51 protein-coding genes and 3 tRNA genes (2 of these 54 cut by a window edge) are annotated in these 57671 nt (G+C 54.4%); 23 read left to right on the forward strand and 31 right to left on the reverse strand.

All coding sequences use genetic code 11. The features are described from left to right. From uvrC to MLE19_RS12185, 5 genes are all read left to right on the forward strand, one after another. Window positions 1-329, forward strand: the end of a protein-coding gene (gene uvrC / locus MLE19_RS12165) for an excinuclease ABC subunit UvrC (protein WP_240718452.1). It extends 1486 nt beyond the left edge of the window; the window shows 329 of its 1815 coding nt (coding positions 1487-1815); its start codon lies off the left edge, out of view; its stop codon occupies window positions 327-329. Between the two features lie 94 nt (window positions 330-423). Next, window positions 424-972 (forward strand): CDP-diacylglycerol--glycerol-3-phosphate 3-phosphatidyltransferase, encoded by a 549-nt coding sequence (gene pgsA / locus MLE19_RS12170; RefSeq protein WP_240718453.1) that lies wholly within the window; start codon window positions 424-426, stop codon window positions 970-972. A gap of 84 nt (window positions 973-1056) precedes the next feature. After that, window positions 1057-1131, forward strand: a tRNA-Gly gene (locus MLE19_RS12175). An 87-nt stretch (window positions 1132-1218) separates the two neighbouring features. Next, window positions 1219-1292, forward strand: a tRNA-Cys gene (locus tag MLE19_RS12180). Window positions 1293-1486: 194 nt separating this feature from the next. Then, a tRNA-Leu gene (locus tag MLE19_RS12185) sits at window positions 1487-1572 on the forward strand. A 354-nt stretch (window positions 1573-1926) separates the two neighbouring features. On the opposite strand, the gene MLE19_RS12190 is transcribed toward MLE19_RS12185, so the two are convergent. From MLE19_RS12190 to MLE19_RS12240, 11 genes are all read right to left on the reverse strand, one after another. Continuing rightward, window positions 1927-2568, reverse strand: a complete 642-nt coding sequence (locus MLE19_RS12190) for a hypothetical protein (RefSeq protein WP_240718454.1) — start codon at window positions 2566-2568, stop codon at window positions 1927-1929. A gap of 11 nt (window positions 2569-2579) precedes the next feature. Next, complete coding sequence (locus MLE19_RS12195) at window positions 2580-2759, reverse strand: hypothetical protein (protein ID WP_240718455.1); 180 nt, start codon at window positions 2757-2759, stop codon at window positions 2580-2582. A gap of 6 nt (window positions 2760-2765) precedes the next feature. Further along, window positions 2766-3050: a hypothetical protein gene (locus MLE19_RS12200; protein ID WP_240718456.1), complete on the reverse strand. Its 285-nt coding sequence runs from the start codon at window positions 3048-3050 to the stop codon at window positions 2766-2768. Further along, window positions 3047-3247, reverse strand: a complete 201-nt coding sequence (locus MLE19_RS12205; protein WP_240718457.1) for a hypothetical protein — start codon at window positions 3245-3247, stop codon at window positions 3047-3049. The genes MLE19_RS12200 and MLE19_RS12205 overlap by 4 nt, the downstream gene beginning before the upstream one ends. Beyond that, on the reverse strand, window positions 3240-4676 hold the full coding sequence (locus MLE19_RS12210; protein WP_240718458.1) for a hypothetical protein: 1437 nt from the start codon (window positions 4674-4676) through the stop codon (window positions 3240-3242). The genes MLE19_RS12205 and MLE19_RS12210 overlap by 8 nt, the downstream gene beginning before the upstream one ends. Continuing rightward, window positions 4673-5023: a hypothetical protein gene (locus MLE19_RS12215; protein WP_240718459.1), complete on the reverse strand. Its 351-nt coding sequence runs from the start codon at window positions 5021-5023 to the stop codon at window positions 4673-4675. Before MLE19_RS12215 ends, MLE19_RS12210 begins: the two co-directional genes overlap by 4 nt. 535 nt (window positions 5024-5558) lie before the next feature. Continuing rightward, a complete protein-coding gene (locus tag MLE19_RS12220) occupies window positions 5559-8042 on the reverse strand; it encodes a VapE domain-containing protein (RefSeq protein WP_240718460.1) in 2484 nt (827 codons plus the stop codon). Next, entirely contained in the window at window positions 8035-8454 is a 420-nt protein-coding gene (locus tag MLE19_RS12225) for a hypothetical protein (RefSeq protein WP_240718461.1), read from the reverse strand. Before MLE19_RS12225 ends, MLE19_RS12220 begins: the two co-directional genes overlap by 8 nt. Beyond that, window positions 8451-8720, reverse strand: a complete 270-nt coding sequence (locus tag MLE19_RS12230; protein ID WP_240718462.1) for a helix-turn-helix transcriptional regulator — start codon at window positions 8718-8720, stop codon at window positions 8451-8453. Before MLE19_RS12230 ends, MLE19_RS12225 begins: the two co-directional genes overlap by 4 nt. 97 nt (window positions 8721-8817) lie before the next feature. Continuing rightward, entirely contained in the window at window positions 8818-9663 is an 846-nt protein-coding gene (locus tag MLE19_RS12235; RefSeq protein WP_240718463.1) for a hypothetical protein, read from the reverse strand. Further along, a complete protein-coding gene (locus MLE19_RS12240) occupies window positions 9660-10937 on the reverse strand; it encodes a tyrosine-type recombinase/integrase (protein WP_240718464.1) in 1278 nt (425 codons plus the stop codon). Before MLE19_RS12240 ends, MLE19_RS12235 begins: the two co-directional genes overlap by 4 nt. A gap of 490 nt (window positions 10938-11427) precedes the next feature. On the opposite strand from MLE19_RS12240, the gene nadB reads away from it, so the two are divergent. Further along, entirely contained in the window at window positions 11428-13047 is a 1620-nt protein-coding gene (gene nadB, locus MLE19_RS12245) for an L-aspartate oxidase (RefSeq protein WP_240718465.1), read from the forward strand. 9 nt (window positions 13048-13056) lie between these two features. Here nadB and MLE19_RS12250 read toward each other — a convergent pair whose 3' ends face one another. Together MLE19_RS12250 and MLE19_RS12255 are read right to left on the reverse strand one after the other, a co-directional pair. Continuing rightward, window positions 13057-13488 (reverse strand): hypothetical protein, encoded by a 432-nt coding sequence (locus MLE19_RS12250; RefSeq protein ID WP_240718466.1) that lies wholly within the window; start codon window positions 13486-13488, stop codon window positions 13057-13059. After that, window positions 13448-13741 (reverse strand): succinate dehydrogenase assembly factor 2, encoded by a 294-nt coding sequence (locus tag MLE19_RS12255; protein ID WP_240718467.1) that lies wholly within the window; start codon window positions 13739-13741, stop codon window positions 13448-13450. The genes MLE19_RS12250 and MLE19_RS12255 overlap by 41 nt, the downstream gene beginning before the upstream one ends. A gap of 207 nt (window positions 13742-13948) precedes the next feature. Here MLE19_RS12255 and MLE19_RS12260 point away from each other — a divergent pair, with 207 nt between their 5' ends. The 3 genes from MLE19_RS12260 (at window position 13949) to lapB (ending at window position 15856) form a co-directional block, all read left to right on the forward strand. Further along, window positions 13949-14245: an integration host factor subunit beta gene (locus tag MLE19_RS12260; protein ID WP_007113226.1), complete on the forward strand. Its 297-nt coding sequence runs from the start codon at window positions 13949-13951 to the stop codon at window positions 14243-14245. A 99-nt stretch (window positions 14246-14344) separates the two neighbouring features. Continuing rightward, complete coding sequence (locus MLE19_RS12265; protein WP_240718468.1) at window positions 14345-14650, forward strand: lipopolysaccharide assembly protein LapA domain-containing protein; 306 nt, start codon at window positions 14345-14347, stop codon at window positions 14648-14650. After that, window positions 14651-15856: a lipopolysaccharide assembly protein LapB gene (lapB, locus tag MLE19_RS12270; RefSeq protein WP_240718469.1), complete on the forward strand. Its 1206-nt coding sequence runs from the start codon at window positions 14651-14653 to the stop codon at window positions 15854-15856. 24 nt (window positions 15857-15880) lie between these two features. On the opposite strand, the gene pyrF is transcribed toward lapB, so the two are convergent. Further along, entirely contained in the window at window positions 15881-16582 is a 702-nt protein-coding gene (gene pyrF / locus MLE19_RS12275; RefSeq protein WP_240718470.1) for an orotidine-5'-phosphate decarboxylase, read from the reverse strand. Between the two features lie 267 nt (window positions 16583-16849). On the opposite strand from pyrF, the gene MLE19_RS12280 reads away from it, so the two are divergent. Beyond that, on the forward strand, window positions 16850-17134 hold the full coding sequence (locus MLE19_RS12280; protein WP_240718471.1) for a ComEA family DNA-binding protein: 285 nt from the start codon (window positions 16850-16852) through the stop codon (window positions 17132-17134). An 83-nt stretch (window positions 17135-17217) separates the two neighbouring features. Here the strand turns inward: MLE19_RS12280 and prpD are convergent, their stop codons facing one another. From prpD to MLE19_RS12310, 6 genes are all read right to left on the reverse strand, one after another. Then, window positions 17218-18714 (reverse strand): 2-methylcitrate dehydratase, encoded by a 1497-nt coding sequence (prpD, locus tag MLE19_RS12285; RefSeq protein ID WP_240718472.1) that lies wholly within the window; start codon window positions 18712-18714, stop codon window positions 17218-17220. Window positions 18715-18753: 39 nt separating this feature from the next. Beyond that, entirely contained in the window at window positions 18754-19923 is a 1170-nt protein-coding gene (prpF, locus tag MLE19_RS12290; RefSeq protein ID WP_240718473.1) for a 2-methylaconitate cis-trans isomerase PrpF, read from the reverse strand. A gap of 14 nt (window positions 19924-19937) precedes the next feature. Beyond that, window positions 19938-22547, reverse strand: a complete 2610-nt coding sequence (gene acnD / locus MLE19_RS12295; protein WP_240718474.1) for a Fe/S-dependent 2-methylisocitrate dehydratase AcnD — start codon at window positions 22545-22547, stop codon at window positions 19938-19940. Between the two features lie 67 nt (window positions 22548-22614). Further along, window positions 22615-23742, reverse strand: coding sequence for a bifunctional 2-methylcitrate synthase/citrate synthase (gene prpC / locus MLE19_RS12300; RefSeq protein WP_240718475.1), 1128 nt, complete (start codon window positions 23740-23742; stop codon window positions 22615-22617). A gap of 75 nt (window positions 23743-23817) precedes the next feature. After that, window positions 23818-24708 carry a methylisocitrate lyase gene (gene prpB, locus MLE19_RS12305; protein WP_240718476.1) on the reverse strand — a complete coding sequence of 297 codons (891 nt, stop codon included), beginning with the start codon at window positions 24706-24708 and terminating at the stop codon, window positions 23818-23820. A 76-nt stretch (window positions 24709-24784) separates the two neighbouring features. After that, the gene (locus MLE19_RS12310) at window positions 24785-25582 is read right to left on the reverse strand and encodes a GntR family transcriptional regulator (protein ID WP_240718477.1); all 798 of its coding nucleotides are present in this window, start codon (window positions 25580-25582) and stop codon (window positions 24785-24787) included. 255 nt (window positions 25583-25837) lie between these two features. Between MLE19_RS12310 and pabB the strand changes: the two genes are divergently transcribed. Both pabB and MLE19_RS12320 read left to right on the forward strand, forming a co-directional pair. Continuing rightward, a complete protein-coding gene (pabB, locus tag MLE19_RS12315) occupies window positions 25838-27193 on the forward strand; it encodes an aminodeoxychorismate synthase component I (RefSeq protein WP_240718478.1) in 1356 nt (451 codons plus the stop codon). 117 nt (window positions 27194-27310) lie between these two features. Further along, window positions 27311-27943: a phosphoadenosine phosphosulfate reductase family protein gene (locus MLE19_RS12320; protein ID WP_240718479.1), complete on the forward strand. Its 633-nt coding sequence runs from the start codon at window positions 27311-27313 to the stop codon at window positions 27941-27943. 13 nt (window positions 27944-27956) lie between these two features. Here MLE19_RS12320 and cysB read toward each other — a convergent pair whose 3' ends face one another. Further along, window positions 27957-28931, reverse strand: coding sequence for an HTH-type transcriptional regulator CysB (cysB, locus tag MLE19_RS12325; RefSeq protein WP_240718480.1), 975 nt, complete (start codon window positions 28929-28931; stop codon window positions 27957-27959). Between the two features lie 374 nt (window positions 28932-29305). On the opposite strand from cysB, the gene trxA reads away from it, so the two are divergent. Further along, window positions 29306-29629: a thioredoxin gene (trxA, locus tag MLE19_RS12330; RefSeq protein WP_096279135.1), complete on the forward strand. Its 324-nt coding sequence runs from the start codon at window positions 29306-29308 to the stop codon at window positions 29627-29629. Between the two features lie 55 nt (window positions 29630-29684). On the opposite strand, the gene MLE19_RS12335 is transcribed toward trxA, so the two are convergent. Next, complete coding sequence (locus MLE19_RS12335) at window positions 29685-30788, reverse strand: AI-2E family transporter (protein WP_240718481.1); 1104 nt, start codon at window positions 30786-30788, stop codon at window positions 29685-29687. Between the two features lie 218 nt (window positions 30789-31006). Between MLE19_RS12335 and MLE19_RS12340 the strand changes: the two genes are divergently transcribed. Further along, window positions 31007-31906 (forward strand): SIMPL domain-containing protein, encoded by a 900-nt coding sequence (locus MLE19_RS12340; protein ID WP_240718482.1) that lies wholly within the window; start codon window positions 31007-31009, stop codon window positions 31904-31906. Here the strand turns inward: MLE19_RS12340 and serS are convergent. Next, window positions 31851-33128 carry a serine--tRNA ligase gene (gene serS / locus MLE19_RS12345; protein WP_240718483.1) on the reverse strand — a complete coding sequence of 426 codons (1278 nt, stop codon included), beginning with the start codon at window positions 33126-33128 and terminating at the stop codon, window positions 31851-31853. The genes MLE19_RS12340 and serS overlap by 56 nt on opposite strands. Before the next feature lie 431 nt (window positions 33129-33559). Here serS and MLE19_RS12350 point away from each other — a divergent pair, with 431 nt between their 5' ends. The 5 genes from MLE19_RS12350 to MLE19_RS12370 all read left to right on the forward strand — a co-directional run bounded on the left by MLE19_RS12350 (window position 33560) and on the right by MLE19_RS12370 (window position 43091). After that, complete coding sequence (locus tag MLE19_RS12350) at window positions 33560-34807, forward strand: dicarboxylate/amino acid:cation symporter (RefSeq protein WP_240718484.1); 1248 nt, start codon at window positions 33560-33562, stop codon at window positions 34805-34807. Window positions 34808-34971: 164 nt separating this feature from the next. Next, window positions 34972-35562: a DUF4202 domain-containing protein gene (locus MLE19_RS12355; RefSeq protein WP_240718485.1), complete on the forward strand. Its 591-nt coding sequence runs from the start codon at window positions 34972-34974 to the stop codon at window positions 35560-35562. 102 nt (window positions 35563-35664) lie between these two features. Next, window positions 35665-38766, forward strand: coding sequence for a D-2-hydroxyglutarate dehydrogenase YdiJ (gene ydiJ, locus MLE19_RS12360; RefSeq protein WP_240718486.1), 3102 nt, complete (start codon window positions 35665-35667; stop codon window positions 38764-38766). A gap of 105 nt (window positions 38767-38871) precedes the next feature. Continuing rightward, window positions 38872-39930 carry an efflux RND transporter periplasmic adaptor subunit gene (locus MLE19_RS12365; RefSeq protein WP_240718487.1) on the forward strand — a complete coding sequence of 353 codons (1059 nt, stop codon included), beginning with the start codon at window positions 38872-38874 and terminating at the stop codon, window positions 39928-39930. A 17-nt stretch (window positions 39931-39947) separates the two neighbouring features. Then, entirely contained in the window at window positions 39948-43091 is a 3144-nt protein-coding gene (locus tag MLE19_RS12370) for an efflux RND transporter permease subunit (protein WP_240718488.1), read from the forward strand. 9 nt (window positions 43092-43100) lie between these two features. Here the strand turns inward: MLE19_RS12370 and trpC are convergent, their stop codons facing one another. From trpC to MLE19_RS12395, 5 genes are all read right to left on the reverse strand, one after another. After that, entirely contained in the window at window positions 43101-43904 is an 804-nt protein-coding gene (gene trpC / locus MLE19_RS12375; protein WP_240718489.1) for an indole-3-glycerol phosphate synthase TrpC, read from the reverse strand. A 38-nt stretch (window positions 43905-43942) separates the two neighbouring features. Continuing rightward, window positions 43943-44962 (reverse strand): anthranilate phosphoribosyltransferase, encoded by a 1020-nt coding sequence (gene trpD / locus MLE19_RS12380; RefSeq protein ID WP_008959564.1) that lies wholly within the window; start codon window positions 44960-44962, stop codon window positions 43943-43945. A gap of 39 nt (window positions 44963-45001) precedes the next feature. Next, entirely contained in the window at window positions 45002-45607 is a 606-nt protein-coding gene (locus tag MLE19_RS12385) for an anthranilate synthase component II (protein WP_240718490.1), read from the reverse strand. 77 nt (window positions 45608-45684) lie between these two features. Further along, the gene (gene fdhF / locus MLE19_RS12390) at window positions 45685-48474 is read right to left on the reverse strand and encodes a formate dehydrogenase subunit alpha (protein ID WP_240718491.1); all 2790 of its coding nucleotides are present in this window, start codon (window positions 48472-48474) and stop codon (window positions 45685-45687) included. Further along, a complete protein-coding gene (locus tag MLE19_RS12395) occupies window positions 48471-50222 on the reverse strand; it encodes an NAD(P)H-dependent oxidoreductase subunit E (RefSeq protein ID WP_240718492.1) in 1752 nt (583 codons plus the stop codon). The genes fdhF and MLE19_RS12395 overlap by 4 nt, the downstream gene beginning before the upstream one ends. Before the next feature lie 195 nt (window positions 50223-50417). On the opposite strand from MLE19_RS12395, the gene MLE19_RS12400 reads away from it, so the two are divergent. Then, entirely contained in the window at window positions 50418-51338 is a 921-nt protein-coding gene (locus MLE19_RS12400; RefSeq protein ID WP_240718493.1) for a metal ABC transporter substrate-binding protein, read from the forward strand. 35 nt (window positions 51339-51373) lie between these two features. Here the strand turns inward: MLE19_RS12400 and trpE are convergent, their stop codons facing one another. Continuing rightward, window positions 51374-52861, reverse strand: coding sequence for an anthranilate synthase component I (gene trpE, locus MLE19_RS12405; protein WP_240718551.1), 1488 nt, complete (start codon window positions 52859-52861; stop codon window positions 51374-51376). 2 nt (window positions 52862-52863) lie between these two features. Then, a complete protein-coding gene (locus MLE19_RS12410; protein WP_240718494.1) occupies window positions 52864-53607 on the reverse strand; it encodes a phosphoglycolate phosphatase in 744 nt (247 codons plus the stop codon). Window positions 53608-53769: 162 nt separating this feature from the next. On the opposite strand from MLE19_RS12410, the gene MLE19_RS12415 reads away from it, so the two are divergent. Beyond that, a complete protein-coding gene (locus tag MLE19_RS12415; protein ID WP_240718495.1) occupies window positions 53770-55068 on the forward strand; it encodes an NAD(P)/FAD-dependent oxidoreductase in 1299 nt (432 codons plus the stop codon). 34 nt (window positions 55069-55102) lie between these two features. Here the strand turns inward: MLE19_RS12415 and rpe are convergent, their stop codons facing one another. Continuing rightward, a complete protein-coding gene (gene rpe, locus MLE19_RS12420) occupies window positions 55103-55798 on the reverse strand; it encodes a ribulose-phosphate 3-epimerase (RefSeq protein ID WP_240718496.1) in 696 nt (231 codons plus the stop codon). Window positions 55799-56075: 277 nt separating this feature from the next. On the opposite strand from rpe, the gene cysP reads away from it, so the two are divergent. Beyond that, window positions 56076-57086, forward strand: a complete 1011-nt coding sequence (gene cysP, locus MLE19_RS12425; RefSeq protein WP_240718497.1) for a thiosulfate ABC transporter substrate-binding protein CysP — start codon at window positions 56076-56078, stop codon at window positions 57084-57086. 26 nt (window positions 57087-57112) lie between these two features. After that, window positions 57113-57671 carry the 5' portion of a sulfate ABC transporter permease subunit CysT gene (gene cysT, locus MLE19_RS12430; RefSeq protein ID WP_240718498.1) on the forward strand. It continues 296 nt past the right edge of the window, so the window shows 559 of its 855 coding nt (coding positions 1-559); its start codon is at window positions 57113-57115; its stop codon lies off the right edge, out of view.

Below are 57671 nucleotides of genomic sequence, written 5' to 3' on the forward strand. Positions count from 1 at the left end.
GTAAAGCTGGGCTTGAAAGCCTGTTTGTAGAAACGGCTGACAACCCACTGGACTTGGATCCTGCATCGCCCGCTCTGCACTTGATTCAGCATATTCGCGATGAGTCGCACCGTTTTGCCATAGCAGGCCACCGCGCCCAACGTGACAAAGCAAGGCGTACTTCAACGCTGCAGGAAATCCCTGGCATTGGCCCTAAGCGTAGACGTGAGTTGCTGCGCTTTTTTGGCGGCCTCCAGGGCGTACAAAAGGCTAGTCGCGACGAACTTGCCCGCGTACCGGGTATTAACGCATCGCTAGCCGACAGTATTTACCGGGCGCTCAATGGATAAACCGCCTCTTGGCATAGATGCTATCGGCCAAGGGGGATAGAATGAGCACCAGACTTCGAACCCTCTGATTTTCCGGCAAGGATCGCACCCTGCGATGAATATACCCAACATACTGACACTGGCGAGAATCGCCTTTATTCCGCTGCTGGTGGTACTGTTTTATCTACCCTTCAGCTGGAGCATGCCCGTTGCGGCTGGCTTATTTGCATTGGCCTCCATTACCGATTGGCTGGACGGCTATTTAGCCCGACGCTGGAATCAGTCAACGCCTTTTGGCGCCTTTCTAGACCCGGTGGCCGATAAGCTTATGGTCGTGGTCGCCTTGGCGCTATTGATCGAGCGTTATGACACCTTAGTGCTGACGCTACCCGCGCTGGTCATCATTGGCCGCGAAATTGTCATTTCAGCGCTACGCGAATGGATGGCTGAAATGGGCAAACGCGGCATGGTGGCTGTTTCTTGGGTTGGCAAGTTGAAAACAACGCTGCAAATGGTGTCACTACTCATCTTGCTAGCACTTCCCCCAGCGCACGAGTTTGCCTTGCTGGGCGTTGTCGTGCTGTATGTAGCCGCCCTTTTGACGCTCTGGTCAATGATTCAGTACTTGAAAGCTGCTTGGCCTCATCTTAGCCGCTCGATGTAACCCGCTGATAAGTAAATAATGAATACGCACCCATTCATTGATTGACAACCCGGCGGCGATCCGTATAATTCGCCCTCGAGTCGAGCGGGAATAGCTCAGTGGTAGAGCATCGCCTTGCCAAGGCGAGGGTCGGGAGTTCGAATCTCCTTTCCCGCTCCAACTTGGATAGCGTGGTAAAGCAAGAGAGGGTCGTGAGCTGGAACGCCAGCCCGGTCGGATCACCTTTCCCGCTCCATAGACTCTTGAGGCTGGATGGCAGAGTGGTTATGCAGCGGACTGCAACTCCGTGTACGCCGGTTCGATTCCGACTCCAGCCTCCATCTTTGTGTAGCAGTGATGCTTTAAAGGTCTCTTTAAAACAACATTGCGATGTGATGTTCTTGTAATGAATAGCCCGGATGGCGAAATCGGTAGACGCAAGAGACTTAAAATCCTCTCAAAATGAGAATAAAGTCTTTTAAAACATCTAGTTGCTACATCCGATAAAAAATATGTAGCTCTTATGTAGCACCTTGCGGGTGTGGTGGAATAGGTAGACACACAAGACTTAAAATCTTGAGGCCATTGGCCGTGACGGTTCGAGTCCGTCCACCCGCACCATTTCAGCTTGTAGAATCTCTTATCTCAAATATTTACCTCCCTCCCCTTAGTTAGCCCTACTGTTTATTTCGAGCAATGACAGCTCTTCTCGCAACGCACCTGCCACTAGCTGCGGGTCTATGTCAATCGGGCGACATAGGTTAGCTAATAAACGCTGGTCGCCTAGCAAATCATCAAGGCTTTCCCAATCGGCTTGTTTATGGCCTTTCCATGCTGACTTGGCATCATTAAAGTAAATCTTTAATGCTGCGGCCCATATGTCACCACAACGTATTGCGTGCTCTATAGTATCGAGCGGGGCGTTTGGCCCCGGCTCTAGGCTCGCATCACAATCCAGCGTTACCGGCTCCACGTTTAGACGCGCTCGGCTTGGGTCACGTTTACTGGCCCTGCATCCTTCGCGCCGTGGTCAACGTAACGTGTCTCAACCGCTGGCTGTCCGCCGTCTATCTGAATTTTTAGGCGTAGAGCGTTAATACTGGTCGTTGGCCCCATGCGAGCGTCGAAGGCACCGGCGGCAATGATGCGCTCCACTTGCTCAACCGTCGCGCCTACTTTGCCTTTGCCATTTAGACCAGCAGCAGACTTATCACGCTGCATGTTTTGGGTGTGGGCCATCACATCGGCACGCGCTGCATCTGCTTTACGTTGGGCCGTTTCCAGGGCGTCCAGTGCTTTAGCCAGGTCTTTACGCGACTGGTCGGCACCGTCGATAGCATCACGCGCTACAGCACGTTGAATGGCATCGTTTAGACGACCGTATAAGCGGCTTAGAATGCCGGATAAAACGCCTTGCTGCTCAAGCTCGGCAGTCATGCGCTTATGCTCGGCAACGCTGGTAGCCATGGCCGGTTCAATGCGTGGCTGTGCCTGCACTTCCCGCATCTGGTCACTGATACCGCGCTGGGCGGCTTGTAGGGCATCGACACTAGCGGTGGGGTCGGCTAGTAACTCATTGGCGCGTTCAATCGCTGGGCTATCGGTTAAATCAGTCACGTTGTCATACCTCAATGTAATGTCGCGTTTGGGCGGTCAAGTTGGGCCACCAGCAGCGCAATGCTGTGGCCCGCTTCGGTAAGCTGTGCGGTGAAGCTATCGGTTAGCCGTTCGCTTAGGTTGTCGAGCAAGGCCGCCAACGCTTCCCGTTCGGCTTCATCGCGCTGTTCCGGGGTGATAGGAATCATCATCGGCGCTCAATCCGGTAGCTGGTAGCCATCCATTAGAGACGGCATCTTGCGACCATTGCTTGCTCGCGGTGCTTCACTGTCGGGCGCTTCAAACTCACTGCCAGGCAACGTGTACTTCGACGCCAGGTTGGCAGCCATATCGGGCTTGGCACTGCCGCCCACGCCTGCCTCTTTCAGCTTTTCGTCAACCATCGCGCCGACTGCCGGTTTCAGCTCCTCGATGATGATGGCCACCATGCGTTCAATGCTTTGCTCTTTCGGTGTCACGTTCGCTACAAATTGCTTATTCATACGGTCTGGCCCTCCTGGGCCTCGATTGCGGTTAGGTAAATCTTTTTCAAAAGGCTGTCAGTCAGTGCCAACGCAGTGATCCACTGCGCGGCGGTCTGTTCTTTTGGTGGGTGGGGTAGGTCGATACCAACGCGCCATAGCTCTAGCCATGCTTGATGCGCAGGTGCATTAGCGGGGAGGTTCAGCAGGTTATCCATAGCGACGACCTCCAAAGCGACGGCTTGGCTTTAATAGAATCGCTGGCCCGCCGGGTTTTTTGCCGCTGGCAACGTCCATCAGCAGGGCGCAAGCGTTGGCCCTATCATCGTGGTGGCCCTTCCCTGGGGGGTGGTCGATGGAATCCCGGCCACCTCGTGCCGTGCGGCGCTCCAGGTTGCAGAACTGAATCATCATCGTGTCGTCTGGTGGCAGCTCTATTTGCTCGCTGTTGAAGCGGCTTAGGCTATCGGCGTACAGCTCAGATTTAGGCTTGGCGGCTTGGTCGCATTGGATGCCGTGTTTCTCGAACTCATCTTTCGGCCACGATCCGGCAAAGCGATCCGTGACGATGCGGTTAATGCCGTAGTCTTTGAATACCTGGGCATACTCGGCAACGATCTGTGCAGGCGTACCACGTCGAGCGCGTAGCACATCCACCACGGTCGTCTCACCTTCAACATGGCCGATTGCCATCGTGAACTCATCGGCACCGCCCCCAGCAGGGTCAGCCACGCCTATGTAGCGCGTGCCGGATACGAACGGTAATTCCAGCGGGTTTTGACGCATCACCGCCTCAACCTGGGCGCGGTCGATGAATCCCGAGACGTTATCGCGGAATTGACCGCCCCACTCACTGCGATAGCTTTCAGGGTCGTCTTGCTGGGCGTTGCGGAGAATGCGCTTATCTATGGTGGGGTTGAATTGTTCAGTTGCACCTTGAATCACCAGCACGTCGTCACTGTCTTGGCCGTAGTGCTGTTTCCACTTGTTGTAGACCAGACCACGCTTAGCCCACGGTGAACTAATGATAATCAGCATCCCGCCGGTAGTAGCGAGCGAAGGCGTAAGAGCGCGATACAGCTCAACATCGGGCGTTGCTGAATGCTCATCAGCGAAGAAACAAGCCTCGTCTAGCAATGCGGCGATGCGCGTCTTGCCGCGTACCGACCTAAAGGAATTGGTAGCCACTTCGATAGTGATACGGTTATTCAGCTCTAGCGACTCGGCACCGCGCTTTTCAATCATGGCCGCTAGCACTGGCGATGCGTCAAAGATGCCAGCGATATAGGAGAACAGCACTTTCGCTTGGTCACGATCCACGGCGATACAGCTCACCACACCGCGCTCACCAGGCTTTAGCTTGTCCGCTAGTCCTTCCATTGCCACACCAACGGTGGCGAGGTACACGGCTACACCGGCGGTGGTGTTGGTCTTGGCGCTGCGTCGTCCGGCTAGTACGACCAGCTCAGCGACACGATTAAGCGGTGGTGTACGTCCACCAGCTAGCTTACTGAACAGGTCGCGGCGGTTGGCATCCATCGGGATAGCGAAGGCACCGGATAAAACAGCGCGCCACGGTTCCCAGCTATCGCCCTCAAACGTGCCTGGGGTTAGCTCTGGGCTATCGAGGAACTGTAAGACGTTCATTGGTTGGCCTTCCCGATATAGTCGTTCAAGCTCACTTCACGCGCTTGGCGTTCTAGCCCTAGCTTGTTACTCAAAGAAATGATGTTATTGCTCGCCTGCACGTATTTGCCTATGTCGATCTCCTTACCCTCGGCAAGCTGGCGTTCCTGCGTCCGTAGCCAATACTCAGCCCATAAATACCTTTCAATAATTCCGCGTTTGACGTACCCAATAGCCACCTCTCCACCAAGGTCGCTGACGACCTCGGCATACCGTTGCCGCATCTCCTGCGCAATCGACGTGCGTGCGTCCAGTGCGTCAATAAATCCGGCGCTGAACTTGTCGGGAATGGTGCTTTGTTTGGGCATATCGGCGGCCTAACTTAGGGGTAAATGCTTCCTATCTGCTACATATTTTACTAGCATATGAGATAATTACTATATAACAGTAACTTGAATAGATTTTAAGGAGATTATATATCCCCATGAACTGACAAAGTGATGAATAATAGGGGTACGGGTGCTTTATTGGGCTTTATGTTTCGCCGTAAAATGGAATTAATTTCCACCAATTGAGGGAGAGGAGAATTACAGCATCAAGTAGGGCAAAGTAGGTGGGGTAGGGCAAAATCCCATACTGACCAACTGGGAAAAAACATATACCCATTAACTAAAAACTACTTCTTTTATTTTCTCTACCTAATGTTGTTATTTAGACCTACTTTGACCTACTCCATTCACCATAAACCTCACAACCACGGGCCTTACAGCATGTAGTGCAACGTGTAGGGCAACCCTAAATTCGAGCCTATGCCCTACCCTCCCCTACTCAAACCGCAATAAAAAACCCGGCACGACTGGCCGGGTGTGAGTGTTAAGGTAGCGGGCAACGTGTAGGGCGACTCTAACCTAAGCTGGCAAAGCCGCTTACCATGGGTTTGGGCACCATAAATCTAGTGACGCCATTAGACATGCGAGAATCACAACCGCGCTCACGCAATACTGCACCGGCCTCCCTCGCCTGCGCATTGGTGGGCTTATCAAAGCCAATGGTTTTTAGCACCTCGCTGGCTGTCCTTCTCTCCCAATAATTAGCAGGAGACTCCCAAGCCAGCCCAGTCTCTACCAGCTCGCGGATACTGCTAACGACTCGATGACCACGGTTAAGCTTTTCTAGCTCGGTTTCTTCATCACGAGTAAGCCACCATTTCTCGCCACAGCGCCATAGCTCCACGACTTGCGCCCATACTTGTTGCATATCAATACCGTGTAGGGAATTGATACGCTCAACCGCTACTGTCCAAAAGCGAGTGTTGCCGGTTTCATCGACCAAAAATTGGCTATCGTTCACACTGGCAAAGAAGACGGTTCGTCGCTGATATTCAGACTCTAAGCGGTCATACGGGCGACGCACCTTATCCATGTCGGCGGTGATAAAACCCTTGATACGAGCAACATCAGCCTTGCGAAAACTGCCATCCAGCTCGCCCAGCTCCACCAGCCAATGCGTGATAGCGCCAAGCACTGAATCTTTATTAGCAGGGTCTAAAAGGTGATCCACTTTGATAGCCGTTTCTCTTAGCTGCACATCGCTAACAAGTGACTTGAGCCAATCTGATTTGCCGATAGATTGCGGCCCTTGTAGGGTCAACACGCCTCGGGTTCTAAAGCCTCGCGGCATTAGCGCAGCAGCTACGGCACTTATCAGCCAACGCCTAACTAATAAGTCACGCATTGAGGCAGGGTAGCCATCAGCGAGAACCAGGGTTTGATATAGCTGGGGCAAACGATCTTGACCATCCCATGTCGCGCCAGTGATCCAATCCGCTACGGGGTTATGCTGTCGCTCGTCCGCAATGGTGGCAATAAACGCGGGGACTTGATCTGTAGGGATTTCATTCAGCTTGGCTAGGCTAATGACGCTACTCAAAGCGCTATTGTCAGCATTATCGGGTGAACCGCTGGCACCTGGCACGATGACCTTCACTTTCTTGGCGATAACGTCATAACTGACCTGAATCCCATAATGATCTAGCATCGCCGCAATATTGGGTATTGTTTGCAGCGCCCTAACTGGTTCACCTTCTTCATCCGTCACAATGTCGGGAAAAAAGTCGATCATCATGGGCCGAATATGGCGCTTTGCTTTGCTTACACCTTCGGGCTTCATGCTTGTTCGCTTCGCTTTTTTTGTTATTGCGCGAAGGTCACTGATATTTAGCCCTGTTGATTTTTTGATTGCCCTGAGTACCATCTCGCGCGTTAAACGCTCCATAGAACCAGCTTCCCTCGCCAAATCTTTCACCTCATCCGGCGGGGTAAACTCATCCATATTTTGGGCATCGGTTAGCAATTCCATATAAGCGCGCTTTGGTGCTGGCAGTGAGCCACCATTAGCCTCTTCTGCGCGCTTTCTAGCCTCGGGCAGTGTGTAGCGCTCAACCCATCGTCGTGCGGCTGTGTGTGAGCCAGCGGAATGCTCAAGAGCAACAACATGAATCCCATGTTCGGGCGCGGTCAAAATGTCAGCAGTTTGGCTTTCACTAACACCAGCTTTCAATAATTCGATTGCCGCACCAAACAAACAATTTGAACGGTCTAAGCTTGGATCTGCTATCCCGTACTTAATCCACTCTTCAACATGCTTCGGTAGCATTAGGCTATCAAGGTCTACCTTCTCCCTAGATGGTGGCTTTTCAGTTAAATCAGGCTGATCGGTTCGAGCTGTTTTAGTCTTTGTCGGCTTAGCTGAATCCAATGGAAAGTGCTTCTTACCCAATTCAGTTAAATCACGCTCCATAATTCTGCGCGGCGTTCCCTCCACATGATCGCCTGTAATAGTGAGAAAGCGCCCATCTTCGTAAAATTCTAAATCGTCACGGTTGCCTGTAAAGCCACCAAACGAACCAATGAAGATAAACCGATAGCCAGCCTGTCCAGGTGACACCTCCGCATAAGTATTCGCTGATAAGATAATTTCACGGGCGCGCTCTGACATTTCGCCGGTTTCGGGGTTACGGCTATGGTCTGGATCTCCACCAGCAATCCCATACTCCCGATTGGTGGCAATGCCTATACCCTGTAACCGATGTTGATTGGCATATTGAATAGCTTGTTCGGCAGTATCAAAAAAATCTAGGTTGCAGCGGGACACTCCATCCCCATCTTTCAAAGACCAACCTTTAGTCCTGCCATCCCTTGGTGATACCGGAACTTTTCCGGGCTTATCTCCCTCTTTTCTTGGCGGCTTAATCTTCCATGCACACCAGATAGGCAGGGATGTTAGCGGTACACCATCAATATCGCCTTGGGGCAATTCTTCAAGACTTGGGATATAGGGAGCATAAGGCTCCCTGTTGATAGCAACATCCAAAAGCGTATCAGCCATCTTTACGCCCTCCCTGCTCCATAAACATCGCGCAACGATCTTTAAAGCCTGGGTAACGCTTAAACAGTAGGGACATGGCATCTTGATTTAACCAATACCGCTTAACCCGGCGCGGTTCACCATTGAAGTCGAATGTATCGTGAAACTCATCATCAATCGGCCAATGATACTCAAGGCGCAAGTTAGAAATGCGCGTGCGGTAGTCCACTAGAGGGAGGCCAGTTTCAGCGTGGTAGCTGAATTGATCCACTTTCCCACCAGGGAGAAGACATCCTAAGACTGCACGGCAATGATTGGCATAATTTCCGTTTGCAGGGAATAGTGGAGTACGGCTAGAATGGATTTTGAAAGACTTATCTTGAGCCTCGCAGCCGGTTGCAGCCGATGCGGGGTTTTTCTTTGGATCAATCATGAGCGCGCGCCTCCACTGGTAGAAGTGCGAGTGCTCTCATCTATCCAAGCAAGAACATCATCAGCGCGATACCGTACATGACGGCCTAGTTTGATGAATCTGGGGCCTTCACCCGCCCAGCGAGCGCGCTCACACCACGCTGTAGACTTGCCAAGATAGGCGGCAAGGTCGCGCTGGTTCATCAAGCGGGGAAGTGTTACAGCGGACTCTGGGGGGAATTGCCCGCCTTCGAAGTTAGCTGACTCTATGTAAGTATCAGTTTTCATGCCTTGGCCTCATTCGTGTTTGAACAAGACCATGGTCGCTTTTAACAAAACAATTAACGTCTAGGTATAAGGGTATCGCTTATCCTATACACTTTCCCTATTCTGGAAGAATGTCATACCAACTTTTTATCTCTTGGCCTTTTTCGCCATAATACAGGGTCTGCAATGTGCTATACTTAAGCGACCTATCTTTACTACTCATGACTTCTTTTATTGCCTGAGCAACTAGCTGGCACCCATAAACACCGACTGTAGTTTTTCTCGGCTTTCGATGACCTTTTGCCATATTATGGCCTGCATTGATACCCAGCCTTTCAAGACGCCAAAGTGCATATACCAATATATCATCACGTAAATCTGTGTCATCCCTAACTGTCTTTCCTTTATATAATGGCTTTGGACGTTCCATACCCCTAAGAACTTTAGCAACAAAGCTAGCAAGCCTTTCAGGTAGCGGTTCGCCTTTCTCTAATAGCTCGGCAGCGATAATTTTTGCGGCATCATAAGATCCTGCATCAAACTCTGCGAATGCGGCTACATGGTCAGTTGGTTCCAACTGCTCGCCTAGACTAATGCGCGGCCCCATTGCGAAGTAGTATTCAAAGGCAGCTTTTTCTGCCTCTTTTTCTTTGCGATCTAGGTTTTCTATATCTTCTTTTACATCTCTAAGAATTCTGCAAACTGTTCTTATTTTCTCTTCAGATAAACCAAGCCGAGCAACACCGGGGGGGATTTCTTCTTCTTGAGTAATACGCTCCCAGTCTTGAAAACCAATGTCGCCGTCTTTTTTCCAAACCTGAACACCATCGCATGTTCTGAAAGTACCCATTTCAAAATCTTCATCAATCACTTCATATAAATATCCAGGCGTAATAAGCGGGCATTGGTCGTAGTCAGTCTTTGCGTAAACTATGGTGATGTATTCCTGCTCTGGCGTCATCATGCGCTAGCCCTCTTAAACTCAATCACCTGACCGCTAGGCTCCGGCTGCCCCTCTACCATGCGTTGAAGTTTCTCCAGGGCATCAAGCTTTTCATCAAAAAAGTTGTGGTGTTGATAGTGGCGTTGCTGAACCCCGCCAGTCCCGTGACTTAATAGCTGTCCTAATACGTCCGAACCTACTCGATAGGGTTTGGCTATCAGCCTCGTTTCTACAGTCGCACGTATAGAACCGGCAGTAAAATGCCCCTTTTCTAACTCCCCTGCTTTTTCCATGTCGGTGCGTATGCGCTTCACGATGTCGTTCAAAAAGACGTTATGAATAGGCTTTTCACCACCAGTGCAGGAGAAGACGTACTCCCCGCCTCCGGTGATGCGATCTATAGCGCTCAATGACTCGGGTAAAAGCGGGATAACGTGAATACGGGGTTCAGTACGACGCCCTTTATAGTCCAGTATCTGCATACTAGGTGCATCACGATCTATATCATGTAGCGTCACGCGGGTTAGCTGTTGCTGGCGCTGCCCTCCGGTCAAGACGTGCAGCATAGCAAGCGAGCGATGCGGCTCTGGCAAAGCTTTTACACGACGCCAGTAAGCTCGGAATTCTGCGAGTGTCAGCGCTCTATCTTTGGCGTTGCTAGAACCTTTAACCTTTCGCATATCGCGTGCTGGATTGAAGGTAATGTTTAGCCTCCGCATAGATGCGGGCATGTTGACATCGCCACGAGCGTTGATTGCTTCACTAAATGCTGTGCGTATGTAAGAGCGTATTTTGTCGGCTTGGCGGGGTTTATCTTCATCTTTGAGACGGCCAACGATGCTCATGCAATCATCTAGCGTCATATTGGTGGCAGGCTTTCCCCATAGCTTCGGGAAAGCTTTTTCAATATCGCGTGCAATCTGGTTTTTGACATTGCGCGCTGACATTTTCCCTTGCTGCTCTAGCAATTCCACATAAGCACTCATTAAGTCGCCAAACGTGGCTGACTCCTGAGTCTTTTCTTTTGATGGGCTAGGGTCTTGGCCTAGTTCCATCATAGATTGAATGCGCTTGGCATCTTTGCGTGCTGCCTCGGCGGTAATACGCCCAAGCTTCCCGATGGTGATTTTCTTAATTTTGCCGTTCAGACGCCCTTGGTAGAAAAATGCACGAGAGCCACCAGGAGAGACGCGGACGCCAAAGCCAACAATATCGCTATCCCAATAAACGACTTGCTTGCCTTCAACGGGCTGCAATTTCTCAACGACGGTTTTGGTTAGCTTTAGCTTACTCATTCCAGACAAGCCCCTAGTAAAATATGTATCTTATATGTAGCAGTCTTACTCAAAGCTACGCATACAATCTAGGGACTAATGATATGCAAGTCACTGTAATTTAGCAACTAATCTTGATACATAAAAGTTATTCAAAGACGTCAATAAGGACTTAAAATCTCTCGGGGGCAACCCCGTGCCGGTTCAAGTCCGGCTCCGGGCACCATTTCTTAGTTTCAATTTAACTTCTCTCCAACAGTCCATGACTGCCCCTTTTTGATGCTTCCTTCCCCCCCCGCTTTAGCTTTTTTCATACGCTACTGTTTGCTGTGATTACCCCTACCTACGTTATCGCTATTAGCCATACCCAAACATCGCTTTTTATTGACTGCAAACATCGCTAAACGCTAATTGCCACGCTATGATGCCGCCTTCTAGCGTTTACCTATTCAAAGCTAGCGATGTTTCAAGTTGGCAAGATGTCAGGCAGTTTGATGAAGGAGCAGGCATTATGAGCACGCCAATATCCGATGTACTTATCATTGGCGGCGGCGTTGCAGGGCTAACCCTTGCTCTGGAAATAGCCGACTATAAATCAGTCACCTTAGTTCGACCTGCCCAAGATGATCAAGGCGCCAGCCGGTGGGCACAAGGCGGTATCGCCGCCGTGCTTTCGCCTGATGACGACATAGAAGCCCATATTAACGATACCTTGATAGCTGGCGACGGGCTTTGTGATACCGAAGCAGTGCGCTTTACCGTTACTCACGGCCCTGCTGCAATTCAGTGGCTGATTGATCAGGGGGTCCCTTTTACGCCAGAGACAGACCCCGCCGCACGCTACCCGTATCACCTCACCCGCGAAGGCGGCCACAATGCTCGGCGCATTATCCACGCGGACGATGCCACCGGCCGCGCGGTGGTAGATACTCTATTAAACAAAGTGGCGCAGCACCCCAACATTGTTCAGCGCAACGATTTAACCGTGACGGGCTTACTTAAGGATGCACAAGGTGCCTGCCGCGGCGCCTATGGGAGTGATACTAACCATCAGTGGCACTCACTTACAGCACGCCACACCGTTTTAGCGACCGGCGGTGCAAGCGGCCTTTACCGCCATACCACCACGCCAGCGCCTAGTAGCGGTGAAGGTATGATGATGGCCGCAGAGCTAGGAGCTCGGTTAATGAACCTGGAGTTCCAACAGTTTCACCCGACCTGCCTATTTGATCCTGAAGGCCCGGCGTTTTTGATTAGCGAGGCCGTCCGTGGTGAAGGCGGCCATTTATTAAATGAGGCGGGCCAGCGATTTATGCTGGCGCTGGATAATCGCGCCGAGCTCGCCCCTCGCGATGTGGTGGCCCGCGCTATTGATGCTGAGATACAGCGCAGCGCGCTGGGTCACGTATGGCTGGATATTCGCCATCTAGGCGAACAGGCAATTCACCACCACTTCCCTACCATTCTGGCTCACTGCGCTTCACGTGGCATTGATATCACTCAGCAAGCCATTCCTGTGGTGCCCGCCGCACACTATAGCTGCGGCGGTGTCGCTACCGACTTACAAGGCGCCACCGACGTCGCAAATCTATATGCTATTGGAGAAATAGCCTGCACGGGGTTACATGGCGCCAACCGAATGGCCAGCAACTCACTGCTAGAGTGTTTAGTATTTGCACGCAGCTGCGCCCAGGCGCTATTAAATGATGCGCGCAAAACCAATGCACAAAAAAGCGACGCTCAAGAACCCAGCTCACCTTGTCCAATCGCAGCATTTCAGCCCTCTCGAAAGACCACTGACTTATCCTCAACCGTCCTAAGCGATATCCGTCAGCGCATGAGAGCAACCATGAGCCAGCATGTCTCGATTGTGCGCAGCGTTGCAGGGCTCAATACCGCGTTAGAGCAACTAAAAGCGCTGCTAACGACGCTGGAGGAGATAGAGGGCGCTGTAGCAACCGCGGAAGGCTCCCGCTTACAACACGCGCTTCAGTTAGCGCAGCTAACGGTGCTAGCGGCTCAGAAGCGACATGAATCTCGCGGCCTACACTTCGCTACCGACTGGCCGCAACATCAGCCGCTAGCCACTGCCTCGTCGCTGTCCATCAGCGATTTAGCCCACCGGGATTAGAACGAGATGCTACTGACCGGGACGATGAAACAATTTGCGCACTTCACGCAATTGCCCCTCAGGCACACTATCAGGCCATAACCAAACCCGCTGACTACCCACATAAAGCCCTATTACCCAGGGCCCTAAATAGTCACAGCGCACTTGATGCTCTTCTTCTTGAGGCTTATTCAGTAGCGGATCGCGCTTAACAAGCCGCTGATTGCTATGCAGCCAGCGGCCATGAAACAGCGACCCCGTCGATGTAAGAGAGAGCACCCCTTTCGGTTGGCGCAGGTAATCACGCCAAACAAGAGCACCCCCTATTACCACCAGCGCTACCGCCGAAGGCATACCGCCGACCCAGTAACTCAGCACCACTATTCCAACCAATAAAAAGCACTGCGTTAACTGCCACTGCCTAGAGGGTACGATAGGCAGAATTATCGGTGTTTTCAGCATGTTCAACGATCATTTGCACAATACGCCGCTGACTGGGCTCTTCAGGCCACTCACGATGCATCAGCCAGACAAACAGGTCCTGGTCTTCACCTTCAATTAACTGTTGGTAGGCCAGCTGATCCTCTTCACTAATGTGATCAAAACGCTGTTCAAGAAACGGAATTAGCAGTAGATCAAGCTCCCACATACCGCGCCGGGAGTGCCAGTAAAGCCGTTTACGCAAAATGGCTGCTGGGGAATTGTCATCGTTCAACGTCAGCCGCTCCAATTACAAAAAATGAAAGGCCAGTATACCTAAGCTGCGGGGTCGCGCCAGCGCCCTCCTTCGCCTATGCTGTTAAACAGTCTAGAACCTTGTTTTATCTGAATTGTTTTATACTGAATTGAGCAGTATGCTGAATTTGATGTTAGTGAGGTCGAGAGCACATGACGGCCTTCAATGTTCGCAGGGAGCTAACCGATGACTAAATCTGAACTAATCGAACAAATTGCGATGCGTCAGCCGGAATTATCCGCCAAAGATGTTGAAACGGCGGTGCGTATTATCCTGGACGACATGACTGACTCTCTCTCCAGTGGAGGTCGCGTTGAGATCCGTGGCTTTGGTAGTTTTTCCCTCCACTACCGAGAGCCGCGCGTAGGCCGCAACCCGAAGACAGGCGATGCAGTGGACCTGGAAGGCAAATACGTACCGCACTTCAAACCGGGTAAAGAACTACGTGAGCAGGTAGATGCCAGTCGAGCGCTTGGCTACTAATACGCGACAATGTCGTTATCCGACCTTCTGCGGGATGACGTCGCGGCTTGAGTCGTACACAATAGCGCTACCGTGAACGTCACTGACTAGGAAACTCACATGCGTTGGATCAAAGGGCTGATTTTAGCCGTTATTTTGCTGGTAGTAGTGCTAGTAGGTATTCTGTTTGCCGTTAATAATCAGCAAACGATCGCCTTGAATCTTATTTGGCTGGAGCTGCCAGCAGTATCGCTCTCTGTCTGGTTGCTAGCGACACTGGTGTTTGGCGTCGTGCTGGGTATGCTCGCTATGCTGGGTGTCTATGTGCGCTTAAAAGCCACCCTGGCTCGTAGCGAGCGTCATAACAAACAGCAACAAAAAGAGCTTGATAGCCTGCGTACCCAGGGGTTCAAGGAACTAGCATAAATGCTGGATGTCGCGCTGCTAAGCGTACTATTGGCCGCTATTGCCATCGGTTATGGGTTAGGTTACCGCCAAGCTGGACAACGCCGACATCGCTCCCAACCGCCTGCGGGGTCTTCCCAGGCGCTATCGCGAGATTACTTTGTCGGGCTAAATTATCTGCTTAACGAGCAGCCCGACGAAGCCATTAACACTTTTATTAACGTGCTTGCTATTAACAGCGACACGGTGGACACGCACATCGCACTTGGCAAACTGTTTCGCGCCCGAGGCGAGGCTGACAAGGCCGTTAGCATCCACCAAAATTTATTAGCACGCCCCGCCTTATCGCAACATACCAACGAACAAATTCAGCTAGAGCTTGCTCGAGACTTTATGGCGCTGGGGGTGCATGACCGCGCACAACGTCTTCTCAATACACTGCTGGAACAGAGTAGCGACGAAGGACACCGCTATGCGGCCAAACAGCTGCTTGTCGATTTATTGGAGCGTGAGAAGGCTTGGCAGCAAGCGCTAAATGTTATTCAACCCCTGTTTAAACAGCACCCCAAGCTGCGGCGCCCTGCGGCGCACTGGCTATGTGAATTGGCTATTGAAGAGATTAGCGAAGCCAGCCGGGCGCTTGCCAAAAAACATCTTAAAAAAGCCCTGCAGCTGGATGAAAGCTGTGTTCGCGCCACCCTACTCTTGGCTGAACTGGAGATGGATAACGGCCACTATGGCCGTGCCATTGAGCGATTAGATGCCATCCCTCGTCAGGAGATAGCCCATATCCCCACTATGCTGCCAGCTCTCAAAAATGCTTATTTGCGCAATAACGATGAGGCCGGGTTTGAGGCTCACCTTAACCGTCTGCTTGCACAAGCCCCCTACACCAGCATCATCATTGCGCTTGGTCAGCTCGTTCATCAGCGCGACGGCGTTGATAAAGCCATCGAGTTAGTCGGTGAACGTTTGCGCGCAGTGCCAAGCTTGGGCGGGTTGGATTATTTGATTGACCTGTATATTGAGAGCCAGCGGCTAAACGGTAAATCCTCTCCCGATACGCGCTTATTGCTGCTCAAACACCATACCGATGCGCTGTTGCTTAATCGCACCCGCCACCGCTGCAGGCACTGTGGGTTCGCTAGTGAGGCACTGCAGTGGCAATGCCCTAGCTGTCGCTATTGGGGAACCATCAAGCCCGTTATCGGCGTAGAGGGTGAATAGCATAGGGGCAAGCGCTGCCAGAGCTTAGCCAACGCCTAATTCGGCTTCAATCGCCTGAAGGGCTAGCATAGGATCTTCGGACTGAGTAACGGGTCGACCTATGACTAAATGCGTGCTTCCCGCCTGCATGGCTTGACTAGGGGTCATGATCCGCTGCTGATCATTCGCCACGGAAAAACTTGGGCGAATTCCAGGCGTCACTTTCAAAAATGAATCACCGCACAGGGCTTTAATTCGAGCGGACTCTTGAGCCGAACACACGACACCGTGCATGCCACTCTGTTTCGCCAACTGCGCTAAGCGTTCAACATGCTCAGCTAGGGGCGCACTAATGCCAACATCAGCTAAGTCTGTGGCCTGCATGCTGGTCAATACGGTAACGGCAATCAAGTGGGTCGTTAACCTGTGTTGCTCCAGGCGCTGCACGGCCGCCTCCATCATCTGCCGACCGCCACTGGCATGAACATTGACCATCCACAAGCCCTGCTCCGCTGCCGCCTGTACCGCGCTGGCAACGGTATTGGGAATATCGTGAAATTTGAGATCCAAGAACACCTCAAAGCCACGCCCATGAAGTGCTTCCAGTACCGCTGGGCCACTGCGGGTAAACAACTCCTTGCCCACCTTAACGCGACAGCGGGCAGGGTCTAATTGATCCGCCATGCACAGAGCGGCATCTAATGAAGGGTAATCAAGCGCAATAATGATTGGGGAATCAGTGACCACAACGTTACTCCAAACGCGATTTTCGACATTATATCAGTCTCGCCCCTCTTCCCGCCCCCCTCAAGATGTAAGCCTTTTGCCATACTTCTATGGCTAAAAACTTACAACTGCTGTCATACATCGCTGACATATTCACTCACTAGAAAAAGCTAAGTTGTTAATGCAGCAACGTTCATCACATTTACCGACAACGTAGGCCGTTTGTGATAACCACCTTGGAAACGTGTGCTGCAATCAAATTAAATATTATTAAAAGGGACATTAACGATGAATATGACACTTAAAGGCACCTTAGCCGCACTTCTGCTTAGCATCAGCTTGGGTCTTTCCAGTGGCGTGCTGGCGCAAGAGGTGGCGCCTATCAACGTCAATACCGCCGACGCTGAACTGCTGGCCGAATTACCAGGCATTGGCCCAAGCCGGGCAGAAGCGATTATTGAAGAGCGCGAAAGCAACGGTGCCTTTGAAAGCGCTGACGATCTTGCCCGCGTCAGTGGTATTGGCCCTGCCACCGTCGACCGCATGCGTGATCAAGTGGCGTTTGAAGAGTAAACCAGTCTTATAAGCGCATCACTACCCGGTAGCGTTTAAGCGCACCGGGTATTTTTTGGTTGGATATAGTGGAAACGCAACGCTTAAATCGTCCACGCCTCCATAAACGTATGAACGGGCAACGCTTCTAATGTTTCCTGGTGGCGACATAGTTCGGCAATTTTTTGGCAACGACTCGCCGGAAACCTGGTGGCTAAATTTCGCTCAAACTTATCAACCAACAGCGGCATACCCTCTTCACGCCGTCGACGGTGGCCTACCGGATACTCAACAACGACTTTATCAGTCGTACTCCCATCAGTGAAAAAGACTTGCACCGCATTGGCGATAGAACGTGCCTCTGGGGCGTGGTAAGCCGCCGAATACTCAGCGTTCTCCTCGACCACCATTTTGTCTCGCAGCTGATCAATTAGCGGATGGGCTGCGTGAAAATTATCCTCATAATGGTCAGCGGTCAGCTCACCGAAGATAAGCGGCACCGCAGTCATATACTGCAGGCAGTGGTCACGATCAGCTGGGTTAGCGAGCGCTCCGGTTTTGGAAATAATCCGAATAGCTGAATCGTGGGTGGTGAGTACGATCTTATCGATTTCAGCTAGGCGGTCTTTTACCTGCGAGTGGAGTATCACTGCGGCTTCGCAAGCCGTTTGAGCGTGAAACTCAGCGGGGAAGGAGATCTTAAACAGAATATTCTCCATCACATAGCTGCCGAACTCTCGCTGGAAGCGTAGGCGACGGTCAGCTTCTGGCTTGAGGCTCAAATCTTTATTGGCATGGCTGAACAAAACATCGTAGAACCCCCACTGGGGCGCCGATAGCGCACTGGGAATACCCATTTCGCCACGTAGTGCGATATCCGCTAGACGCACGCCCCGTGAAGTGGCGTCCCCAGCGGCCCAGCTTTTACGCGATCCGGCGTTGGGGGCATGGCGGTAAGTGCGCAGGCTCTGGCCGTCCACCCAGGCGTGGGAGAGCGCTGACAGCAGCTGCTCACGATTAGCCTCCAAAAGCTTGGCGGCCACCGCAGTAGACGCCACTTTCACCAGCACCACATGATCGAGCCCCACGCGGTTGAAGCTATTCTCCAGCGCCAGTACACCCTGGATCTCATGGGCCATGATCATAGCGTTAAGCACATCGCGCATCACCAGCGGCGCTTCGCCTTGAGCCACTCGCCGCTGGGAGAGATGATCGGCCACGGCGAGTATTGCCCCGAGATTATCGGAGGGGTGCCCCCACTCGGCGGCAAGCCATGTATCGTTATAGTCCAGCCAGCGGATGATGCAGCCGATATCCCACGCCGCCTTAACCGGATCAAGGCGAAGCGAGGTGCCGGGCACCCGCGCCCCAAACGGCACCATCGTGCCTTCCACCATTGGCCCGAGATGCTTAGTGCATTCAGGAAAACGCAGCGCTAACAGACCGCAACCGAGCGTATCCATCAGGCAGTAGCGGGCAGTTTCCAGTGCCTCCTGGGACTCGACTTGATAATTCAATACATAGTCGGCAATGGTCTGTAGCTCTGGATCGTAATCAGGGCGCTCATTGGCTTCGGATGTAGCTGACGCAGTAACTGTCATTATGCTTTCCTCCTGGATGACCATCTATTTCAGTATGGACTAAAAGCTGTCGTCCGGAATCCTCACTGCGCCCTCCATCAATACGCGTGCGCTTCGACTCATCACCGCCTTCTCGATCAGCCAACGCCCCTCTGTCAAGCTAGCTTCAGCGCCCACCTGCAGACTGCCAGAAGGATGACCAAAGGTGACTTCGTTTCGTTTACCGCCACCGGCGGCCAGATTTACCAGCGTCCCCTCAATGGCCGCTGCGGCAGCAATTGCCACAGCGGCGGTGCCCATCATGGCGTGGTGCAATTTCCCCATGGAGAGCGCCCGTACCACCAAGTCAATATTGGCGGCCTGCACGTTTTTACCACTAGATGAAATGTAATCCGCAGGTGGCGCTACAAAAGCGACTTTCGGGGTGTGTTGACGACTGGCAGCTTCACTCACATCGCTGATTAACCCCATGCGCACAGCACCGTGGGCACGAATAGTTTCAAACATCGCCAGTGCTTTGCTATCGCTGTTGATCGCATCCTGAAGCTCGGTTCCGGTATAGCCAATATCCACGGCGTTAATAAACACAGCGGGGATACCGGCGTTAATCAGCGTCGCTTTCAATATCCCCACGCCTGGAACGTCAAGCTGGTCAACGAGATTGCCAGTGGGGAAAATAGCCCCTTCGCCGTCAGCGGGGTCCATAAATGCCACCGGTATCTCGGCTGCTGGAAAAGTCACCCCATCCAGCTCGAAATCACCCATCTCCTGCACTTCCCCATTAACGATGGGCACCCGTGAGACGATGGTTTTATGGATATTTACCTGCCAAATGCGCACCTCGGCCACCCCGTTTTCAGGAATACGCGCCGAATCCACCAAACCGTTGGCAATTGCAAAAGGGCCGACCGCTGCGGAGAGGTTGCCGCAGTTACCGCTCCAATCCACAAAGGGCTTGTCGATGGAGACCTGACCGAAAAGGTAATTTACGTCATGTTCCGGAGACTCGCTTTTGGACAGAATGACCGTTTTACTGGTACTGGAGGTCGCCGCACCCATGCCATCAATCTGCTTCTCATAGGGGTCGGGGCTACCGATCACTCGCAGCAGCAGCTGATCCCGCGCGACACCCGGCTGTCGTGCCGCCTCGGGTAGATCGCTGAGCTTAAAAAATACGCCCTTGCTAGTGCCACCGCGCATATAGGTAGCGGGAATTTTAATCTGAGGCATTAACAAATCTCCGTTTACGCAGCAGTGGACTCAAGAAAGTCCTGGGCAAAACGCTGCAGAACGCCACCGGCGGTGTAAATCGATACCTCCTCAGCCGTATCTAATCGGCACTTCACTGCAACCTGCACGCTTTCTCCACTCTGGCGGTGGATCACCAGGGTGAGCATCGCCCCTGGCGAAACCGCGCCCTCAACATCGAAAGTTTCGGTGCCATCCAAGCCTAGGGTTATGCGTGTAGTGCCGGGCTCAAACTCCAGTGGCATTACCCCCATACCAATAAGGTTGGTGCGGTGAATACGCTCAAAGCCTTCGGCGGCAATTGCCTCTACGCCCGCCAGCGCGACCCCTTTGGCCGCCCAGTCCCGTGAGGAGCCCTGACCGTAATCCGCCCCGGCGATAATAATCAGCGGCTGCTTGCGGGCCATATAAGTTTCGATGGCTTCCCACATGCGGGTCACTTCGCCTTCCGGCTCTACCCGCGCCAGCGAGCCCTGCTTTACCTTGCCGTCGGTGTCGCGCACCATTTCGTTAAACAGCTTGGGGTTGGCGAAGGTGGCGCGCTGTGCAGTGAGGTGATCGCCACGGTGGGTGGCGTAGGAGTTGAAGTCCTCCTCTGGAACGCCCATTTTGGCCAGGTACTCACCCGCCGCGCTGTTGAGCTGTATCGCGTTGGAAGGCGAAAGGTGATCGGTGGTGATATTATCCGGCAGAATTGCCAGCGGCCGCATACCTTTCATGGTGCGCACCTTAGCCATATTGCCCTCCCAGTAGGGCGGGCGACGTATATAGGTACTCTGCGGCCGCCAATCATATAGCGGGCTCACCTGGGCGCGGGCGCTCTTATCCAGGTCGAACATGGGAATATAGGTTTGCCGAAACTGCTCCGGTTTTACCGACGCTTTGACAATGGCGTCGATCTCCTCATCGGCGGGCCAGATATCCTTCAAGGTAACGGGGTTACCCGCTTGATCGATACCCAGAATATCTTTCTCAATATCAAAGCGAATGGTGCCCGCAATGGCGTAGGCGACCACCAGGGGCGGTGACGCTAAAAAGGCCTGCTGGGCGTGGGGGTGAATCCGACCATCAAAGTTACGGTTACCGGAAAGTACCGCCGTGGCGTAGAGATCACGCTCGATAATTTCCTGCTGGATTTTTGGTTCCAGCGCCCCGGACATGCCGTTGCAGGTAGTGCAGGCGTAGGCCACCACACCGAAGCCGAGATTTTCCAGTTCACTCATTAAACCGGCTTCTTCCAGGTACATCTTGACGGTTTTCGAGCCCGGCGCCAGCGACGACTTCACCCAGGGCTTGCGCAGCAGACCCAGCCTGTTAGCGTTACGGGCAATCAGCCCTGCGGCTACCATATTGCGGGGGTTAGAAGTATTGGTGCAGCTGGTAATGGCAGCTATGATCACGGCGCCATCGGGCATTTTACCGGCTTTCTCCTCTGCCTGTGCCGCCTCAAGACCCACGGCAATACCACGCTGAGCAAGTTCCGAAGTAGGCAGGTGGGCATGGGGATTGGAGGGCCCTGCCAGCGTGCGTGTAACCGATGAAAGATCAAAAGTCAGCACTCGCTCATAGGTCACTTCAGTGAGGCTGTCCGCCCAGAGGCCGGTATGCTTGGCATAGGTTTCCACCAGCGCTACCTGCTCGTCCTCGCGACCGGTGATTTTCAGGTAATCGATGGTTTGGCCGTCGATATAGAACATCGCCGCCGTGGCACCGTATTCAGGGGTCATATTGGAGATTGTGGCGCGATCACCCACCGTCAGCGCGTCAGCGCCTTCGCCATAAAACTCCAAATACGCCCCGACGACGCGCTCTTTACGCAGGAATTCGGTGATCGCCAGCACCATATCAGTGCCGGTAATACCTGGCTGCAGTTTGCCAGTTAGTTCTACGCCAACGATATCCGGCAGGCGCATCATGGAAGCACGCCCCAGCATCACGCTTTCGGCTTCAAGCCCACCCACACCTACGGAGATAACGCCCAGAGCATCCACCATGGGCGTATGGCTATCGGTTCCCACACAGGTATCCGGGTAGGCAATGCCGTCACGGTTCTGTACCACCGGCGACATCTTCTCCAGATTGATCTGGTGCATGATGCCGTTACCGGGGGGGATCACATCGACATTCTCAAAGGCCGTCTTGGTCCAGTTGATAAAGTGAAAGCGGTCATCGTTGCGGCGATCTTCAATGGCGCGATTTTTCTCAAAGGCGCCCTCTTCTGAGCCTGCATGCTCCACTGCCAGCGAATGGTCGACAATCAATTGGGTCGGCACGACGGGATTAACTTTGGCGGGATCGCCGCCCTTCTCGGCAATGGCGTCGCGTAGCCCAGCCAAGTCGACTAGTGCGGTTTGGCCCAGGATGTCGTGGCAAACGACACGGGCGGGGTACCAGGGAAAATCCAGATCGCTCTTGCGCTCGATCAGCTGTTTTAAGGCATCGGTGAGCAGCTCAGGGTCGCAGCGGCGCACCAGCTGTTCCGCCAGTACGCGAGAGGTGTAAGGCAGTTGTGCGTAGGCACCTGTCTGGATATCTTCCACCGCCTCACGAGCATCAAAAAACTCAAGCTCTGTGCCAGGCAGCGGTTTACGGTATTGGGTATTCATAGCAGGCAGACTCACAAGAAGGGGCTGAAAAAAAGCCCGGTGATCAAGCCACCGGGCAGCACGCGGATCAGTCTCGCGCTTCTATCGGCACCCACTCACTCTTCTCGGGACCCGTGTAATCGGCGCTGGGGCGAATAATGCGGTTGTTTGCGCGTTGCTCAAACACGTGGGCCGCCCAGCCGGTAAGCCGCGACATCACAAAAATCGGCGTGAACAGCTTGGTGGGAATATCCATAAAGTGGTAGGCGCTGGCGTGGAAGAAATCGGCGTTACAGAACAGCTTCTTCTCGCGCCACATCACTTCTTCAACCCGCTCGGAAACCGGGTAGAGCACTTTGTCGCCGACATCGTCGGAGAGCTTCTTGGACCAGTGCTTGATAATCGCGTTGCGCGGGTCGGACTCACGATAAATCGCATGACCGAAGCCCATGATCTTATCTTTGCGCTCCAGCATCCCCATGATTTTGCTTTCCGCTTCTTCCGGCGACTGCCAGTTTTCGATCATTGCCATGGCTGCTTCGTTAGCACCGCCATGCAGCGGGCCGCGCAGAGAACCAATCGCGCCGGTGACGCAGGAGTGCATATCGGAAAGCGTTGAGGCGCACACCCGTGCGGTAAAGGTAGAGGCGTTAAACTCGTGCTCGGCATAGAGAATCAGTGATACGTTCATTACCCGGGCGTGCAGCTCTGAGGCGGGTTCGCCACGCAACATGTTGAGGAAATGGCCACCCACTGAGTTATCGTCAGTTTCGGTGTCGATACGCACGCCGTCGTGGGAGAAGCGGTACCAGTAGCAAATAATCGAGGGCAGCACCGCGAGCAGCCGGTCGGCAACATCCTGCTGCTGGTCGAAGCTCTCCTCGGTTTCCAGATTGCCTAGCATTGAGGTGCCGGTGCGCATCACATCCATAGGGTGGGCGTCTTTGGGAATCTGCTCAAGCACTGTTTTCAGCGCATCGGGCAACCCACGCAGGCTTTTCAGCTTGGCGATGTAGTGATCTAATTCGCCTTGGTTGGGCAGCTTGCCCTTCAATAGCAGGTAAGCGACCTCTTCGAATTTGGCTTTTTCAGCCAGTTCTTTGATATCGAAACCACGGTAGGTCAGGCCTGAACCTGTTTTGCCTACTGTACATAGCGCGGTGGAACCGGCGCTCTGGCCACGCAGTCCTGCACCTGTTGCGGGTTTATCAGCCATGTTGTGTCTCCTAACTCTGCTTTTATTTTAAATTGTGTTTTTCAAATATGGTCGTTCGTTAAGCTGGCGCTTGGTTTATTGGTCATCGCCTTTCTCGGCAAACAGCGCGTCGAGCTTTTGTTCAAAGTCGTGGTAGTTCAAAAAATCATAGAGTTCGTCGCGGGTCTGCATGATAGGCACCACGTCTTTTTGGTGGCCGTTGTCGAGGATGCTTTGATAGACCTGCAGCGCCGCGGCATTCATGGCGCGGAACGCGGAGAGCGGATAAAGCACCATACGACAGCCAACGTCGCCAAGCTCTGTTTGAGTAAACAGCGGCGTAGCGCCAAACTCGGTGATGTTAGCCAAAATGGGCGCATTAACCCGTTCACAGAAAGCTTTGTAGTCATCCAGGGTATGAACCGCTTCGGCGAAGATGGCATCTGCCCCCGCTTCCACGCAGGCGTTGGCACGCTCAATAGCCGCATCAAGTCCCTCTTTTTGAAACGCATCGGTGCGGGCAATCAAATAGAAGTCGGGGTCAATTTTGGCATCGGCCGCCGCTTTAATACGGTCGACCATCTCCTGCTGGGAAACAATCGCTTTATTGGGGCGGTGACCACAGCGCTTTTGCGCTACCTGGTCTTCCATATGAATCGCCGCCACACCAGCGCGCTGCACCTCTTTGACGGTACGGGCGATATTAAAGGCGCCGCCCCAGCCGGTATCGATATCCACCAGCAGCGGCAGCTCGGTGGCGCCGCAGATACGGTGGGCATCCTCCACCACATCGTTCATGGTCGTCATACCCAGATCCGGCAAACCAAACGAAGCGTTGGCCACACCGCCACCGGAGAGATAAATGGCCTGATGGCCCACTTTCTCGGCCATTAACGCAGTGTATGCATTGATAGTGCCTAAGATCGGCAGCGGGCGGTTAACTTCGAGGGCGGCCCGAAAGCGGGCGCCGGGCGTCATCTGGGACATGGGGCGTTACTCCTGTTGTTCTGATATCGTGCGGGTTTGGCACTAATTCAGTTGATTTTTTAGTTATCTTTTAGCTTTACGATTTGGACGCTGTCTCTTCTAGGGCTGCGGCGTAACGATCCGCCACGTTGGCACGGGAGGCGCTGACATGACGGCGCATCAGCAGCTCGGCGAGCTCCGCGTCCCCCGCTTCGATAGCATCGACAATGCGGTGGTGCTCCACAAAGGCGCGCTGGGGTCGCGTGCCACTGGCACTAAACTGAGTGCGATAAAGGCGCACAAGGTAGTAAAGGTCATCGCAGAGCAGGTTCATGAGCATCTTGTTGTGACTGCCCTGAACAATGCAGTAGTGAAAATCGAGATCGCCTTCGCGCTGATAATAAGCCTCACCACGCTTTAGGTCGGCCTGGCCTTCGTGAAGTGCCAACACATCCCGCAACCCCTGTACCTCTTCCGGCGACATATGCTCCGCTGCTAGGCGCGCCGCCATACTTTCAAGGGCTTCACGCAGATCAAAAAGCTCTAGCAGCTCTTTCATTGAGAGTTTAACCACCCGTGCGCCCACATGGGGAACGCGCTCGATCAGGCGGTGGGCTTCCAGTCGTCGCATTGCCTCGCGCAATGGGCCCCGTGAAATACCGTAGGTTTTAGATAACCCCGGCTCGGTAATTTTACTGCCAGGGGCGAGCTCACCGCGCACGATGGCATCCTGCAACTGATGAAAGACCCGCTCCGCAAGCGTACGCACCTCAGGCAGCGAGCTTTCAAGCCCCCCGGCTTCCGTAGCAGACGCCTCAGAGCGGGCTGTTTCAGTTCGCGGTGACCCAGATAAAATCTTAGCGGCGGTTGGGGTGTCAGAAACGAGCGTTGCCATAGTTAATTGTCGACAATTGAAAAGTAATCAAACTCTAGCGTGTGCCCATTGAACCGTCAACCAACCTTGTTTGCCGATTTTATACGCCTTTCGTTGTATTCATCAGCCTAGCTAGCGGCTACCTGTCAACAATCAGCCAGTTGATGGCGCTTGTGTTTACAGCGTTGCGTGAGAAAGGCGTCGAAGCCTAACGCTGGTGTCATTGTCTGCGCCCCTCTAAAATGGCTCGCCTTTAACTGGCGAGACGTTTGCTTAATGATCAAGGCGTTGACGATAACTGCCCTGCCCTACTCTCCCGATCCTTTGGGCGTATTCGCCTGCTTGCGCGGTAGGCCTGGCGCCGTGCTGCTTGATAGCGGCCGCCCCGTGGCTAACGGACGCTTTGATATCATCAGCAGCGACCCTCTTGCCACACTGGAAGTGTCCAGCGCCGGCAATGCGAGTCTCTTGTCTAATCAGCTCGGAGTTACACCCCATATAGACAACGATGCATTTGCGCTTCAGCAGTGGCTTCTGGATCAGCTTGAGTTCCCGAATATCATCAGTGAACTCCCCTTTCTCGGCGGACTTATTGGCTACTGGGGCTACGATCTGGGCCGTGAGTCGTTATCCGTCGTCAGCCTTCAAGCGAAAGCGGTCTCTTTACCCCAGGCACGCTTAGGGCTCTACGATTGGTGTATTACTCTTGATCACGTGACCCAACAAGCGTGGTTAATCGCCACCCCGGAACGTCGTGAGCAAGTTAAGGATTGGCTTGGCCAAACGCCCGTACAGCCCAGCGCTTTTGCACTCAACAGCCCCTTTAAGGCCGAGCTTAGCTATCAACAGTACGTGTCACGTTTTGACGCCGTTCAGCGTTACATACGAGCAGGCGATTGCTATCAAATCAATCTGGCGCAACGCTTTTATGCCGATTACCAAGGGGATGAGTGGCAGGCGTATCAACAGCTGCGGGAAGCGACCCCCACGCCCTATTCGGGCTTTATGGCCTGGGGCGACAAGGCCTTGCTCTCACTTTCGCCAGAGCGGTTTATTCAGTGTCACAATGGCGAGGTCGAAACACGGCCTATTAAAGGCACCCGCCCGCGGGGAGTTACGCCTAAAGAGGATCAAGCATTGGCCGAAGAGCTGATGAGCAGCCGCAAAGATCGCGCTGAGAATGTGATGATCGTCGACCTGTTGCGCAATGACTTAGGCCGCGTATGCCAGCCCGGCTCCATTCGCGTACCACAGCTATGCCGCTTAGAGAGCTACCCTAATGTTCACCACTTAGTGAGCGTAGTGCAGGGTAAATTGGCTGATAATTACACGCCTCTATCACTTCTTGAGGCGGCCTTTCCCGGCGGTTCAATTACCGGTGCCCCCAAAATTCGTGCGATGCAGATCATTGATGAGCTTGAGCCCTGCCAACGCAGCGTCTATTGCGGCAGCCTGGGCTATGTGGATGTGCGGGGAAGCATGGATACGTCAATTGCCATACGCACGATGGTCGCCGAGGCGGGAAGACTGCATGTTTGGGGCGGTGGTGGCTTGGTGGCTGACTCCCAAGCAGACGAAGAGTACACCGAAACACTGGATAAAATCCGCCACCTTATTGGCGCTTTGGAATAAGCAACGGCGTTTCTAAATCAAAAAGGAATATAAAAGACTAACTAAACGGTATTGGGGAGTCAGGGCTCGGGTTTGATAGCCTAGTCACCATGACTATACACCCGAACAGGAGGCAGCATGTCCTCAGAGCTTGACGCGATCAATAACGAATTTGCTAACAACGGTAGCAAAAATCCGCAGGGCTTGGTTGAGTGGGCGCTGGCCCAGGGCGCACGACCTATCTGCACCACCAACTTTCGACCCTTCGAGGCGGTGATTCTGCATATGGTGAGCCAAGTGCGCCCAGACATCCCCATTGTGTGGATGGACAGCGGCTACAACACTGAAGCGACGTATCAATTCGCCGATGAGGTGATCAAGCAGCTCAACCTGAACATAGTAAGCTTTGTGCCCAAGCGTACCCGCGCTCATCGCGAAGCGCTGGAAGGCCCCATGCCAGGCATAGACGACCCGCGCCACGCGGCTTTTACCCAGGAAGTAAAACTTGAACCGTTCGAGCGCGCGCTGCGTGAAATGCAGCCCGATGTCTGGTTCACCGCGTTGCGCGCTGAAGACACACCCGAGCGTGCCAAAATGCAGCCGGTTAGCCGCAACAGCGACGGCCTATTGAAAGTCGCCCCGCTGCTGCAGTGGAACGCCAAGGATATGTACCAATACCTTCAGGCGCATAACTTGCCCAACAACTTCGACTACTTTGACCCCACCAAAGTGGAAGAGAAGCGCGAGTGCGGGCTGCACTTACAGCACTAATCTTCCCTAATGTTTAATATTCTGGCAGGTCTAAGTCATCAAACAGCGACTGTTCATGACGCGGGCCTGCTGTTAACGCCTCATCGACACGATCACGCGTTAGATGTGGCGCAAAGCGCTCCAAAAAGTCATACATATAGCCGCGCATAAAAGTACCGCGACGAATGCCGATCTTGGTGGTTGAACTGGCAAACAGATGACTAGCATCAAGCGCTACTAGGTCAGCATCTAACGCCTCATCCACGGCCATATGCGCCACAATGCCTACCCCCATTCCTAGACGCACGTAAGTTTTGATGACGTCTGCATCGGCAGCGGTTAGCACCACATTAGGCGTTAAGCCCTTTGCTTTAAAAGCATCATCCAACTGGGAGCGACCGGTAAAACCGAATACGTAGGTGACCAACGGATGCTCGCCAAGTGCCTCAAGGGTCAACGGGCCCTCATAAGTCGCCAAAGGATGCTCTTTAGGCACCAGCACACACCGATTCCAGCGGTAGCACGGCAGCAGCACCAAGTCGGTAAACAGCTCTAGCGATTCGGTTGCAATCGCAAAATCGGCCTGGCCTTCACTGACCATTTGCGCGATCTGCTTGGGCGTTCCCTGCTGCATATGTAGCGCGACATCAGGATATTTCAGCGTAAACTCACTAATAATCGGCGGTAGCGCGTATCGGGCCTGGGTATGCGTAGTTGCAATGGCCAAGCTGCCGCGACGCTCATCGCTGTGCTCCTGAGCAACCTGTTTAATATTATCGGTAAGGCGCAGCACTTGACCTGCCAAGTTGATAATCGACTGACCAGCAGGCGTTACTCGCGTTAAATGCTTGCCGCTGCGGGCAAAAATCTCAACGCCGAGCTCATCTTCCAATAACCGAATTTGTTTGGAGATTCCCGGCTGTGAGGTAAATAGACTTTGCGCTGTGGCTGAGACGTTGAGGTTATGTCGATTGACTTCCCAGATATAGCGTAGCTGTTGTAGCTTCATATCCTCACCTTATTTATTCTCTAAACAGATCTAAGTAGGTAGCGCCTTGAAGCACATCCTTGCGCAGCAACTGCAATGCGCTTGACGGACAACGGGCTGGCTTCGCACTCTACAGCACCAGATAGAATAAAAAACACCCGAACGATACTTTTATATTATAAAAAAATGTCGCTACCAGCATCTATTAATTTCTGCTATTCAGATACATCTCTATACGGGAAATTTGCCAGCAACCTTCGCGCCCGCTAACATCTGCCCACGACTTGGCGCGGTAAGAACTCAGGCGCGGTGAAAGAGCGCTAATGAATCGCGTAATGACCGTTGCTCCATTTGAGGCAACGAAACAGTAAGAGCAACGCAAACGGGAGAAGCAAATGGCTAATAATGTTGATGTCACCAACGCCAATTTTGAGCAAGAAGTCCTCAACGCTGAACAGCCTGTGCTAATGAAATTTTGGGCGCCTTGGTGTGGCCCGTGTAAAGTGATGGCCCCGGTCGTTGATGAAGTAGCTGCAGAACGTCAGGACAGCCTGAAAGTGGTTAGTGTCAACGTAGACGACGCACCTGAAATTGCTGCCGAGCAAGGCGTGCGCGGTGTGCCTACCGTCATGCTGTTTAAATCCGGCACCAAAGTTGCTTCACTGGTTGGCGCGCAATCTAAATCACAGCTAACGCAGTTCATCGAACAAAACGCTTGATAGCTGCACCTAGCACGTATAAATACCGCCGACAGTGTCGGCGGTATTATTTTTTCTAATGCTTGCGCCTCCACGGCGGCAGGGTCGCATCGCTCGCCCTACTATCTTTTAAACGTCGCTTTCCAGGCCCTAACAGCCGAGCAATCCAGCGCGTTTCCGGGTGGCTGTCCAAGGCGATTTTCAGCGTCATTGTCAGCATTACCGAAAGCAGCATTCCCGCCGCACCAAATATCCAGCCCCATACCACCAGCGATAAAAACGCGACAAAGGTAGAAAGTCCGAGCGCCTGCCCCATTACCCGAGGCTCAATCAAGTTACCGAGCACAAAGTTGATAATCAGATAGGCAGAAGCTAAAAGCATTGCTTGAAAAGCGCCACCATCTTGCGCAATCAGTAGCAAGAGTACCGGCGGTATAGCGGCCAGCGCGGAACCAATATTGGGAATAAAGTTGAGCGCAAAGGCTAACACCCCCCATAGCAGCGGAAACTCAACGCCCACAATCAGACAGGAGAGCCAAACCAGCACACCGGTGGCTAGACTGATCATGGTTTTAACGGCAAGGTAGCGCTTTAGCGTTAGGCTGAACTCACTGAAACGCTTCAAGCTAGGCGCAGGGTTCTCTAAAGCCCGAGAGACTTTGTCACGTACATTTAATGTTTCAAACAGCATGAAGATGACCAGCAGTCCAACAATCACGCTCTGCATAAAAAGATTACCAAGCTGACTCAACAGCTCTGGCATCCAAGAGCCTTCATCCTCTCCCGAAAAGAGCGAGTTTATCTGATCAGGATTAATCGCCAAGCCCCGTGAAGAGAGCGCATTGAGTAAATTCCAATACTGTTCATAGAGACGCGATTCAATATCAGGCAACGCCGCCAAAAAGGTACTAAAGCTATTAACCACCAGTAGGCCAATAAGCGATATAAACGCCAGCAAAACCATCAACGTTAGAAATGCCGACATACGCATACTCAAGCCGCAGCGATGCAGCCACTGCACCGGCGAAGTACACACCACTGCGATAAATATCGCCAGTAGCAACGGCACCAGCAAGTCACCGCCTGCTTTCATACCCGCAATGATCACTACCAACGCGGCGAGAGCCAAGGTGGCATTGAGTGGAATACTGCGATAATCCTCATCCGACAAGTTCGACATAATCCATCCCTAGCCTGTTATCCATACATAATGGCTGCATTGTTCATATTGCACAAACCATGCAAACAATGAGCAACGTTTGTGGGTTCACTCTTCCGTGCTGAACTTTCTCTACGACTACGCTTCCAAGCTGTGTCTGTCCTAACTTATTGAAACAGCTTTTTAAAACCAGGATTTAGCAAGGCAGCTTTACTGCCCGCTTACTAAGGAAGCCATTTATGAAAGCAATCCCCCTTAGCTCTCAAAGGCCAGGTTCTCAAGAGACGTATTCTAAAGGTACGAACTCTAAAGGACTACGTTCTCAATTTTTAAGTTATGGCCTGCTAGGCGGCGCCCTGCTGGCACTTCTCAGTGCTCCCTTGGCACACGCCTCACCGTCACACCCGCCTCAACCCAGCCTGCACGTTCAAGCGCAGTCCTGGGTGGAAGTAGAACCCGACAAAGCGACGTTGAATGCACGCTTGTGGGAAAACACACCGGCTCTTTCCACCCTGGAAGAGAGCGATAGTAGCGCACTTAGCGATGCACGCGAGCGATTAGAGACCCGCGCCAGCGAATTAATCGAACAGATGGAGGCCACAGGCCTTGAACGCACAGCCATCAAGGCTGGCTCGCTCAATGTCTATCCTGAGCATGTTCAAGGGCCACGCAACGAAGATGGCGAACATGAAACCCTTCAGCGCACTCGCCTGGAACGCCCGGTCACTGTCGAACTTACCGACCTCGATCAGTTAAGCGAAGTATTAGACGCACTGATTGCAGCAGGCGTTAACTCACTGGACGGCGTCCAGTTCGATCTGCAAGACCGTGACGCTGCCACCGATGAAGCACTGGTTAAAGCGCTGGAGAAAGCCCAGCACAAGGCGAATCTCATGGCCGACAGCTTAGATGCCGAACTGGGTCATGTGCAGCGCATTGAAGAAACCCAATCACCTATTTTCCAACCGCACATGATGTCAATGCGGGCAGAAAGCGACACGGCTGCAAGCCAGTCAGGTGCCGCCAGTGATTACAGCCCCGGCACCATTCGCATAGATGCCGGAGTTAACGTTGAGTGGACGCTTAAAGGGCCAGACGCTCCACACCGCCCAGGTAGCGACGTAGCGGCTCAGGAATAGTTACCGAGCCATCCGCCTGCTGGTGATTTTCAAGCACCGCCAGCAGGCACCGCCCTACCGCCAGCCCTGAACCGTTCAGCGTATTCAGCAACAATGGCTTTTTGGAATCTGGGTGCCGGAAACGTGCCTGCATGCGACGCGCCTGAAAATCCCCACAGTTAGAGACCGAAGATATCTCCCGATAGGTTTCCTGGCTGGGCAACCACACTTCCAAATCGTAGGTTTTGGTCGCGCCAAAGCCCATATCCCCGGTACACAGCGTTACAACACGGTACGGTAATTCAAGCGCTTGCAGTATCGCCTCGGCATGCCCCCGCATCTCCTCCAACGCTTCATAGCTCTTCTCTGGCTCTACGATCTGCACCATTTCGACTTTATCGAACTGATGCTGACGGATCATGCCGCGAGTATCACGCCCGTGAGAGCCCGCTTCACTTCGGAAACAAGGCGTATGCGCGGTCAGCTTCATCGGCAACGCCGAAAGCTCAACGATTTCATCGCGCACAAAGTTGGTGAGCGGGACTTCAGAGGTGGGGATCAGATGGTACTCGCGCTCGTCATCCAGCTTGAATAGGTCTTCGCCAAACTTCGGTAATTGACCGGTACCCATGAGTGAATCGCGGTTGACCATATACGGCACGTAGCACTCTTCGTAGCCGTGCTGTTCGGTTTGGGCATCCAGCATAAACTGCGCCAGCGCCCGGTGCAGGCGTGCAATCGGCCCGCGCATGACCGCAAAGCGGGCACCGGTGATTTTAGCCGCTAGCTCAAAATCGAGATAACCCGACTTTTTACCCAAGTCAACGTGATCCAGCACCTCGAAATCAAACACCCGCGGCGTGCCCCAGCGATGCAGCTCAACGTTGTCGTCTTCGTTTTTACCTTCAGGCACGCTTTCATGAGGCAGGTTGGGAATACCGCTAACGGCGTCATCCCACTCTTCCTGTACCTCGGCCAACTCTTTCTTGGCTTTATCCAGGCGATCACCTAAATCGCTGACTTCCTCCAGCAGCGGCTGAATATTTTCACCGTTAGCCTTGGCCTTGCCAATTGCTTTGGAGCGCATATTGCGCTCGTTTTGCAGCTGCTCGGTTTGCGTTTGCAGCTCGCGGCGACGCGACTCCAGCGTCTGCAGTCCCGCTTTATCAAGCACAAAGCCCCGGCGGGCCAGTTGTTGAGCAACCGTGTCAAGATCACCGCGCAGCAGTTTCGGATCGAGCATGAATCCTGTCCCTTGGCCTGAAATCAATAAGAGCAACGCGCCAATGCGCGTGCAGAAAAGCGCCTATTGTAGGCAAAAGCGCGGCGGGGAGCCATGGCCGGTATCACCAAGCATACGTTTAGCTACGCCAAAAGGCTCCAACACCAGATAAGTCGGCACTAGCACTGCTCATTATAACGCCACACTCCAGTAGCGCGTGGTAAGCCTACGGCGCACCCGCGAATGCAGTGCGCAGCGCTGCTAGAAGGTAGCGGCACATAATAAGCTTGCACTATCGCTCAGTAAGGTTCAGTTATCGAATCGACTGTATGTGCTATTACCACTCGGCATATCCATCCCCGCCCATTAGCCAAAAGTGATAGAGTGCCCGACGATTCGACTGGCGAATCGCTGAACAACAGGTTTTCACACTTTTTGACAGGAGAAAGGCAGTGCAGGAAACAGCACAGCAAGGAAAGTTTGCCTGGTGGCGACGAATTGCCCTATGGAAGAAGATTCTCGCAGGCTTGGCGCTGGGGATTTTGGCGGGTGCGCTGTTAGGCGACACCGCCAGTGTGTTTAAGCCACTCGGCGATATTTTCATCAACGCCATTATGATGCTGATTGTGCCGCTGGTGTTCTCTACCCTGGTGGTGGGCATTACCTCCATGCGCGACCCGCAGAAGATGGGCCATATTGGTGCGCGAACGATTACGCTCTATTTGGTTACTACCGCTTTTGCCATCTCTATCGGCTTGGTGCTTTCCACCCTGCTGCAGCCGGGCGTGGGGGTTGATTTAAGCTTCGATTCAGAAATAGCGGCCAGCGAAGCACCATCGCTGGTCTCTATTTTGGTTAACTTAGTGCCCCGTAACCCGCTGGACGCCCTGGCCAACGGCAACATTATGCAGATCATTGTGTTTGCCATTGGGTTGGGTATTTCGCTGACGCTGATTGGCGAGAAAGGTGAGCCAGTCATGAAGGTATTCGATAGCTTCGCCGAGGCAATGTACAAGCTTACTGGCATTGTGATGGCGTTCGCACCTTTTGGCGTGTTCGGCTTGATTGCCCATGTCTCGGGCCAGTACGGCCTAGAGATTTTGCTGCCGCTGGCTAAGCTCATTGGGGTGGTGTACCTGGCCAGTATTCTTCATGTACTGGTAGTCTACTCTGGCTTTATCTCTCTACTGGGGCGACTAAACCCCATGCGCTATTTACAGGGCAGCCTGGACGCCATTGTAGTGGCGTTCTCGTCCGCCTCTTCAGCAGGCACCCTGCCGGTCTCTATCCGCTGTGCGCAGAAGAACCTTGGCGTTTCTGAAGGGGTTTCTGGGTTTGTACTGCCCGTGGGCGCCACCATCAATATGGATGGCACAGCGCTTTATCAGGGCGTAGTGGTGCTATTTATTGCCCAAATGACCGGTACAGATTTGAGCATGTTGGATTACGGCATGATCGTTGCCACCGGCACGCTGGCCTCTATCGGTACGGCGGGAGTTCCGGGTGCAGGTCTAATAATGCTCTCGATAGTAATGGCGCAGATTGGCCTGCCGCTGGAAGCCATCGCCGTTGTCGCAGGGATTGACCGAATCCTGGATATGGCCCGTACCAGCGTCAACGTCGCGGGCGATTTAATGGTCACCACGCTGGTAGGTAAGAGCGAGGGTGAGCTCAACGAAGAAGTTTATAATCGCCGCTAAGCTTAACGTTAGCCTTTATATAGCGTATGAAAAGCGTCCGTTGTGGTTAGCAGCGGGTGCTGCGCCTCCCCTCTGTCATAACCTCCCCCTCACTCTGCAGTTGTGAATCGCGCCATTTCTCGGCAACCTAGTTCATATTCACTTCTAAGCCGAGCACCGTTGCCATGACTACCTCTTTTAATCAAACGCTCAGCGCAATCGACGCCCTCCATGCCGAGGATCCACGTTCTACCACGCTTGCGGATGGTACTTCTATGCCCCAGGAACTGGCCTACGCCCAACGCATGAGTGGCTGGTTAGACCGTGTGCATGATGCCCCGGATGAAGTGCTGCGCTTAGCCGTTCGCGCCCAGCACCTACAGCGCTGGCTAGTACCGCGGGAGGAGTATCCTGAAGGGCGAGTGGGCTACCTAACCTGGCGGCGTGATCAGGGAAAGCGCGCTGGCGAAACGACTGCCAGACTCATGCGTGACGCAGGCTTTCAAGGGGAAGAAGCCGAGCGGGCCGCAACCATTATTGGCAAGAAAGGCCTGGGCCGCGACCCTGATGTACAAGCGCTGGAGGATTGCGCCTGCCTAGTGTTTCTAGAGAACTACTTTGCCGATTTTTCGCGCAAGATAGAACACGACCACATGGTGCGTATTGTGCAGATGACCTGGCGCAAAATGTCGCCCCGCGCCCACGAATTGGCCCTAACGTTACCGATGTCTGACGCCTCAGCAGCGCTGGTAAAAGAAGCCCTGGGTGCTGAGTAAGCCTTGGGGTAAAGCGCTACCGTAAGATGCAGCCGGGCAGTCACTGCGGTAAAGTAGCCGTCTTATTTTTTTGCGCCCCCGGCACTGACGGCTTGATCAACTATGATTGCATCCTTAGATACGCGTACCGCCCCGTTTGAACGTTTGGGTAAAGATTACGTACGATTTCTACAAGCCCTTAAAACGCGGGGTTTTGAGGGTGAAATCGCCCCCGACTACGCCAACCGCACGGTGCTGGCGACGGATAACTCGATTTATCAACGCTTGCCCCAGGCGGCGGTCTACCCCAAGCATGCCGAAGATATTGAACGGCTAACCCGACTGGCTGCGCAAACCACGCATCGTGGCATTGTGTTAACGCCCCGTGGCGGCGGTACCGGCACCAACGGCCAGTCGCTCACCGACGGTATCGTGGTGGACGTTTCCCGCCATATGAATCACATCATTGAGATCGATGTTGAGAACCGCCGGGTGCGCGTTCAGGCCGGGGTGATCAAGGATCAGCTCAACGCGGCACTCAAACCCCATGGGCTTTTTTTTGCCCCAGAGCTCTCCACCTCTAATCGCGCCACCATTGGCGGCATGATTTCCACCGATGCCAGCGGCCAGGGTAGCTGTGAATATGGCAAAACCCGCGACCATGTGCTGGAACTCGATACCATTCTGATTGGCGGAAAACACCTAGACAGCCGCGCATTAACACAGGATGAAGAGCTGGCTGAGCGCCAGCAGGAAGGCGTACTGGGGCGCGTACATTCCACCGCCGCCGAGATTATCGACCAGCAGCGTGACTTGATTGCGGCCAAGTTCCCCCCGCTCAACCGCTGCTTGACCGGCTACGACTTAGCCCACCTCCGCGATGGCGAAGGTCAGCTTAATCTCAACAGCCTGCTGTGCGGCTCAGAAGGCTCATTGGGCTTTCTAAACGAAGCCGTGCTGAACGTGTTGCCGATCCCCAAATACTCAACGCTGGTCAATGTGCGCTATACCAGCTTTATGGATGCGTTACGGGATGCTAAAGCGTTAAAAGCCAGTGCCTCGCTGCCTACCTCCATCGAGACCGTCGATGACACCGTGCTGCAACTGGCCATGGAAGACTTTGTCTGGGACAGCGTAGCCGAGTTTTTCCCGGCCACCGGAAGTACGCCGATTCGAGGCATTAACCTAATCGAGTTTAATGATAACGATGAGAGCGCTCTCGCTGAGCGTGTGCGCGCCTTCACTGAACACCTTACCCAAGACGCCACCGTCGAGCGGCTAGGCTATACCCTGGCCGAAGGGCGTGGGCAGATTCAAAAAGTCTACGCCATGCGCAAACGTTCAGTGGGTTTGCTCGGCAACGTACAGGGCGAGAAGCGCCCGATTGCGTTTGTGGAAGACACCGCCGTACCGCCAGAGCACCTGGCGGACTTTATCGCCGAGTTCCGCGCGGCGCTCGATGCTCGTGGGCTTTCCTACGGCATGTTTGGTCATGTGGATGCGGGGGTACTGCACGTGCGCCCCGCGATCGACATGAAAGACCCTGAGCAGGAAATGCTGATTCGCGCGGTGTCCGATGAAGTGGCCGCGCTTACCCAGAAATATGGTGGCCTGCTGTGGGGCGAACACGGCAAGGGCGTGCGCTCTGAGTATGCGCCCAAGTTCTTTGGCGAACTCTACCCCAGTCTGCAGCGGGTAAAAGCCGCTTTTGACCCCTACAACCAGCTTAACCCCGGAAAGATCGCCTCACCCGCTGAAAGCGTCGAGCTCATCGCCAAGGATAGTGACCCCGATTTATTGACGGTCGATGGCGTAACCATGCGCGGCCAGCTCGACCGCACGATCGACGAACGCGCCTGGCAGGCCTACGACGCCGCGGTGTACTGCAATGGCAACGGCGCCTGCTACAACTATGATGTTGATGACCCCATGTGCCCCTCCTGGAAGGCGACGCGAGATCGCCGCCATTCGCCCAAAGGCCGCGCCAGCCTGATCCGCGAGTGGCTGCGCCTGCAGACCCAGGCGGGGATTGATGTGGTCGAGGAGTCGCGTAAGAAGAAAGCCGAGGGCGGCTGGGGCTTTATTAAAAGCTTCCCACAGCGGGTGGCGAATACCCTGAGTCGCAAGCAGCACCACGACTACTCCCATGAAGTCTACGACGCCATGGCGGGCTGCCTGGCGTGTAAATCCTGCGCGGGGCAATGCCCCATCAAGGTCAATGTCCCCCAGTTTCGCTCGCAGTTTTTGGAGGTCTACCACGGCCGCTACCTGCGCCCGATTCGCGACTACGTGATTGGCGGCACCGAGTTTATGCTGCCTACCCTGGCCAAGGTCGCGCCGCTATATAACGCGATGATGGGGCAGCGTTGGGTGGAAAATCTCATGCGCAGTACGCTGGGCATGAGCGACTCCCCGGCGCTCTCCCGTGCTAGCGTTAAAAAACAGCTGCGAGCTTGGGGCGTTGCCGAAGCGACGCCGCTGTCGCTGGCTCTGTTGACCGAACAACAGCGCGCTAACAGCGTGATTATTGTTCAGGACGCCTTCACCACCCACTTTGAAGCCAAGCTGGTCATGGACGTGGTAGAGCTACTCTCGCGTCTCAATCTACGCGTATTCGTGATGCCCTATTCGGCTAACGGCAAACCCCTCCAGGTGCAAGGCTTCTTGGGCGCCTTCGAGCGTACCGCTGCCAAGCAGGCCAAACGGCTGCGCACCCTAGCCCGCTTTGATATCCCCCTGGTGGGCATCGACCCAGCGATGACGCTCACCTACCGCCAGGAGTACGTAAAAGCGTTAGGTGAAGACGCGGTGCCGGAGGTGCTGATGCTGCAGGAGTGGCTGGCGACGCGCATCAATACGTTAGCATCCAGCCAGCTCAAGCTAACCGCCCCAGGCTTTAAGCTGCTCTCCCACTGCACCGAGAAGACCAACGCACCGGGCAGTCCTAAAGCGTGGCAGCAGGTATTTGCGGCGTTTGGGTTAGAGCTTGAGCTAATGGCCACCGGCTGCTGCGGCATGTCCGGTACCTATGGCCACGAAACCCGCAACGTCGCTACGTCGAAAACCATCTACGCCCAGTCGTGGCAGCCCCAGGTGGAAGCTGAAGGAAACACTGGCAAGTTACTGGCCACCGGCTACTCCTGCCGCAGCCAGGTGAAGCGCTACTCGAATCAAGTACTGCAACACCCTTTACAGGCACTACTCGTTGCCTTAAAGCGCAGCTAAAATTTGTACAAACACTAAACCTTGTATAATGTTGAGGGAGCTAACGGCGTGCAGTGTAAAAAGCTGTCACGCTGTTCTTTACTTGTTTTTTCAGGAGCTGCCTTGTTGTCTCTATTTCCCTCCCTGACTCGCCTAGGCGCAGGCGCTGTTTTAACCCTGAGCCTAGCGGCCCTGGCGGTAGCACAGGAAAATCGTGTTGAGACGCAGGTGGTAGCTGACTCTCCGCGGATAGAGGTGTTGCCGTTGACCGGTAGCGTCAGCGCCCCACAAACCTCCCAGCTGTCGAGCGCTGAAGCGGGTCAGGTAAGCGAGCTAACGGTTGAGATGGGCGACACAGTTACTCAAGGCCAGCCGCTGCTCTCTCTGGATACCCGCGATATTAGCCTGGAAAGCCAGCGCGCCCGCGCGGATCTGTCCCAGGCCGAAGCCGAGCGCGACGAAGCACAACGTTTAGTGAGCGAAGCTAACCAACTTTCGGCGCAAAACTTTGCCGCCAGCGACCGCCGCCAGCGTGAAAGTGCTTTAGCAGCGGCCCAGGCCACCCTTGAAGCGCGCCGAGCCGACTACAGCTTGGCCCAGCTGCAACTCGAGCGTCACCAGATACGCGCGCCCTTTGACGGCATGGTCACCCACCGGGAGAGCAATGTCGGTGAGTGGATCAACCCTGGCGATACCCTGCTCACCTTGGTCGATTTAGCGTCTCTTCGCTTGGATTTCCCGGTGCCACTCTCTGCCTACCAGCGCTTCGAAGGCTCTCAACTAGAGGTCCGCTTAGAAGGTAGTGATCAATGGCTCCCGGCGCGCACCCTCGCGCGCATTCCCGTTGATGCCAGTTCACGACAGTTTCTACTTCGCGCGATGCCGGAGTTGCCACTGGAGATGCTACCGGGGATGGCTGTGGAAGGCCGTTTACAGCTTAACGGCGAAAGCGGACCCAGCGTGCCGCGGGATGCCCTTATTCGCCGCCCTGATGGCAGCGTCAGCGTTTGGCTAGCTCGCCAGAGTGATAATACTTGGCAGGCGTTCGAGCAGCGGGTTGAGATCGGCAGCAGCTACCAGGGAGAGGTCGCCGTGAATGAGGGCCTATCAGCGGGAGACCGTGTCATCGTCGTCGGTAATGAGCGGCTTGAAGAGGGGCAAGAAGTGTCCCTGAGCGACGACTAAAGGAGCGATACCCGCATATGTTTGCCGCCATCATTCGTCACGGCATCTTGGTTAGCGTTATTACGCTGATCCTTTTGATTCTGGGGATCGCCGCCATCTGGCGCATCCCGGTACAGATGATCCCCGACCTGGAAACCCGCGTGGTGGGTATTGAGACCCAGTGGCCGGGAGCTACGCCGCAGGATATTGAAAAGGATATCTTGATTGAGCAGGAGGAGTTTCTGCGCAATGTGCCCAACCTACAGCGCATGGAGTCCACCGCCAGCAGCGGCAGCGCCGAAATCGAGCTGGAGTTCCCCTTTGGCGTCGATCTCACCGAAACCTTGATTCGAGTTAACAACGCGCTCAGCCAAGTGCCCTCCTATCCCAACAACGTCGACCAGCCGCGTATTGTCGCCAACTCTTTTTCTGCCAACGCCTTTATGTACTTTAACGTTGGCCCTCGGGAAGGCAACCCGCGCCAGCTCGACATGCCCGCCATGCGCGACTACCTGGAAGATAACGTTCGCCCGCGCCTGGAAAGCGTTGCGGGCGTCTCGGAAGTCACGGTTTCCGGAGGCGCCGAGCGGCAAATGCAACTGCTGATCGACCCTGAGGCGCTAGCCGCCCGTGCACTGAGTATCGCTGATATTCAAAATGCACTTCAAGCCCGCAACCAGGATGTCTCCGGTGGCAACCTAGAGAGCGGTAAACGCCGCTACCTGCTGCGTACCGTAGGCCGCTTTGAGGATGTAGAGAGTCTTGAAGCCCTGATTCTCATCCGCGACGGCGACGCGGTTACCCGGCTAAGCGATGTGGCTGAAGTGCGCCAATCCTACGCCGAACTCACTTCTCGCGCTTACAGCTCGGATGGTCAGCCGGCATTGAGCGTGCAGGTGCGCCGTGAGCCGGGCGCCAATGTGATTGATATCAAGCGCGCTATGCTCGATGAAGTCGCGGCGCTTAATGAAGGCCTGCTAGCCGAGCAGGGTATGCGTATGACGCTCTCCAGCGACGACGTGCGCTACGTGGAGTCGTCGATTGCCAATGTCTGGGTCAACCTGGGGCTTGGCGCGCTGTTTGCCACCCTGGTGATGTACGCTTTTCTTCGCTCAGCCCGAGCCACCGTGGCCGGGGTCATCGGCATTCCCATTTGTACTATTGCTGCCTTTCTAGGCCTGCTGCTGGCGGGCCGTACGCTCAATGTCATTTCGCTGGCGGGCGTTGCTTTCGCTATTGGCATGACGATAGACAACACCATCGTGGTACTGGAGAGCATTGAGACTCAGCGCCGACGTGGCTTGGCGCGCTTCGAAGCGGCTCTAGAGGGTGTCAAGCAAGTATGGCCCGCGGTGCTCGCCTCAACGCTGACCACTATTTTAGTCTTTGTGCCCATCTTCTTTATTCAGCAGGAAGCCGGGCAGCTCTACTCCGATATTGCGGTGGCCATCTCGACCTCGATTATTGTCTCGATGGTGGTCGCCATTACCGTTATTCCCACCCTGGGCGCGCATATCGATTTTCGCGGTAAAGAGAGCGCTTCAACGTCATCGCCGCGCTGGGTACGCGGCTGCCTGTGGGTGGTAGATGGTATGATTCGCACGGCTTCCCGGCGCTTTCTCGCTATCGTGCTGGGCATCCTGGGAGGTATCGGTATTTTTGTCTGGCTGACGCCTCCGGCGGAGTACCTGCCCGAAGGCGAAGAGGCCAAAACCTTTGCCAGCATGAACGCCCCGGCAAGTTACAATTTGGCCACCATGGATGCGATTGCCCAAATCCTTCAGCAAGAACTGGAGCCCCATGTGGGCGCTGAGCCTGAGCGCTTCGAGGGCGGCGATACCGACATTCCGCCGATTCGCACCATGGGCATTCAAGCCGAAGCCCAAAGCCTGCGGATTATTGCGGAAACCATCGACCCCACCCACATTGAAGCGTTGATGGACGCCCTCACCCGGCGCTTTGAGAAATACCCAGATATGCGCGCCTTTGCCGCCCGCGGCTCGATTATCTCCAGCAATGACGGCGGAACGCGCAGTATCACGCTGGATATTGCCGGCAACGATCTGAACGAACTCTACACCACCGCCAATGCCATTTATCAGCGCGCCGAGACAGTGTTCGACAACCCGCGCATTCAGTCGCGGCCCTCCGCTCTGGATCTTGGCCAGCCGCTGATCGAGGTTTATCCCAACTGGGAGCGCGCGGCAGAAGTCGGCTTGGACACCAATGCACTGGGCACCACCGTCGCGGTGCTCACCAACGGTGCCTACCTGGATGACTTCTATCTCGACGATGAAAAAATCGACCTTTACGGCTACGGCCCCGAAGCAGGCAATATCGACCTGGATGCCCTCGCCACCCTGCCCATCTATACCCCTTCTGGGGTAAGCGTTCCTCTCAATACTCTTGCCGAGATTCGCGAGACGGTGGGAACGGCGACGCTGCGGCGGGTAGATGGTCGCCGCAGCGTTACGTTAGACGTCATTCCACCCCGCAGCGTGGCGCTGGAAGCCGGTATCGAGCAAATGCAGCGCGAGGTGATCGAGCCACTGCGCAATGAGGGCGCCATACCCGCCGACATTAATGTCAGCGTGACCGGCGCGGGGGATCAGTTAGATGCCACCCGCCAGGCACTTACCAGCAATGCGCTAATTGCGTTAGCGATTGTTTATCTGCTGCTGGTGGCGATTTTTGCCCACTGGGGTTATCCGCTGCTTATCCTCGCCACTATTCCGCTAGGTGCCGCCGGCGGAATAGTGGGACTCTGGCTGATGAATACCGTGGGCGCGCAGCTGCCGAAAATTGGCTTGAATGCCATCAGTCAGCCGTTTGATATGATCACCATGCTGGGCTTTTTGATTCTGATGGGAACGGTGGTCAACAACCCGATACTAGTGGTTCATCAGGCGAGGGAGAATCTACGCTCGGCGAGCATGGGAGTGCGGGAAGCCGTTCAACAGGCGGTAGAGAGCCGCTTACGGCCGATTGCCATGACGACTCTTACCACCCTGTGCGGCCTTTCACCGCTAGTATTTCTACCCGGAGAAGGCACCGAGCTCTACCGCGGTGTCGGTGCCATTGTGCTATTTGGGCTGCTCGGTACGGCAATTGTTACCGTCACCTTCTTGCCAGCCCTTACCGTTGCCGTGCTCAGCTGGAGAACCAAAAAGTCGTCAAACTAAAAGCGAGCGTTAGAAAAACAGCCTTTTTAGCGCCAAGCCCGGATCGCTTTCGCGCATAAAGGCTTCGCCAACCAGGAAGCCGTTAACGTTATGATCGCGCATTAGCTCAACGTCATCGCGGGTATGAATACCCGATTCAGTAATCACGGTGACGCTCTCAGGAATGCGCGGCAGCAGATCCAGAGTAGTATTCAGGCTGGTTTCAAAGGTGTGCAGGTTACGGTTATTGATGCCGACTAGTTTTAGATCCAGCGCCAGGGCGCGCTCAAGCTCCTCGGCGTCGTGTACCTCGACCAACACGTCCATTCCTAGCTGATTGGCCTGCTGATGTAGGTCGCGCAGCTGTGCATCATCCAGAGCGGCAACGATCAGCAGAATACAGTCCGATCCAATCGCCCGGGCTTCACAGACCTGATAGCCATGGGTGATAAAGTCTTTGCGGATCACCGGCAGCGTGCAGACATCCCGAGCGGCGATCAAATAGTCTTCGTGGCCTTGGAAAAAGTCGGCGTCGGTGAGCACCGACAGACAGGCAGCGCCGCCCTGGGCATAGCTTTTAGCGATATCCGAGGGGTGAAACTCTTCGCGAATAACACCTTTCGAGGGAGAGGCTTTTTTCACCTCGGCGATAATCGCCGGATCGCCCGTTGCGATGCGCGTATTAAGCGCCTCAATAAAGCCACGCGGAGCGCTCTGCTGCTCTCCCAGCGCGAGCAGGTCTGATTCTGAGACCGCTTGGCGACGCTCAGCCACTTCTTGGTCTTTGCGAGCCAGAATGCGCGTTAAAATAGTTGGCGTTGCCTGTTGAGTCATGTTGATCTCTTTTTTTAAAACTTATCTTGTTTAAGAACCTACTGCTTAAAAACGCTGGTGAAGTGCGAAAGCTCTTTGAGTTTTTCGAGCGGCAGTTTGGAGGCTTGCGCGTCCTGAGCCACCATCACGCCCTCTTTTAAGGTATCCGCAACGCCTGAACAGTAGAGCGCGGCCCCGGCATTTAGCGCGACCATATCGGCGGCAGCGCCTTCACCTGAAAGAGCGGCCTTCACCAAGCGCAGGCTATCTTCCGCGCTGCTGGCCTTCAGTGTTGCCAAGCTCTGGCGCTCAATTCCCAGCTCTTCGGGCGTAATGGTGTACTGGGTAATCACACCCTCTTTAAGCTCAGCGACTAACGTGGGGCCTGCCAGGGAGATTTCATCCAAACCATCGTCTGAATGGACCACCATCACATGACGGCTACCCAAGGTTTTAAGCACTTCGGCCATGAGCGGCACCAATTCCGCGGCGTAAACACCCAGCACCTGATTGGGGGCGCCAGCGGGATTGGTTAACGGCCCTAGAATATTAAACAGCGTGCGCACGCCCATTTCGCGGCGTGGCCCAATCGCATAGCGCATGGCCGGGTGATGATTGGGCGCAAACATAAAGCCCACGCCCACCTGCTCAATACAGCGCGCTACCTGATCGGGTTTAAGATCCAGGTAAATACCTGCCACATCGAAAAGATCCGCGCTGCCGGAGGACGATGAAACGCTACGGTTACCATGTTTAGCAACGTGAGCACCGGCAGCAGCGGCGACAAAACTGGCAGCGGTTGAAACGTTAAATAGATTCGCGCCATCGCCACCGGTACCGACGATATCCACAACGTTTTCAGCCTTCAATTCAACGCGTTTCATTAGTTCGCGCATTACCTGCGCGGCGGCGCTAATTTCAACGGCGCTTTCGCCCTTCATGGCTAAACCGACCAGCAGGCCGCCAATTTGCGCGTCAGAAGCATCGCCAGTCATGATTTGGCGCATCAACGCGTGCATGGCATCGAAAGAGAGGTCTTCGCGGCGCATTACCGCATTAATCGCGTCTCGCATTTGCATGAGCAGAGGGGCCCCTAAAAAAGCGTGTGAAACCGGCCATCAGCCGCGTTTTAAAAAGTTGGCCAACAGCTCATGGCCTTGGCGGGTAAGAATCGACTCGGGGTGGAACTGCACCCCTTCGATATCGAGTTCGCGGTGGCGCAGGCCCATGACTAAACCGGGCGTAACGTCCTCCTCGCCGGTCCAAGCAGTCATTTCCAAGCAGTCAGGCAGCGACGCTTTATCAACCACCAGAGAGTGATAGCGAGTTACTTCAACGGGGTTATCCAGCCCTTCGAACACGCCTTGGTTATCGTGCAACACGGCTGACGTTTTGCCGTGCATCACCTGTGGGGCGCGAACGACCTTACCACCGTACACCTGGCCAATCGCCTGGTGACCCAGGCAAACGCCCAAAATAGGCAGCTTGCCGGCAAAGTGTTCGATGGCAGCCATGGAAATACCCGCCTCATTGGGCGTGCAGGGCCCTGGCGACACCACTAGGTGCGTCGGTGCCAGCGCTTCGATCTGCTCAATAGTGATTTCGTCATTACGATGAGTGATCACTTCTGCGCCCAGCTCGCCCAGATACTGCACGATGTTGAACGTGAAGCTGTCGTAATTGTCGATCATCACAACTTTCTGCACTGCCTGTGCTTGCGCCATTGCCACGCTTACCCCATTGCGTTGGTGAAATTGCTAATTGCTCGATGATACCGCAACCAAGCGGTCTATTGCAGGGGTTAAGTGCCGCCCCGCGTCAGTCGACAGGCGGCGTATTTGAACTCGGGAATTTTGCCGTAGGGGTCAAGGGCCGGATTGGTGAGCAAATTGGCGGCAGCTTCGGCGTAGGCAAACGGCACAAACACCATGCCATCGGGAATTTTCGAGTCGACCCGTGCGGCGAGTGTAATCGTGCCGCGTCGGGTCGTAATGGTGAGCGGATCACCCGGCGAAACACCCAAACGAATGAGCTCACCAGGTGAAAGACTGGCGACGGCATCAGGCTCCAGCGCATCCAATACGACACTGCGCCGCGTCATCGACCCTGTATGCCAATGCTCCAGCTGTCGCCCGGTGGTCAGCACTGTTGGGTAGTCGTCGTCCACCGGCTCATCCGGCGGTAAAGGCCGTGTAGGGGCAAATTTTGCTTTCCCTCCTGCACGTGGGAAAGCATCGCTAAACACCACGTCTTGACCAGGGGCATCATCGGCAGCGCAGGGATAGGTGACCGAGCCCTCCCGCGCTAAGCGCTCCCAACTGATGTGATTCAGCGAAGCCATACCCTGCTTCATCTCTTCAAACACTTCACTAGGATGCTGGTACTCCCAACCCAGACCGAAGCGATTGGCGATCTCTTGAATAATCCACCAGTCGGGTTTGGCTTCACCGGGCAGCGGCAGAGCCACACGCCCCAGTTGAACCTGACGATTGGTGTTGGTTACCGTGCCCTCTTTTTCCGGCCAAGCTGAAGCGGGCAGAATCACATCGGCAAATTGCGCAGTTTCGGTAACAAACAGATCCTGCACCACCAAGTGTTCAAGTTTCCCCAGCGCCGCACGGGCGTGGTGTAAATCCGGGTCAGACATTGCCGGGTTTTCGCCCAGAATGTACATGCCACGCACTAGGCCTGCGTGAATGGCATCCATAATTTCCACCACCGTTAGGCCCGGCTGGGCATCCAGCGGCATGCTCCACAGCTCTTCGAAAGCGGAGCGAAGTTGAGCATCGCCTACTGGCTGGTAGTCCGGCAGCACCATCGGGATCATTCCTGCATCCGAGGCACCCTGTACGTTGTTCTGCCCGCGCAGTGGATGCAGCCCGGTGCCGGGGCGGCCAGTATGACCACAGGCTAGCGCCAGCGAGATTAGGCAGCGAGCGTTGTCAGTGCCGTGGGTATGTTGAGAAATACCCATACCCCAGAAGATCATCGCCTTCTCGGCATTGGCGTAGCGCCGGGCAATATCACGAATCACGGCAGGCTCTACGCCGCATAGCTCGCTCATGGCTTCCGGCGGGCTCAATGCCACACTTTGCTTCAGCGCTTCAAAGCCCTCGGTATGCTCGGCAATGTACGCCTCGTTATACAGCCCTTCGGCAATAATCACGTGGAGAATGGCATTGAACAGCGCCACATCGGCGCCAGGCTTAAAACGCACGCTCAGTGTGGCGTAGGCATCTAGCGCCTGGCCCCGTGGGTCGAGAATAATGATCTCGGTGCCGTTCTTGGCAGCCTGCTTGAAAAACGTCGCGGCCACGGGATGATTAACTGCCGGGTTACAGCCAGTAAGAATCACGACATCCGCTTCCAGCGCCTGCATAAACGAGGCGGTCACCGCCCCTGATCCCAAACACTCCATTAACGCGGCAACGGAGCTTGCATGGCACAGCCGCGTACAGTGGTCGACGTTGTTATTTTCAAAGCCGGTGCGCACCAATTTTTGGAACAGCCAGGCCTCTTCATTAGAGCACTTGGCGCTGCCAAACCCTGCCAGTGCTGTGGGGCCACGCTCGGTTTTAAGCGCAACCAAACCGCCTGCCGCAGCCGCCAGTGCCTCTTCCCAGGTCGCCTCACGGAAGTGGGTGAGCGGCTGGGCTGGATCAAAGCTAGGATCCAAGCTTTTCGGAACGCCGGGCTTGCGAATCAGCGGGGTGGTCAATCGCGCGGGGTGATTAGGATAATCAAAGCCAAAACGGCCTTTTACGCATAATCGGTTGTGGTTGGAGGGGCCGTCGCGTCCTTCTACATAAGCAATGGCATCGTCTTTGATGTGGTAGGTCAGCTGGCAGCCCACGCCGCAGTATGGGCATATTGAATCTATTTGGCGGTCTACTGCCTTTGAATCGCCCTGCCCTGTGGCATTCATCAGCGTCGCTGGCATTAAAGCGCCTGTCGGGCATGCCTGAACGCACTCGCCGCAGCCGACACAGGTGCTTGCGCCCATGGGGTCGTCAAAATCGAACACAATTTTGGACGCAGCGCCGCGATGAGCAATGCCAATAACATCGTTACTCTGCACTTCACGGCAGGCGCGCACGCAGAGCGTACACTCAATGCAGGCGTCTAAATTGACCTGCATGGCAGGATGGCTGGTATCGGTTGCTTTATCCAGGCTCACCAACGCTTCACGTCGAGGTGGTAGCCAGGCTTTTACGGCGTCTTCTGCAACCCCTAACTGGTCGGCCATGGCCCAAAAGTGGCTGGAGCGATCTGGGCTCCGCTCACGAGAAGGCTGATCCGCCATCAGCAGTTCCAGCACGCCTTCCCTCGCGACTTTTACGCGCTCCGATTGAGCACTGTGCACCACCATATTAGGCGTGGCCTCACGCAGACAGCTCGCCGTTAAAGCACGCTCGCCCTCAATTTCAACCATGCAAACGCGGCAGTTGCCATCGGCTCGGTAGTCGGGGGCGTCTTTAAAGCAGAGGTGGGGAATGGTTTCTCCGGCGCGTTTGGCGACCTGCCATAGGGTTTCACCGGAGTAAGCGGTGACTTCATGACCATCCAGTGTTAACGCAAAAGAAGCAGTCATGGCGTACCCCTTTCAGAAACATGATTTGCGGCATCGCTGACAATAATCTGCTGCTGAGCAAGCTCGGCTCGAAAATCTTTCAGCAGCCCCAGCACAGGATTGGGCGCTGCTTGACCCAAACCGCAAATCGAAGCGTCCTGCATCACCTGCGCCAACCGAGTGAGTTGGCCAACATCCCAATCGTCACGCTCCAGCAGGGTCAGCATTTTTTCTGTGCCTACACGGCAAGGGGTACACTGCCCGCAGGACTCATCGGCAAAAAATGCCAGCAAGTTGGTCGCCACCGCCTGCAAGTTATCCTGCTGGGAGAGCACGATCACTGCCGCCGCGCCAATAAAGGAACCATGATCCTGAAGCGTATCGAAATCCAGGGGGATATCCGCTTTGCTGGCGGGCAATATACCGCCCGATGCACCACCAGGCAGGTAAGCTGACAACTGATGCCCTTCGGCCATGCCGCCGCAGTACTCATCAATCAGTTCGCGCAGTGTAATGCCCGCAGGGGCCAAATGTACGCCCGGATGTTTGACCCGACCAGAGACGGAAAAACTGCGTAGCCCAGAACGACCGTTGCGGCCTTGCTTGGCAAACCAGTCGGCGCCTCTATGCCAAATCGGTGCTATCCAATACACTGTCTCAACATTATTGACCAACGTCGGGCGGCCAAATAGCCCCTGCTGAGCTACATAGGGCGGGCGGTGACGTGGCTTGCCGGGCTTGCCTTCCAGCGACTCAATCAGCGCCGACTCTTCGCCACAAATATAGGCCCCGGCACCGCGGCGCAATACGATATAGCCGGCTTCACTCAGCCCCGCGCGCTCAATCTCGGCAATCGCTTCACGCAGCACGCGATTCAAGCCGGGATACTCATCGCGTAAATAAATATACAGAGCCTGAGCCTCAATCGCCCAGGCGCTGATAAGAGCACCTTCTAAAAACTGGTGAGGTGATTTTTCGAGGTGGTAGCGGTCTTTAAATGTGCCCGGTTCGCCCTCGTCAGCATTGATGACGCAGTAACGGGGTCCAGGTTCCTGGCGCACAAATTGCCACTTTTTAAAGGTGGGAAAGCCTGCGCCGCCAAGCCCTCTCAAGCCCGCACTTTCTAGTGTGGTCATGAGTGCATTAATGCCTATGCTGCCTGCCCGGCATTCGGCCAAAAGCTGATAGCCGCCCTCCTTCTGATAGGTGTCCAGGCGTTGCCATAAAATCGCTTCTGGATGAAAGTGGCCCGTATCCACAATGGCTTCTACGCCTTCCGGCGTCGCAAACTGCACATGGTGATGCCCTATTTCCACCACGGGTGCGCTATCGCAACGCCCCATGCAGGGAGCCCTAAGAACGCGCACCGTTTCAGGATCAAAGCCCGCGTCCAGTTTAGCTTTCAGTTGAGCTGCCCCAGCTAGTTGGCAAGAGAGTGAATCGCATACCCGCACCGTGGTATCCGGCGGGGGCGTTTCACCGTCGTGTATCACATCAAAGTGGGCGTAAAAGGTAGCGGTCTCGTACACTGCTGCCATCGGCAAATTCATATACGCGGCTAGTGCACGCAGCTCGATCATCGACAAATAGCCGTGGGCGTCTTGAATAGCATGCAAATGCTCAAGTAACTGATCGCGTTGGCGCAATCCAGGCTGCACCCGCTCATCACCCAGCAGCGCTCTTAAGGTTACTAGCGCTACTGGCGATAAATCGCGGCCTTTGGGGTGGCCGCGCCGAGGCCGCAAAGAAGAAACCGTTTGGTCAGTCATGAGGCACGCTATGCTTAGGAGTGTAATACTGTTCAGCATAGTGGCACTTGCCCTTAGAGGGAATCCTTCCCTGGCTAATACCTCTCTCTCGTTTTCGCTTGGGTGGGAACTGGCAACGGGCCAGCACAGTCTTTATTATCTGCCGTCCTTTGCGGCGGTTTCTGCAATATTTTTTTAGCCAGTTAGGAGCGTGGGATGTCAAAGCGGGTTACCTGGGTATGTACGCTCTTATTAGTCACGCTGCTGAGTGCTGCGCCAGCTTTTGCCTCTACATCACTACGCGTTATGGCCTCATTTTCAGTTATGGAGGAGTTGGTTAAACGGGTAGCGGGAGACATGGTCAGCGTGAGCGTCATTGTGCCTGCAGGTGAAGACGTTCACCGCTGGGAATTAACACCGCCCAATGTCCTCGCGTTAGAAGAGACCCATGTTGTGTTCTATAACGGGCTGGGCTTGGAGCCCTGGATACGCCATGTGGAAGCGATGTCTGACGACCAATTGACGCTAGTGGAAGTGGCTAAAAAAGCCGATTATTCGCCACTAATGATCTCGACTGGGCAATACAAAGGCGAGCCAGACCCCCATATGTGGATGGATCCCGACGGAGCAGCCGCCTACATAGATGTCATCGCGGGGACGCTGGCCGAGCACCTGCCCGAACAGGCCGATGCGTTTTATGCACGCGCGGAAGAAGCTCGCAAGGCGTTGGCCACTCTAAATCAGGAGGTCAAAGAGCGGCTGGAGGGCATTCCCCAAACCAATCGCAGATTGCTGACTAGCGAAGCGGGCCTTGGCTACTTCGCCCGCGCCTTTACCTTTGAAGCGTTCGGCGTTTGGGGTGTTAATCACGAGACCCTAGGCAGTGCCCAGGCAATGGCCAAGATGAGCGAATACCTTGCGGAGAATCGTCCTCGCCCTTCGGCGCTATTTTTTGAAAGCACGATACCTAGCATCCATATGGATGCCCTGGCACGGGAGGCATCGCTCCCTCTCGCTGGCCCGCTGTATGTCGATTCGCTTAGTGGTGCCGATGGCCCAGCCGCCAACTACTCATCCATGCTGCGCCATAACGCGGAAGTCCTGCACACCGCTCTGGGAGGCGCTACGGCCGAGTGATTGGCCGTAGCGTTATTTATCAGAGCACGGCGCAATTACAGGTTATCTAACCCCCGCTCAGCCATGGCCACCGCACGGAAAATCGCACGCCCTTTGTTCAGCGTTTCCTGCCACTCCATTTCGGGTACAGAGTCGGCCACAATGCCTGCGCCAGCCTGTACGTGAAGCTGCCCGTCTTTAATCACTGCGGTACGAATGGCAATCGCAGTATCCATATTGCCGTGCCAGGAGAGATAGCCAACGGCCCCGGAGTAAATGCCGCGCTTAACCGGCTCTACTTCATCAATGATTTCCAGTGCACGAATTTTAGGCGCCCCTGACACGGTTCCCGCAGGGAAAGTAGCCCGCAGCGCGTCCATCGCGGTTAACCCAGGCTTCAATTTGCCCGTCACGTTAGAGACGATATGCATGACGTGAGAGTAGCGCTCGACCACCATCTGGTCGGTCACTTCGACACTGCCCGTTTGGCAAATCCTACCCACATCGTTGCGTCCTAAATCGATCAGCATCAGGTGCTCGGCTAGCTCTTTAGGGTCAGCTAGCAAATCTGCTTCGAGGGCGTCATCTTCTTCTTCAGTTTTACCGCGTTTACGGGTACCGGCAATCGGTCTTACCGTCACCTCACCCTCTTCCATGCGCGTCAGAATTTCGGGCGACGATCCCACCACGTGGTGATCATCCAAGTTAAAAAAGAACATATACGGCGATGGATTGAGGCTGCGCAGAGCGCGGTAGAGATCCAACGGTGATGCCTGATAAGGAATCGACATACGCTGAGAAGGCACGCACTGCATAATATCGCCGGCCAGTACGTACTCTTTGATTTTATCAACGGCGGCTTTAAATCCCTGCTCGGTAAAGCCGGAGTTAAAATCGCTCTCTTTCACCGGCTGTCGACCGCTGCCTGCGTTATTAGGGCTGATATGCGCTTCGCGCAGGCGAGTTTCGAGATGTTTCAAATGCGCTTGGCCACGCTCAAGGGCTTCCGGCTCGGCAGGATCAACGTGGGTCCAGATCGTCAAGCGCCCGGAAAGATTGTCGAACACCACAAAGTCATTGCACACCATGAGCAGAATATCGGGCACGTTTAGCGGGTCCGGCTTATCCGCCCCGCCGCGTAGTCGCGGCTCAATATAGCGAATCGTATCGTAACCGAAGTAACCGACCAGGCCGCCGTCGAAACGTGGCTGGTCATCTAGCTTGGGCACTTTGAAACGGCTCTGGAATGTCTCAATCCATGCCAGCGGATCTTCCACTTCGGCGACGCCGACGGCTTCCCCCTCTTTGATATGGCGAACCGTAAAGCCCCGCACTTCAATGCGCTCATGGCTCGGCAAGCCAATCATCGAGTATCGACCCCATTTTTCACCGCCCTGTACCGACTCGAATAAGAAGGTCCAGGGCGTATTCGCCAGCTTTAAATAGGTGGATAGCGGCGTATCAAGATCAGCGAGTACATCACGCGAAACAGGAATTCGGTTGTAGCCTGCTTGGCTAAGCTCGTGAAAATATTCCGGGGTCATCATTAAGCGGTCCTTGTCGCGTGGGGTACAGTCATCAACAGTTCTGTTAACGAAGAGAGCACTAAGTCAGGGTGGCTATCTTCGATGGGCTCGCCGTGATTATAGCCGTAGGGTAACGCCACGGTCGTGAAGCCTGCCGTCTTACCGGCAGCGATATCGTGGCGAGAATCACCCACCATCACACATTCTGACGTGGATATTTGGTAGGTATCAGCAGCGTGCAACAATGGCAAAGGGTGAGGCTTCTTTTCAGACAGCGAATCACCGCCAATGCATAGCGTAAAGTAGTCCAGCAGTTCGAAGTGATTCAAAATTGGCTCAATAAAACGCGCTGGTTTGTTGGTGATCAGCACGAGTGTCAGGCCGTTATCATGCAGTGCCCGAAGCGTTTGTCTGACGCCAGGATAGAGGGTCGTAAGCGCATTGGGCGCCGCGCCGTAGTGCGCCATAAAAGTCTGAAAGGCACGCTCTTGAAACGCTGATTCAGGTGCTGTTTGAAGCGCCCAGGTTAATGCCCGCTCGACTAACATCGGCGCACCATTGCCAACCCAATCACGCACCTCTGCTTCGCTCGGCTCATCGAGATCGAGCTCATTTAGCGTGCGCGATACCGCAGCAGCAAGGTCAGGCACTGAATCAATCAAGGTGCCATCCAAATCGAACGCAATCAGCCGTTTACCCTGAAGGACAGAATGTAGTCCTGAATATAGTATTGAATGCACCTTATCATTACCCTCTTGCTTCATTCGCGGCTTAACACCTTCACTGGCACCGTCACACTTAAAGGTGAACTTTCAGGATAGTCCGACTTGTAAGCCGACCATCTTACCTGTTCAAGGCAAACTTTCGCATTAGTAAGAAGCCGAAGAAACTTCTATGCTTGGGCTAATTTAGCCAAGGAGATAATGATGGCCATCCCCAGAATTGTGATTGTCGGCGGCGGCGCAGGCGGGCTAGCCCTTGCTACGCGCCTAGGACGTACCTTAGGTAAGCGTAAACGCGCAGAGATTGTCCTACTCGATCGTAACAACACCCATGTTTGGAAACCGCTGCTTCACGAACTGGCCACTGGCGTGCTGAACTCCAGTATGGATGAAGTGGATTACCGCGGGCACTCATCGGCTCACTTTTACCGCTACCAGCGTGGTTCACTAACGGGTATAGACCGCGAAAACTGCATGCTGCAGTTAGCCCCCATCCTTGATGAAGATGGTGAAGAGGTACTCCCCGCTCGGGAGCTAAGCTATGATTATTTGGTAATGGCACTGGGCAGCGTTTCTAACGATTTTGGCACCCCCGGCGTGGCCGAACACTGTCACTTCATTGATTCGCCTCAACAGGCGAAAGCGTTTCAGCGTGACATGATCAATACCTTTCTACGCTATACCGACCCCAACTTGCGCCAACACACTCAACTGACCATTGGGATCGTTGGCGGCGGCGCGACGGGGGTGGAACTTGCCGCCGAGCTCTTTGATGCATCACGTATGCTCAATGCCTATGGCGTGACGGCTATCGACCATCAGCATATAAGCGTCCATCTACTGGAAGCAGCACCGCGCCTGCTGCCGGGACTATCTGAACGGGTCAGCCAAACGGTCAGAGCACAGCTGGAAAGCATGGGCGTCACCGTTCATACCGATACAGCGATAAAAGAGGCCCAAGCGCACCAGTTGGTTACCAACGATGGAGAAGAAATAGAGACAGATATTAATGTGTGGGCAGCGGGCATTAAAGCGCCACAGTTTCTTACAGAGCTTGGCCTGACCACTAACAAGAAGAACCAGATCGAAGTAAAACGGACTCTTCAAAGTGTTGACGATGAGCGGATCTTTGCGCTTGGCGACTGCGCCAGTTGTCCGATGGGAGACGACAGTACCGTGCCTCCTCGCGCTCAAGCAGCGCATCAACAAGCCAAGTTGTTAGCCAAAAATCTGGTTAATAAGCTGGAAGAGAAGCCGCTACATGACTTTAGCTACCGTGATCATGGCTCACTGGTGTCGCTGGCGCGCTATGATGCGGTGGGCAATTTAATGCGGAGCGGCGCCTCCAAAGGACTGTTCTTAGAAGGCTGGCTGGCACGAAAAGCTTATGCTTCGTTATATCGTACGCATCAGCTCTCGATTCACGGGGCGCCAAAAACGGGGCTGTCCTGGCTGGTGGACAAACTCAATACGTATTTAAAACCACGTATGAAATTGCACTAAACGCCCCGTTGTTCTCTAAGTTTTACTGCTCTCGTTATGCCGTTGCCAGCGCCGCCCGCAGTTGCTTAATCACAGAGTCATATCCGTGGGGGTCGCTGGCTTGGTGGGCGCTGAAAATCGCCGACCCAGCCACAAAGGTATCGGCCCCCGCTGCGGCAATCTCGGCAATGTTGTCCACTTTCACCCCACCGTCGATTTCCAAGCGAATATCAAACGCTGATGCATCAATGCGCGCCCGCGCTTCACGCAGCTTGTCGAGAGTCCCGGGGATAAATGACTGTCCACCAAACCCGGGATTGACGCTCATTAGCAGCACCATATCGACCTTATCCATCACGTAGTCGAGGTAGGAGAGCGGCGTGGCTGGATTGAACACCAGGCCTGCCTTACAGCCGCCATCACGGATTAACTGTAGCGAACGGTCAACGTGCTCAGACGCTTCCGGATGAAAGGTAATATAGCTTGCGCCCGCTTCAATAAAATCACTGATCATGCGGTCTACTGGCTTGACCATCAAATGCACATCAATGGGCGCAGTCACTCCGTGCTTACGCAGCGCTTTGCACACCATCGGGCCGATGGTGAGGTTGGGCACATAGTGATTATCCATTACATCAAAGTGCACCACATCCGCGCCTGCAGCCAGCACGTTATCGACCTCTTCACCCAACCGGGCAAAGTCGGCCGATAAAATCGAGGGGGCAATTAAAAAATCATGCGCAGCGGTCATATTACATTCCTGCTAATTAATCAGACGATGAGAGTAGCCACCCTCCATGCCGTTGAGCACTGGCGAGAGAGCAAAGCCAAACACCTATCTTATCAGAGCCGCCTATCAGAACCACGCGCCAAGGACTTAACAGCGACAAAGCACAGCCATCACACGCATATTCTTAAATAGAATATAAAACATGATTGTAATTCCACATTGATCGTTTTAACCTTGCCGATATTGCGACATCCCTATTTGGCGATATTTTGCGCTTACTGCTTGAAGGAGTTTCTCTATGACCCTGCCCACCATGTTCCGCCGCAGCCTGATTGCCATTGCTCTTGGCGTTACGGTTAGCGGCCCCGCCGTTGCCCAAGAGCGGGAACTGCTCAACTCGTCCTACGATATCGCTCGCGAGCTGTTTGCCGCGATCAACCCTGAATTTCAAGCGTGGTGGCAGGAAGAGCACGGTGAAGAGATCGCGATTAGCCAGTCACATGGCGGCTCTTCTGCACAGGCCCGTGCCATCCTGCAAGGCCTACGAGCCGATGTGGTGACCTTTAACCAAGTGACCGACGTGCAAGTACTCGCGGATGCGGGCCTTGTAGCAGAAGATTGGCAGGACGCGTTTGAGAACAATGCATCGCCTTACTACTCCACCACTGCTTTCTTAGTACGCAAAGGCAACCCTAAAGGCATCGAAAGCTGGGACGATCTGGTCCAAGAAGATGTAGACGTCGTTTTTCCTAATCCGAAAACCTCAGGTAACGGCCGCTACACCTATCTAGCTGCCTGGGGCTTTGCTGAGAACGAATTCGATGGCGATGAAGAGCAAATCGAAGATTTCATGCGTACCTTCTTAGCCAATGTAGCAGTCTTCGATACCGGCGGCCGTGGGGCAACTACCAGCTTTATCGAGCGTGAAATTGGCGATGTGCTGATTAGTTTCGAGTCAGAAGTTAACAACATTCGCAGCGAGTACGGCAGCGACGATTACGAAGTGATCGTGCCGCCGGTCAGCATTCTAGCCGAGTTTCCGGTTGCCGTTGTCGGCGAAAACGCTGAGCGCAACGGCAACAGCGACTTGGCCCAGAGCTACCTTGAGTACCTCTACACCGAAGAGACTCAGCGCCTGCTCGCGGGTTTCAACTACCGGGTGCATAACGAAGCCGTGGTCGAAGAGTTTGCTGACCAGTTCCCTGAAACCGAACTACTCGAAGTAGATGACGTGTTCGGTAGCTGGGATGAAGCAATGGAGACTCACTTCGGCAGCGGTGGCCTTCTCGACCAGTTACAGCGCCGCTAATATTCACCTATGAGCCAGCCTGAACTATGAGTCAACTCGCAACCTGGCGAACCGGCAGCACACGCGTGCTGCCGGGTTTTGGCCTTTCTATGGGTATCAGCGTGCTGTTTATCTCGCTGGTGCTACTGCTTCCCATTACAGGCTTGTTTGGTCAGCTTGCCGAGCTGAGTCTGGCCGAATATTTTGCGATCATTACCGAAGGGCGTGTGGTAGCAAGCTACATGGTCACCATTGGCGCTGCGGCAGTGGCAGCACTGGTTAACGCCATATTTGGCTTGTTACTGGCCTGGGTTTTAGTGCGCTATGAGTTTCCTGGCAAGCGCTTACTCGATGCCCTAATGGATCTGCCCTTCGCGCTTCCTACCGCGGTGGCGGGTATTACGCTGGCAACCCTGTATGCCGGCAGTGGTTGGATGGGTGGATTGCTGGAACCACTAGGTTTTCAAGTCGCTTATACCTGGGTGGGCATCGCCCTGGCCATGGCCTTTACCAGCATTCCTTTTGTGGTGCGCACCGTTCAACCAGTGCTGGAAGACTTGCCTGCGGAAGTAGACGAAGCCGCTATGTCACTTGGGGCGACTGACG

The organism is Vreelandella neptunia (assembly GCF_022489065.1).
Classification (GTDB): domain Bacteria; phylum Pseudomonadota; class Gammaproteobacteria; order Pseudomonadales; family Halomonadaceae; genus Vreelandella; species Vreelandella neptunia_A.

Excerpts from the sequence above, each read along its gene's own strand:
- pgsA (WP_240718453.1), top strand. The coding sequence starts at position 424 with ATGAATATACCCAACATACTGACACTGGCGAGAATCGCCTTTATTCCG.
- MLE19_RS12195 (WP_240718455.1), bottom strand. The coding sequence starts at position 2,759 with ATGATGATTCCTATCACCCCGGAACAGCGCGATGAAGCCGAACGGGAA.
- MLE19_RS12200 (WP_240718456.1), bottom strand. The coding sequence starts at position 3,050 with ATGAATAAGCAATTTGTAGCGAACGTGACACCGAAAGAGCAAAGCATT.
- MLE19_RS12205 (WP_240718457.1), bottom strand. The coding sequence starts at position 3,247 with ATGGATAACCTGCTGAACCTCCCCGCTAATGCACCTGCGCATCAAGCA.
- MLE19_RS12210 (WP_240718458.1), bottom strand. The coding sequence starts at position 4,676 with ATGAACGTCTTACAGTTCCTCGATAGCCCAGAGCTAACCCCAGGCACG.
- MLE19_RS12215 (WP_240718459.1), bottom strand. The coding sequence starts at position 5,023 with ATGCCCAAACAAAGCACCATTCCCGACAAGTTCAGCGCCGGATTTATT.
- MLE19_RS12220 (WP_240718460.1), bottom strand. The coding sequence starts at position 8,042 with ATGGCTGATACGCTTTTGGATGTTGCTATCAACAGGGAGCCTTATGCT.
- MLE19_RS12225 (WP_240718461.1), bottom strand. The coding sequence starts at position 8,454 with ATGATTGATCCAAAGAAAAACCCCGCATCGGCTGCAACCGGCTGCGAG.
- MLE19_RS12230 (WP_240718462.1), bottom strand. The coding sequence starts at position 8,720 with ATGAAAACTGATACTTACATAGAGTCAGCTAACTTCGAAGGCGGGCAA.
- MLE19_RS12235 (WP_240718463.1), bottom strand. The coding sequence starts at position 9,663 with ATGATGACGCCAGAGCAGGAATACATCACCATAGTTTACGCAAAGACT.
- MLE19_RS12240 (WP_240718464.1), bottom strand. The coding sequence starts at position 10,937 with ATGAGTAAGCTAAAGCTAACCAAAACCGTCGTTGAGAAATTGCAGCCC.
- nadB (WP_240718465.1), top strand. The coding sequence starts at position 11,428 with ATGAGCACGCCAATATCCGATGTACTTATCATTGGCGGCGGCGTTGCA.
- MLE19_RS12250 (WP_240718466.1), bottom strand. The coding sequence starts at position 13,488 with ATGCTGAAAACACCGATAATTCTGCCTATCGTACCCTCTAGGCAGTGG.
- MLE19_RS12260 (WP_007113226.1), top strand. The coding sequence starts at position 13,949 with ATGACTAAATCTGAACTAATCGAACAAATTGCGATGCGTCAGCCGGAA.
- MLE19_RS12265 (WP_240718468.1), top strand. The coding sequence starts at position 14,345 with ATGCGTTGGATCAAAGGGCTGATTTTAGCCGTTATTTTGCTGGTAGTA.
- lapB (WP_240718469.1), top strand. The coding sequence starts at position 14,651 with ATGCTGGATGTCGCGCTGCTAAGCGTACTATTGGCCGCTATTGCCATC.
- MLE19_RS12280 (WP_240718471.1), top strand. The coding sequence starts at position 16,850 with ATGAATATGACACTTAAAGGCACCTTAGCCGCACTTCTGCTTAGCATC.
- prpD (WP_240718472.1), bottom strand. The coding sequence starts at position 18,714 with ATGACAGTTACTGCGTCAGCTACATCCGAAGCCAATGAGCGCCCTGAT.
- prpF (WP_240718473.1), bottom strand. The coding sequence starts at position 19,923 with ATGCCTCAGATTAAAATTCCCGCTACCTATATGCGCGGTGGCACTAGC.
- acnD (WP_240718474.1), bottom strand. The coding sequence starts at position 22,547 with ATGAATACCCAATACCGTAAACCGCTGCCTGGCACAGAGCTTGAGTTT.
- prpC (WP_240718475.1), bottom strand. The coding sequence starts at position 23,742 with ATGGCTGATAAACCCGCAACAGGTGCAGGACTGCGTGGCCAGAGCGCC.
- prpB (WP_240718476.1), bottom strand. The coding sequence starts at position 24,708 with ATGTCCCAGATGACGCCCGGCGCCCGCTTTCGGGCCGCCCTCGAAGTT.
- MLE19_RS12310 (WP_240718477.1), bottom strand. The coding sequence starts at position 25,582 with ATGGCAACGCTCGTTTCTGACACCCCAACCGCCGCTAAGATTTTATCT.
- pabB (WP_240718478.1), top strand. The coding sequence starts at position 25,838 with ATGATCAAGGCGTTGACGATAACTGCCCTGCCCTACTCTCCCGATCCT.
- MLE19_RS12320 (WP_240718479.1), top strand. The coding sequence starts at position 27,311 with ATGTCCTCAGAGCTTGACGCGATCAATAACGAATTTGCTAACAACGGT.
- cysB (WP_240718480.1), bottom strand. The coding sequence starts at position 28,931 with ATGAAGCTACAACAGCTACGCTATATCTGGGAAGTCAATCGACATAAC.
- trxA (WP_096279135.1), top strand. The coding sequence starts at position 29,306 with ATGGCTAATAATGTTGATGTCACCAACGCCAATTTTGAGCAAGAAGTC.
- MLE19_RS12335 (WP_240718481.1), bottom strand. The coding sequence starts at position 30,788 with ATGTCGAACTTGTCGGATGAGGATTATCGCAGTATTCCACTCAATGCC.
- MLE19_RS12340 (WP_240718482.1), top strand. The coding sequence starts at position 31,007 with ATGAAAGCAATCCCCCTTAGCTCTCAAAGGCCAGGTTCTCAAGAGACG.
- serS (WP_240718483.1), bottom strand. The coding sequence starts at position 33,128 with ATGCTCGATCCGAAACTGCTGCGCGGTGATCTTGACACGGTTGCTCAA.
- MLE19_RS12355 (WP_240718485.1), top strand. The coding sequence starts at position 34,972 with ATGACTACCTCTTTTAATCAAACGCTCAGCGCAATCGACGCCCTCCAT.
- ydiJ (WP_240718486.1), top strand. The coding sequence starts at position 35,665 with ATGATTGCATCCTTAGATACGCGTACCGCCCCGTTTGAACGTTTGGGT.
- MLE19_RS12370 (WP_240718488.1), top strand. The coding sequence starts at position 39,948 with ATGTTTGCCGCCATCATTCGTCACGGCATCTTGGTTAGCGTTATTACG.
- trpC (WP_240718489.1), bottom strand. The coding sequence starts at position 43,904 with ATGACTCAACAGGCAACGCCAACTATTTTAACGCGCATTCTGGCTCGC.
- trpD (WP_008959564.1), bottom strand. The coding sequence starts at position 44,962 with ATGCAAATGCGAGACGCGATTAATGCGGTAATGCGCCGCGAAGACCTC.
- MLE19_RS12385 (WP_240718490.1), bottom strand. The coding sequence starts at position 45,607 with ATGGCGCAAGCACAGGCAGTGCAGAAAGTTGTGATGATCGACAATTAC.
- fdhF (WP_240718491.1), bottom strand. The coding sequence starts at position 48,474 with ATGACTGCTTCTTTTGCGTTAACACTGGATGGTCATGAAGTCACCGCT.
- MLE19_RS12395 (WP_240718492.1), bottom strand. The coding sequence starts at position 50,222 with ATGACTGACCAAACGGTTTCTTCTTTGCGGCCTCGGCGCGGCCACCCC.
- MLE19_RS12400 (WP_240718493.1), top strand. The coding sequence starts at position 50,418 with ATGTCAAAGCGGGTTACCTGGGTATGTACGCTCTTATTAGTCACGCTG.
- trpE (WP_240718551.1), bottom strand. The coding sequence starts at position 52,861 with ATGACCCCGGAATATTTTCACGAGCTTAGCCAAGCAGGCTACAACCGA.
- MLE19_RS12410 (WP_240718494.1), bottom strand. The coding sequence starts at position 53,607 with ATGAAGCAAGAGGGTAATGATAAGGTGCATTCAATACTATATTCAGGA.
- MLE19_RS12415 (WP_240718495.1), top strand. The coding sequence starts at position 53,770 with ATGGCCATCCCCAGAATTGTGATTGTCGGCGGCGGCGCAGGCGGGCTA.
- rpe (WP_240718496.1), bottom strand. The coding sequence starts at position 55,798 with ATGACCGCTGCGCATGATTTTTTAATTGCCCCCTCGATTTTATCGGCC.
- cysP (WP_240718497.1), top strand. The coding sequence starts at position 56,076 with ATGACCCTGCCCACCATGTTCCGCCGCAGCCTGATTGCCATTGCTCTT.